Source organism: Aphanothece sacrum FPU1 (genome assembly GCF_003864295.1).
Lineage (GTDB): Bacteria > Cyanobacteriota > Cyanobacteriia > Cyanobacteriales > Microcystaceae > Aphanothece_B > Aphanothece_B sacrum.
The window spans coordinates 1-57671 of the sequence record NZ_BDQK01000015.1 but is presented as its reverse complement, the minus strand read 5'-3'; the positions used below and the strand labels follow the sequence as shown (position 1 = coordinate 57671).

The following is a 57671-nucleotide window of genomic DNA, read 5'->3' as shown; positions in this document are numbered from 1 at the left end:
CTATAGGTTACACTGAGGTATAAGTTAATTTTAAGTTAACAGTTCATTAAGATTTTTTTAGAATAGGTTAACTAATTAGCAATTCCTTTAATTCTTAATAAAATTTTGGCTATACTAGATGAAACTTTATGGATAATTGTTATAAATAGGTTTATGATTAATCAGGAGTTTTTATGAGTGACGATTCAACCAAACGTAAACTACTATCGGCTATTTCTCATATCTTAATTTTTTGGGTTCTACCGGACAAGTTATGTTAAATGATCACAGATAATAGACTTTAACTCGCTCAGAGTTAAGCTATACAAACAAAAGTTGCCTACGCAACTTATAATTTAGTCTGCGCTCATCGGACTTCGTTTCTATAGAATAAGGCTTTAGCCTTTCATTAATTATTTAGTTTAGCATAATTTGTCTGGTAGAACCCTTATTATTGGTAACTTATTGCTTATTAATTAAAGCAAGTGAGGGGAAATGACCGTTTATTCATTTGAAAAAAAATACCGACGCTTACGAAAAGAATTAATCGCTGGTGCATTAGTGTTAGGGAGTGTTTTTTTAAGCGGAACTTGTTGGTATTGGTTATTAGAAAAGTGGTCATTTATAGAAGCAGCTTACATGACCATGATTACATTATCAACAGTGGGGTTCATGGAAGTACATCCCCTCGATGATAAGTCTCGCTTGTTTACCATTGCCCTAATTTTAACAGGAGTCATTACTATTGGATATATTCTTAATAGGTTAACCGAAGCATTAATTCAAGGATATTTTCAAGAAGGCATTAAACAACGACAGGAGAAAAAAGTGATAGATACCTTAGAACATCATTGTATAATCTGTGGTTTCGGACGTACAGCACATCATGTAGCCTTAGAATTTATGTCCGAAGAAATTCCCTTTATTATTATTGAATCACGTCCTGAACCCGCCGAAGAAGCGAAATTACTCGGCTATATTGTTATTCAAGGGGATGCTACTCTTGACGAATCTCTGATTAATGCTAAAATTGACAAAGCAGTTTGTTTAGTATCTGCCTTGACTTCCGATGCAGAAAACCTCTATACTGTCTTATCTGCTAAAACCTTAAATCCCAAAATACGAGCTATCGCTCGTGCAAGTACGGAAGAAGCCGTGCTAAAATTACAAAGAGCCGGAGCAGATGCGGTAGTTTCTCCCTTTATTACTGGAGGAAGACGATTAGCCGCCGCCGCATTGCGTCCTCAAGTCATGGACTTTGTAGACGGAATTTTAACCGGGACAGATAGAGCATTCTACATGGAAGAATTTCTTATCGACCCCCGATTTTGTCCTTGTGTGGGACAAACTCTCAGCGAAGCTAAACTCAGATTACAATCAGGGGCTTTAGTCTTAGCCATTCGTCGTTCTGAAGGTAGTTTAATTGGGGGACCTACAGGAGAAACCCAATTAATGGCCGGAGACTTACTCATTTGTATGGGAACCCCAGAACAGTTACGGCTACTAAACCAGATTTTGGGTCCTATCAGACCCTCTCCTGCTGTACGTCCACCAAAACACCACTAATATCGACTGGGTGTAGGGGCGGGTTTATCTAACATACTTGTTATAATCTTAAATTTTGTGAAAAACCCGCCCCTACGGGGAGGAGGGAGAAATAACTCAAAATCATGAGGAGTCGGAAGCCCATAAAGAACTTCTGACTTCTACCATAATCACGGGCTTGGAGGGATTCGAACCCCCGACCTCGTGGTCCGTAGCCACGCGCTCTATCCACTAAGCTACAAGCCCTTATTATTGTCTACCATCACTAATTATAGCATAACCCCAATTAATTTGGCAAGGGGTCTACCAAAAATTTTTCAATCTGAAAAATTCACAATAATCTGGCTTAATTCGTTTTGTATTTAGACTGGTGAATAGGGCATCCAAGATGTATCTACTTACTCAATAGAGTTAATCTTGATACCTTTGATCGATAAGGAGAATAACTCCCACTCGACTCATTCATCGAGTCTAACTAACCATAGTTAATTGTCGAGGAAATTATGGCAGCTCCAGAAACAGTAAGCACACAAATTACTGATGCGGTTACTCAAGCTAATGTGAAAGTCCTTGGTGACTCTCCTGCAATGGCTTTGAGTAATCTTTATCAAACCATTTCCCAATCCTTGAGTTTATCAGCCCAAAATGCTGTGACCTCTCAACAACAGTCCAATATTGTCCATCAAGCTACCACCACTCAAGGAGTTAGCCTGTTGTACTCTGTGGACACTGCTGCTCTGGGTTCGGCTTCTAGCAAAGCATTACGGGCTGATACCCCCGATGTCTTGGCGAGTATCTTGGGAGTTGTGGAAGCTCTTAAAGATGTCGGCGGTAAAAAATAAGCTTAGGCTTTGTTTCTTCCTAGATAACCCATTTTAATACTAAAGGTTGTCACGGGTCATGACTCATGATACCCCATATTTAGTGTTTTGGGTTCTATATGGAATAACCATCCGTTAATTTACGAGGAAATTATGGCAGCTCCAGAAATAGTCAGCACACAAGTGACTGATGCTGTTACTCAAGCCAATGTAAAGGTTCTTGCTGAATCACCAGCAATGGCATTGAGTAACCTTTACCAAACCGTTTCTCAATCCTTGAGCTTATCAGCCCAAAATTCTGTGACGGCCCAGCAGCAGTCCAATATCATCCATCAGACAACCACCACTCAGGGAGTTAGTCTGTTGTACTCTGTGGACACAGCCAGTCTTGGCTCAGCATCTGGAAAGGCATTACGGGCTGATACCCCTGATGTCTTAGGGAGTATCTTGGGAGTTGTGGAAGCTCTCAAAGATATAGGTTAGTCATTGGCCGATGCGTTCAACAACGGGTAACACATCTAAGACTAAAGGGAATAACTGGTCATAACTTATTTATACCATATCTTTAGTTTTTTGTGTGCCTAGTAGTGAACAACCATTATTAATTTAGAGGAAATTATGGCAAATACAGTCAGCACAGTGATCACCGATGCAGTAACTCAAGCCAATGTGAAGGTTCTTGCGGAATCTCCTGCCATGGCTTTGAGTAACCTGTACCAAACCATTTCTCAATCCTTGAGTTTATCAGCCCAAAATGCTGTGACGGCTCAACAACAGTCTAATATTGTCCATCAGACAACCACCACCCAAGGGGTGAGCTTACTGTACTCCATGGGAACAGCAACAACGGCATCAGCATCGGGAAAAGCATTACGGGCTGATACTCCCGATGTTTTAGCCAATATTCTATCCGTTGTTCAAGCTCTCAAAAATGGTTAAATAGCCTCTTGATGTGTTCATCAATCGGTCACACATCTAAAATAAAAGAGTACAAGAGCGATGATTACGCCTGTGCCTCACCTTAAATTTTTGTGTCCTGTGATGAAATCATTTTAAATTAAGAGGAAATTATGGCAGCCCCAGAAACAGTCAGCACAATGATCACTGATGCAGTAACTCAAGCCAATGTGAAAGTTCTTGCGGAATCTCCCGCCATGGCTTTGAGTAATCTGTACCAAACCATGTCCCAATCGTTGAGTTTATCAGCCCAAAATGCTGTGACGGCTCAACAACAGTCTAATATTGTCCATCAAACCACCACCACCCAGGGGGTGAGCTTGCTGTACTCCATTGACACAGCGACTACTGCCTCAGCGACTGGTAAATCCCTCAGAGCCGATACTCCCGATGTTTTAGCGAATATTCTATCGGTTGTTCAAGCTCTCAAAAATGCTGGTTAAATAGCTTCACTTATAGATTCATCAATAGGTTTTCCATCTAGGACTAAAGGGAGTAACTGGTCATTACTCTAGTCAAGTTCACTTGATGCCTTGGTGTCCTGTGATGAAACCCATAGTTAATTTTCGAGGAAATTATGGCAGATACAGTCAGCACACAAATTACCGATGCGGTTACTCAGGCTAACGTGAAAGTTCTTGGTGACTCTCCCGCTATGGCCATGAGTAATCTTTATCAAACCATGTCTCAATCGTTGAGTTTATCAGCCCAAAATGCTGTTACGGCTCAGCAACAGTCTAATATTGTGCATCAGGCTGCTACTACCCAGGGGGTTAGTCTGCTGTACTCTGTTGATACCGCTAGTATGGCAGCAGCTACCAGTAAAGCCATGGGGGCTGATACTGCTGATCTCTTAGCTAATATTCTGGCTGTTGCCCTTGCGCTTAAAGATATTAACAAACCATCTGCTCCACCTGCTACATAGTAAATTACTGTCTGAGTTAATCTTGACGTTATTTTCAAGAGTTTGTCAGACTGTGTTCTGAAAAATCGGGGTCAATGGCGAAAGGAATATTTTTTGACCTTGCTCCCCATATTGTAACGGGATTGAGGCTAGTATCAAAAACCTTTCGCCTTGGTCGATTCATTTTTCCCACATAATTAGGTGATCAATCATGACTGAAATCAATTCAGAAAAGTTGGACTTGGGTGATCATAATCGGGAGAGAACGGAAGTAACCTCAGAAATATTTGAGTTTGGTGATGTCACTGTGGAAGTGCAAGTTGAAACTAGGGTTGATGATGATCAACCATGTGACGAGGAACCTTCTGATCAGCCAACTTTAACTCCTACGGTGATTCCTTCTAATGCTGAGTCTCCTGCTATGGCCATGGGGAGTGGTTATCAAATGTTTTCTCAGTCTATGTCTATGTTGGTGCAGAATGCGGTGGACGCTCAACAGCAACTGACCATTACCCAACAGACAGCAACAAGCCAGGAATTACAACAATTTATCTGGCCTAAAGCGATCGCATCCCCTTTGAATTCCCAAAATTCCCTAGATAATTTGCAAGGAATCATTGCTATGTTGACATCCTTAAGCAAAAAGTCGTAATCTCCTTAATTCGTTCATAAAGTCAATTAAATTAAATTATGAGGTTTATTGAGCCATCCTGATCATAGACAAAAACTTCGTCTGATAGCACAATAGAAGAGTTAAAAGCACTCTAAAATCAAGGAATTTATCATGGCAGATCTGGTTAACGCTCAGATTACTGATGCGATTACTCAAACCAATGTCAAGGTACTGGGTGAGGCTCCGGCCCAATCAATGGGTATGGTATATCAGACAATGGCTCATTCTTTGAGTCTGTCGATGCAGAATGCTGTTACTGCTCAAACGGGGATGCAACAGCTAAATGCCGCCATTATTTCTACGGCTTGCCAGAAAATTTTGTCTTTAACCGACAAAACTTGAGCAAAATTGGTTTCTGGTCAATCTTTTCGCCTAATAATCTCGAAACTCTTTTCGGGAGCGTCCATTGATAACTTGAAAGTAGTTAAGTCGGTGAATGACAGTTTATTCATCACTTTTAGTAGTGCCAATATTTGATTGAGTGCCACCCGACGAAAATAACTCACTCATAGTACCATTGAGTTTAAAGAGAATGTTTGATCTAACAGGATGTCTTTGTTTAACCTTGTCTATCTTCTGTAGGTAGTAGCCTGCAAGTCACTCAAAATCTTGTCTGGCATTCAATATCAAAGGAAAGAGTCATGACAGAGACAGCAACCGTCAATAGCCAGATTACCGATGCCGTCACCCAAACTAATGTTAGTGTGGTGGGTGAAGCTCCGGCTCAATCTATGGCCATGGTCTATCAATCCATGGCCCATTCCATGAGTTTACTCATGCAAAATTCTGTATTAGCCCAGGGTGGGATGCAGCAAATCAATTCTGCTGTAGTCGCTACCGCTTGTCAGCGTATTATGACTTTACCAAGTCAAAAGGCGGCTCCGATGCTATTACCATCTTCAGGGCAAGGGCAGTTACCAGGAGGAGGCACATCAGGAGGAGGCACATCAGGAGGAGGCACATCAGGAGGAGGCACATCAGGAGGAGGCAAAACAGGAAGTCTAGTCCCTGGAACTAGCTTTCTAACAAAGCCCACTGATGCACAAGATGATACTATTCCTGCCAATGAAAAAAGGGCCATGATTCGACAAGCGGCTAATGATGCTTTGAAAGCAGCAGAAGCGGCTACACAGGCATCGGCTGATTACGCTCAGGCTCAAGAAATAGCCGAAAATCATCTGAATAATGCTACTTCTGATGATGGTGGTGTGTCTATCAACAAAGCTAAAGCCGCTAGTATGCATTCCCATAAAGCCGCAGCAGAATCGAAACAAGCCTCAAAAGCGTCAGAAAAGGCAGACGTTTTGTACGCGAAAGTCTTTGATAGTGAGGATATGGAGGAAATAACTAACTATCTTCAACAGCTAAGAGAGGAGCGAGCAAAGGCTGAAAAGGCTAGAGATCAGGTTAAGTCCTATTTACAACAAGTACAAGCTCTTGAAAGTCAAAATGGTTAATTTATGTGGATTGAGTGAGGGTAATGTACAACAAGGAGTTTTTAGATTATTATGAGTGATCCGATTAAGGGTGATATCATCCAAATCAATAACCTTTCTCCGAGTGTGGTCAAAACGGAGGGGGCAGGAAAGGCTTATCAATCAGTGGCTCAATCCATGGCCCTAGCGGTTCAAGATGCCACTGACTATCTTCGCAATATTAGCACAATCGCTAGTACCGCCGTCGCTGTGGCCACAGAGATGATGATTGCTAATCCTGAAGAACTAGGGCAATATATCGAAATTATTAACAAGGCGCAAGATACGGTTAATAAGGCGGCAACAACCTTTCAGAAGATTGGTACGGATGCGGGTCAAGTGCTTGAAGACTTTCCTTCTGGTTCTGATTGATGACTACTGCCCAACAGATCTGTTAAAATTCTTGAAAGGAATGTGAAAAAAATGTGAACAGTCTTTCTTGGTCTTCTTTTCTTGGTCATGTCGCCGGAAAAGACCCCTGGCTTTTGTTTCAACTATTTTGTGTCTCCCTCAGTCCACCATACAAACAGGCTGAGGGTAGCACACTATATATGGTGTTTTAGTTAATGAATTTCATATAATTACTGACAGGCAAGATGCCTGTTCCACAAGTGTTTATAATTCAGATTTTTTTTTAATTAAATTAATATATTTGACTGAAAGATATAACTCTATATCTGGGGGATGGGCATTAGTGTAATCTGATTCAAGCTGTATGCTTTATATTGGATGTAAATGTACTAAAATCAGATTACCTGATACTGTCGGAGCTTAATTATGACTCAATCCCCATCCTCACACACCAACAATGATCCTATTGGAAATGCACCTGCTACAGCCCTCAGTAGTCTTGAGCAGATGATATCATCATCTTTGGGTTTAGCGGTTCAAAATGCGGTTCTTGCTCAACAACAGGGCAATATTCTCCACCAAGCAGTCACTACTCTGGGGATAGAACAACTTTATGCGGTGACAAGTTCATCGTCTGCAGTGAGTGACACTTTCCAAAAGACAATCGATCAACTCAAACAAGTGATGGAATTATCCAAAGAATCTCAGAATGCTAAATAATCGGGATCAAATTGATCTGTTTTGATAATGGTTTAGGGTTAGATACTGACACAAGATTTCTACTCAATCTTGTCTAAACCTACTCATTTTTGTCCCTAAGATGGGATGCGCGTTAATATGACTATATTGGGATTAACAATAATTAGACAAACAAGGGAGTAACCGATGGCAGATATTGTCAACCCCCAGATTACAGACGCGGTTGCCACAACTAATGTTAAGGTACTCGCTGAAGTACCCGCCTATGCAATGGGGATAGTTTATCAAACGATGTCTCATTCTCTAAGTTTGGTGATGGAAAATGCTTCAGACGGCCAAACTAATATGCAGAAGGTGAATAGCGCGATCGCTTCTGCGGCTGCTACAAAAATTATGCAGTTAATTGGCAAATAAGCAGCTACAGTTTTAACAAGTCAGTCAGGTTGATGGAGCAACTAACTTTTATGAGTAATCTCAGTGATGTCAGTCAAATTAACGCTCAACTGCTCAATCCTCAAGTCGTTAAGACTCAAGGAGCAGGAAAAGCGTACCAATCAGTAGCACAGTCCATGGCCATTGCCGTACAGGATGCCACTAACTACTTAGAAAATGCCTTGATCGTTTCATCGGCGGCGATCGCCGTGGCCACAGAAAAAATTGTATCTAACCCTCCAGCTAATTTACCTATTTATACACCCGTGATTCAACAGGCGGGGAAAACGGTGACGATGGCGGCCCAGAACTTTAGTGATATTGGGATGAAGGCGGCGGCGGTTCTAAAGAATTTTCCATCGAGTTAGACTCTTGAGATGGTGTATTAAAAACCTGAGCCACTTTGTCTAAAACTCGACTCGCTGCTTCCGTCACTTCTATGGTTTGTTGGGCAACTTCTTCTTCATTGACTCTTGTCCCTTTAGACAACAGTTTGATTAACTGTACTAACTGATTTTGAGAATCTGGGGAAGTATTGCCAGTTTGTTCTTGTGCAGCAATTCTTGCCCGTTCCGCCTCTCTAGCGGCTTCTTCGGCTAGTTTACGATGTTCTTCTTTAGCCACCGTTACCTGCATATTTACTAATTCTTGTACTTGTTTGCGGGCGGCTGCAATGAGTTCCCGATGATTTTTAATTTGTTGATTAACTTGTTCTCTAGCGATCGCTGCTTGATTAACTGCATTTTCTCCGACATTCATGATTTAATTCTCCTTAATAATACAAAATTTTAACTTTCAGTTTTGGCAACTTTTACAGTCCCTTTAATCTGGTCAAAATGTTTTTTGCACAGTTCACAAGGAAGCATAAATGATAATCTCGAATCAATGAAAGAAACATTCATTCTATGAGGAGTTGCTAGATGAGAATGAGCTATCCAACAAGAAGCATATCCTAATAATTCTCCCCCACCAATAGCATTAAGAATTCTCAAGGCTTTAGGTTCGCCACAAGGCCAGTCAACTCCCCCAACCATTTCGTATTGAAAATAGATGGCTAAGTCTCCTTTTTCTTGACCATCTCTAATCAGTTGATCTGGGGTAAAATCGGTTTTATTGACAATCTTTAAAATACCTAAACCAGGAGTATAAATAAAGTTAGGAGTATCTCCTCTGTCCAAGATTTTTTTATGGATTTTATGGAAGTTATTTTGAGATTTTTTGCCGCCAGAAAATCCTACAGCAAATGTATTATCAGAACGAGAAGTTTTAGCGTGTAAAACTGTCACAGAAATATGTCCTTCTTGTAGATCTTCGCTCATAACCAGATCGACGCTATGAACAACATCTAAAATCCCATTCATGATTTGAATTGTTTCTTTCGTTGGAATAGAATAAGGGCCTAGTTCTGCTTCATGTTCCTTATATTTTTCAATAATTGTCTCAATTAATAAATCGGTCAAGTTATCCCCTAAATACATATTGTCCTCGTTGTTTGATGGTGATTATTTTTACTTAGTAGAAATGATTAACTATTTTTTCTGGCAAATAGCTAAGGCACGAAGATTGAGAATATCGATATTGCAAAGATTAACTTGTAAACTAGCTTGTTCCATTTCTTGCAAAAAGCTAGTCACTTCAAAATTATCCCCTAAAGGATATTTAAAATGTCTATAAATCTCAATTTCATCTCCTTTATTTAAACAAACTGGTTTAATTTCTTTTTGCAGATCAAACTCTATAAGATAATTCTCATGAAAAACAATACTGCTAAAATAATTGTAATTATCCTCATTAAATCCTCCAATGAATTCACAATCATGAGGATTAATTCTTAATAAATCAATCAAATATTTGTATGCATTGTGTGAAATATGCTTTTGATAGTCAAAGTGAGGAAATAAATTAGGCAATCTTAAAGAATAGCTCAACATTAAAATATCCTCATTCCCCAAACTTTTCTGGAAATTATTAAGGACATTTAATCTATCTCTATGATTGCCAATAGTTTCCCCTAAATAAAGCAAAATATTAATAATTTTCAATCCTGCGGAGTTAGTTTTATTTTCAAGGGCAATCTTTTGAAAATTTTGCCGTTCAAAATCTAAAATATACCTCTTAAATTCTACTTGAGGAAACCAAGAGTTGATATTTTTTTGCGACAAATTCAACATATCTTGACTCAGATCAATAGCAGCATAACAATTTAACCAGTCTAGTTTATCAAGTCGGTTAAGAAAATGTTTTACAGGATAAGAATTACCGGGCCCAATATCAATAACATTGACTCGCTCAAATTCTGATTTTTTCTGCTCAATAATATTAAAATTATTGTCCAGAAAAGCCATATCACTTTGGGTTGTACTGTTAGCAGCTAATTGAGCGTTTTTAACAGACTGATCCCAAACTGTTGTCATTTGGTCTTTATAAAAATACTTAAAAGGAATTTCTTTATACTCCAATAAACCCTGAATAATATCCTGTACTTCTGATTGAGAAAAACTTTGATAGAATTCTGGTTTAGGTTGAGTTTTCACCCTATTTATGAGCATTATTTTTGTCTCCGATTAATCATTACCTAGCTTCACAACTTTAAAACGTTTCTCAAGGTGGTTTTGTGAATTTTTTGCTTCTATCGAACAAGTTATGCTAAATTATCACAAATAATAGACTTTAACTCTTCATAGTAGTAAAACCGAATTTTGTGAGTTAAGCCAAAAATTGGTTTAAACTGGGAAAATAAACCGATTTGATCTTATAATTATCTTCTAAAGCTTGAGCAGCCCGATTTTGCCAATAATCTCCAAAAGTAGGATGAAAATTCATCAATTTTTGAGCATGATAAGCGGTCAAATCCCACCAACAACGACTATGAACTTTTTCCCCTAGATTTCGATAATTTTCTCCCAGTTGTGCCGCCAAAAGTACCGACTGTAAACAGCTTTCCCCCTCTGGTAAGCATTGCCATCCTTGCTCAAGCACTTCAATGGCCTCCCGATGTTTACCACCAAGGGTCAATACTCGGCCATGATGACACCAAGCATCAGATAATTGGGGTTGAAGATTAATCGCTTGGGCTGATAAATAGCTACCTTGTTCTATGTCTTGAAAATGTTCCACTAATACCCGGCCAGTGGTGGCCCAAACACTCCAACGTTCAGGAAAATTTTCTAAAATTTCGGCAACTAAGGGCTTTAATGGCTCTAATTTTCCCACTAAGGGCAACATCTCGCACAAGGTGCGGTTAATTTCCCAATCTTTTTGATACAGTTGATACGCTTTGAGAATCGCTGTAGCTGCTTCTTGACGTTTATCTAGATAAAATAAACAATGAGCATAATGATACCAACCTCCGGGATTATTCCAATGATCCTTAATCAATCTCTGTAGTATCGTTAGTCCTTTAGTGGGTTCTCCTCGAAATAGATAATAATAAGCAAGTAAGGCTTGAATATTGACCGCATCAGGGGCTAATTTTAATGCTTGGTCAATCAGTAACCAGGTTTTTTTATCCTCATTTTCTGTCACTAATCTTTGTCTCAAGCGATGGGCAATCACTCGCTCCAACACATTAATATGATTAGGGGCTAATTTTAAGGCTATGGCTAATTTTTTCTGGGCAGTTTCTATTTTTCCCATAGCTAAGAGTGCATCATGGCTATAATACAATCCTTTGATATCGTTAGGTTTGAGTTTGAAAAACTCCTCAAATGTTTGTAAAGCTTCTCCAGGAGACTCCATTCGCAGGTAAGTGATTCCTAATGCAAACCAATGAGCTGCATTATCCGGGTTTAATGTAGTAGCAACTTGAATGACTTTGAGAGCCGCTTGATAACGACCTTGACAAGATTCAATTAATCCCTTAATTTGCTCTTTTATGGCATCGTTGGAACATAAAGCTAATGCACTTTCATAGGAGTGAATAGCTTCTTTAGTTGCCCATCTTAAATGAAAAATATGACCTATTTTTAACCAAACTTCTATTAATGTTGGTTTTCGTTTTAAGACTGTTTGATATTCTTTAATGGCATTGTCCCAATCTCCCAGTGCATAGAGCAAATCTGCTAATTCTAATCTCTTTTTCCAACCAGAAGGATATTTTTGAATATATTGACTTAAGGTTTTAAGTTTTTTTTGTTGTTGACTGGGGGTTGAATCTACCGTTAAATGAACTTCAATCTGTGCTTGGTTAGGAAAATTAACTGAGACAACATTTGTGAGGGTTGATTTAAACATAAGTGAGTTCTTCCCGACGCAATGGAGATGGTGATATCTCTAAATGGGCTGCATATAGACAATAAAAAAGTTCTTCGAGATCTTCTTTTATGATTAAGGGAGAATGATCTGTTACAGAGATAAAATGATCCCTATTTAAATCATTAAAAGAAGGAAGATTACTTTCTGGTTTGGCAAAACAGTCTAAATAATTACCTCCCATAACATATGGGTTGAGATTCTTTTTTAAGATGGCTCTTGCTTGTTGTATTCTCTTGCGTACATTCGGTTGTGTAATATTCATTTCTTGCGAAATTTGTTCATAGGATTTATCTTCTATAAATCTTAAAATAAAAGGTAATTTAAGATTATTTGGCAAACTATCAATGCCTTGATGAATAACAATCATAAGCTCTTCACGCATCATAATTATATCAGGAGAATCAAAAATATATCCTAGAAAATTACTATCAATTATTGCAATTAATTTTCCATTTTCAAGCGTGCTAAATTTACGATTTTTTTGTCGATATAGATCTATACAAATGTTGTGAATTAGGCGAATTAGCCAACCTTTTATGTTTGTAATATGTGAAGCATATTTTGGCAGTTTTTCCCAAGCTTTTAACAGGGAAATACTAAGAACATCTTGAGCATCTGCTGTATTATGTTTCATCTGTCTTAAACAATAAGCATAAAGATAGTCTTTATGTTTATTCCATAACTCCCAAAAAGCAGATTGATCACCTTGATAGATTCGATCTAGTAGGATTTGTTGCCGAAGAGTTTCCTGATCAACATGAAACAGTTGTAATGTCATAGTTTCAGGTCAAATTATTAAATGATATTCTGAAGCATGATCTAATCTCATAGATTCATTTCTTAATTAAAGCTCTTTCCTGCTCTCATGTCAGCTTTAAAAAGTTAAGGATAAGGTAAGTAATTTTATCCGTCTCTTGAGTTTTCCCTGAAAATTATAAGGATTAATTCCCTTGAAAATCATAGCTATGTAATGATTTAGGATAGATTTTAGGCAAGGTATGTAAAGTCTTTAATCTTGGAAAAATTAAGTAAAAGGTAGGGATTTATTCTGACTTACACAATTTTTATATCCTAGATAATGTAAGGTAATGTAACTGTCTAAAGAAAATCTAAAATAAAATCATGTCAGTTAGATTATTAACGTAAACTAAGTTTATAGCACAAATAGAGTAAGTAGCTGCTCAACTATTAAATTCTCTCTATTGTTTAATTATAGGCTTTGTCATCTTATTAATTTAGGAATGAGGTACGGTATCTATGGAACCAGAAAGTACAAAAATTTCCTTTAAAGTCGTTATTATCTTAACAGATAAAGCGGTTTTTTCTAATACAGGAAAACACTTATCTAATATTGAAGTTTTAGTTTTACAAGAAACTTTAAATGGAAAAAAATACCCGGAAATTGCATCTAATCATGGTTACACAATAGAGTATCTAAAAAATGATGTTGGTCCCAAACTTTGGAGACGACTTTCTTATACTTTTGGGGAAAAAGTTAACAAAGCAAATGTTAACATTATCCTACAACATCAATTTTATAATGAACAAGCAAAAATAACCGTAGAAACTTCCAATATTTCTGTGTCCTTACCCCAAACAAAAATTTTAAGCTCTCCTACTCAAACTATACCTAACGAAAAATTATCTTTACCCTTACCAACTAATTTATCTCCTCCCCAATCCCAGGTTAAACAGCTAGAAAACTTTGCACAAATTTATTTTGAAAAATCATTAAAATCTTTACAAAGAACATGGACTTATCAAATTCTCATGGCCTTAGCTTTGTTTCCTAACGGAGCAACCGAAAAAGCAATTATGACCGTCACCGAACTCACCAACCCTGATACGGTGGTCGATAGTTTAACTCAATTAGAACAAATGTTGTTAATTGAGCAAACAGAAGAAAAATATTGTTTATTACCTATCGCCAAAAATTATGTCCTTGCAGAGCTTAAGTCTGAGGTTGCACTGGAAAAGTCCCTCAGAGAACGTTGGGTGAATTGGTATCTAGAAATCACCCAAAGATGTGATCGTTCAACATTTGAGAAAGAGAAAGAAAATCTAATAGAAGTGATGGATTGGTGTATTCTGCACCATCGTTATGACCAAGTTAAACAACTCTGGCAAGCAATCAAGTTTTGTTTTGATATAATTCCCTCTATGTAAGTAATCAATAAGTAATAAGAACTTCTCAAATCCCGTAGATCAGCCAATGATCCTCAAATTCCATGCGCTCGCTTAGTTGACACTTTAAACAAGCCAAAGCATCCTTAAGAATAGGCAAACCATCTTTGAGCTTATTTTCTAATAAGTTGATCCCTTCTTTAATTTCGTCTGGTTCTGCTACTTCTACATTAATTAATGCTACCACTAATCCAGCTTTAGTAATTCCCCTACAAAAAATTTTTAGTTGGATTTAACCACAGTAAAATCTCATTTTTAAGTCCATATAAATCACGAGCAAAATTTTGTTTAACCCACTGTCCCACCGCATCTAAAGGTGTAAAAACTTCCCCCGCTTGCCAGTTTATTTCTTGTCCTAAAGGGGTTAAATGATTACCCGATAAAGTCCGTAACACCACCATATTTGTAAACCTTTCTTGTAAGATGGGATTTAAAATATTAGTTTCATCAATATTATCCTTACTAAATTTAATTAGCAAATTTCTCCTAATGTCATAACTTTTGGTAATAATTAACTTAGTTTCTTCAGGAGAAGGAGTAAATTCTAAATTTAAAGAATTATCAACATCAATCTGTTCTAAAAAAGGAATTGCCCGTTTTACCGGATAATTATTAAAAGAAATTAAAATATTACCTGACCTTTGTACCGAAAAAAGACTACCAATTAATAAATGAAGCTTACAACCCATACTATGACCAATACCATATATTGGCAAATAACCCTGCCCTACAATGTTATTCGTTTGCAAACGATCTATAATATTCTCAAAGCGATTAAGAACACTACGAGCGATCGCTAAATGGTCGAACGTATTAACAAAAGGAGTAGCTACTACCCCATATCCTTCTTTTCCCAGTTGTTCTAATAACCAACGATAGGTAAAATTAGGAGCAGTGCCGACAAAAGCCCCACCTAAAAAGTGAATGATAGCTACAGGGTTACGGGGAACAAGTACGAAGCTACCAGATATTTCTTGCCATTCCATGATTTATTAATCGTAAGGATTAATCTATTCTAGAGTAATACTCCACAACTGGTAAGCTAAGACGCATTTAAACAGGGTATTTGACTGTTTAGTACAAAATCTTAAACTCCTGCTCCCTTTGCTCCGGCGCTCCCCTGCAATCTCAACTAGCAATTTATATGCTTAACAGCTTATTTATGGCGTTGCAGCCGCACTTGCAAAGCAAGACCGCCCCTTTTGGGAACACCTCAGAAATAAGCAACAATCAAAGGCATTGTCTTCAAGCCAGTCCGTTGATAGGTAGCCATTAAGTGTTGGATTTCTTAATAGTTATCGTTTAAACCAATAGATTAATTGTTAAATTTGTCGAGATTGACCGAGCAAATTTAACCCGCTTTCATCGCGACGCTAACCCAAGGGTACAGCGCGGGGCTTCTCGCGGGGAAGCTAAACAAAAAAACTAATAATATACTTTAACTCGCTCAGAGTTAAGCTATACAAAAAAAGGTTGCCTACGCAACCTATAACTTAGTCCGCGAAGGCGGACTTTGTTTTTATAGGATAAGGCTTTAGCCTTTTATTCATTATTGACTTAGCATAGTTTGTCCGATAGAACCCAATTTAACATTTTTTCTTGAGTTTACCAGACAAAAGTGCTGAGCCGGCAATCGCAGCTAAACCGGCTAAAGTAGCAGGTTCAGGTATTTGAGATACGCTGGTCTGACCAGAATAGCTGGTGGTAAAGCCATTGGCGGTACGCGCTCGTGTAATAACTCCTGCGGTATTGACACCACTGATAGGTTGGGATAGATTAACTGTTCCCTGAAACTTCTGGACTCCTGAGTCAGTCTGGATATGGTAAAATCCATTAAAACTAAATTGAGCCAGGGCAGAGTTAGGAGATGTACTGATAAAGACAATGCTTGACAGTTCTGTTGCATCAAATGTATCAGTAACGGCATCCCCATTATTCGGATCGAAATCAAGGAATGCAGTGATATTAAGAGCTACATTTAAGTTTGTCAAGGTGCCTGTTCCAAAGTAAGGTAGAACAAAGTCTTTTATTCTCCCACCCGTAGCATTGCTGAAAACATTGATTTCCTCATCGGGTTGGCTGTTATTAACACTGAACGTCCCATATCCAGAACCTGATGGGGGAAGCAGGTCAAAAGTAGTAACCTCTGCGAAGCCAGCACCCTGATTGCCACCACTACTATTACACAGACCAGAGAAACCAACAACAGGACATTTGTTGGCATTCAACAACTTAACAACTGCTCCTGCCGTACCTACGTTTCCGATAGGGGTAAAGGCCGCAGTTGAGGTAGGGGGAGGAGGAATTAGAACTGCAGCTTGAGCTGAACTAACACCGGAAAAACCACCGAGCAAAATACCAGAAATTAAGCCAAATCGCTTTATCAAAGTTCTCATGTTTACCGTTTGCCCTTATACTGCTAGATTTTTGCTTAAATATACATATCGGCAAGTTTAACAACAGAATTTATGCTTGTCAATATTTCTGACGCGGCGACAACAAATGTTACAAACCTGAGTTCTGTGTTAAGATTTCGGTGTTCGGTGTTAAGTAGGTGGTCATAATTAAACTCACCATAGAAAAGTTCGTAGTGATGGCTTTAGCCATTATTACACAAAGCTTTCAAGCCCTAAGTTGAGTAATAGGAGGCGGGTTTTTGTAGGGGCGGGTTTTTTACATAAATCAATGATTCTCACAAGTAGGGGCGGGTTTTTAATCATAATTATGATTGACTTCGCTTGTAAATTAGATAAACCCGCCCCTACTACCTTTGTTACTCAAGCATTACGACTATATCAAAACCCGCCCCTACAAATTTTATGTAATTAATTTTGTCTTTTTCCTTTAAATATGCGATCGCCATTTACTTAATAGCGATCGCAACAATTGTCTAACCTTAAAAATATTATAATTACCTGAGTTCGGTGTTAGGAGTTAGGAGTTACCATAGAATCAGGGTTGCCAGACTCCTAATTTTGACGAGTTGTCCACCAAAATCGCCAGATGTCGAACTCAGGTTAGAATCGTTTTTCAGCAAACCCTATTTGCTTTTGCGCTTACGATTTAACAGGGTTCCTGCACCAGCAAAAACAGCTAAACCAACTAAAGCATTGGGTTCAGGGATAAGAATCGGCGGGATTCCTCCCCCATAGGGAGTTCTGAAGCCATTAGGTCCTTGTGCTTGAGCAACAACAGTGCCGATAGGTGCGCTGATGGTTTGCGCAATTACAACTATTCCTCCAACTTTGACAATTGCATCATTTTCTAACACATTCCAGACCCCTTCAATTAGAAAAGCGGCTTCAGTCGACGTTCCATCGCCACTCGGTCTGAAGATAATATTGGTTAGTTTGGTTGCATCAAAGGTATTGGCTGTGTCTATATCACCGATTTTGTCACGACCGAAGTCTAACAGTCTGGTGATAGGTACGTTTAGGTTAGGATTAAAATTATTTTGTGGTCCTAAATAGGGTAATTTAAAATCTTTAATTAACCCCTGCTGGCCTTGGATGCCATCAAATGCAGTTGGAGGTTCACCAGAGGTACTAATCATTTGAACTACTCCCAATCCCGAATTTTGTGTTATGGTAGCCGGTGCTGAAGGAAAAATGTTACCACCAGTGGGAGAAAAGGGAATACTCGTAGAGTTAACATTGGTAGTTGGGAAGAAGTCAAAATAACCGCATTGTGTCTGACCCGCACAAGTTCCAGCATAAACCGCGTTAACACCGGCAGTAGTGCTGTCTCCAGTTCCGCCACCAATACCGCCAAAATTGTCATTACGAATCTTGACATTAACACCCGCCCCTCCAGCTCCCGACAAAATAACAGGGGTGAAATTGCCTTGTCCTGACAATAACTTAATGTTACCCGCTTGAGCGGAACTAACCCCCGAAAAACCAGCGACGAAAACACCAAAAATTAAGCCAACTCGCTTCATTAAAGTTTTCATGTTTACCTTTTGCCTTTATGCTTCCAGATTTCTGCTTATATAAATATACCGGTAATTTTAACAATAGGGGTAGGGTTTATTGCTTCTACCGGATAAACTATGCTAACAGGACTTACGGATAGACTCTACCGATAGTGTCACGGTGGGTTACGCTATCACTAACCCACCCTACTAATAACGTATCTGCATAAGTCCTGGCTAAGCTAATAATTAATAAAAGGCTAAAGCCTTATTTCTATAAAAACAAAATCCGACCAGCGCGCACAGCCATTATAGGTTGCGCAGGCAACCTTTGTTCGTATAGCTTAACTCTTTAGAGTTAAAATGTATTATTTGTAATAATAAAGCATAAATTGTCCACCAAAATCCTTATGTCGAACTCAGGTTAGAATCGTTTTTCAGCAAACCCTACTTGCTTTTGCGCTTACGATTTAAGAGGGTTCCTGCACCAGCAAAAACAGCTAAACCAACCAAAGCATTGGGTTCAGGGATAGAAGTCAGCAAAGTTGTTCCCGAATAGCCAGTTCTGAAGCCATTAGGTGATTGTGCTTGACTAATAACAGTGTTGATAGGTGCGCTGATGGCTTGAGACAGTACGACTATTCCTCCAGCTTGGACAATTGCACCATTTTGTAACACATTCCAGACCCCTTCAAATTGAAAAGCGGCTTCAGTCGACGCTCCATCGCCACTCTGTCTGAAGGTGATATTGGTGAGTTTCTTCGCATCAAAGGTATTGGCTGTACCTGGGTCATTTACTGCGTTACGACCGAAGTCTAACAGTCCCTTGATATCTAAGTCGAAGTTAGGATTAAAATTATTTTGTAGTCCTAAATAGGGTAATTTTAAATCTTTAATTAATCCCTGCTGGCCTAGTATTCCATTAAATGCATCTTCTTCACCATTGGTACTAACTAGTTGAACTAATCCCAATCCCGAATTTTGTGTTATGGTAGCCGGTGCTGAAGGAAAAATGTTACCACCAGTGGGAGAAAAGGTAAAACTGGTAGGAGGATTAACATTGGTAGTTGGGAAGAAGTCAAAATAACCGCATTGTGTCTGACCCGCACAAGTTCCATGATAAACCGCGTTAACACCGGCAGTAGTGCTATCTCCAGTTCCGCCACCAATACCGCCAAAATTGTCATTACGAATCTTGAAATTAACACCCGCCCCTGTTGCGCCCGAAACAATAATAGGGGAGAAAGGGCCTCCTCCTGGAGCTAACACAATGTTACCCGCTTGAGCGGAACTAACCCCCGAAAAACCAGCGACCAAAACACCAAAAATTAAGCCAACTCGCTTCATTAAAGTTTTCATGTTTGCCTTTTGCCTTTATGCTTCCAGATTTCTGCTTATATAAATATACTGATAATTTTAACAATAGGGGGCGGGTTTATTGCTTCTACCAGATAAACTATGCTAACAGGACTTACGCATAGACTCTACCGATAGTGTCACGGTGGGTTACGCTATCACTAACCCACCCTACTAATAACGGATCTGCATAAGTCCTGGCTAAGCTAATAATTAATAGAAGGCTAAATCCTTATTTCTATAAAAACAAAATCCGACCAGCGCGCACAGCCATTATAGGTTGCGTAGGCAACCTTTGTTCGTATAGCTTAACTCTTTAGAGTTAAAATGTATTATTTGTAATAATAAAGCATAAATTGTCCACCTGAGTTCGGTGTTAGGAGTTAGGACTTCGGAGTTAGGAGTAACCATAGAATCAGGGTTACTCCTAACTTTGACGAGTTGTCCACCAAAATCCGTATGTCGAACTCAGGTTAGAATAGTTTTTCAGCAAACCCTACTTGCTTTTGCGCTTACGATTTAAGAGGGTTCCTGCACCAGCAAAAACAGCTAAGCCAACTAAAGCATTGGGTTCAGGGATAGAAGTCAGCTGGGTTTGTCCCGAATAGCCAGTTCTAAAGCCATTAGGTCCATTTGCTTGATTAAGAACAGTGTTGATAGGTGCGCTGATACCTTGAGACAGTACAACTATTCCTGCAGCCCGGACAATTGCATCATTTTCTAACACATTCCAGAACCCTTCAAATTGAAAAGAGGCTTCAGTCGACGCTCCATCGCCACTCGGTCTGAAGGTAATATTGGTTAGTTTGGTTGCATCAAAGGTATTGGCTGTGTCTATATCACCGATTTTGTTACGACCGAAGTCTAACAGTCTGGTGATAGGTACGTTTAGGTTAGGATTAAAATTATTTTGTGGTCCTAAAAATGGTAATTCGAAATCTTTAATTAACCCCTCCTGGCCTTCGATGCCCTCAAATGCAGTTGGAGGTTCACCAGAGGTACTAACTAGTTGAACTAATCCCAATCCCGAATTTTGTGTTATGGTAGCCGGTGCTGAAGGAAAAATGTTACCACCCTTAGGAGAAAAGTCAAAAGGAACAGAAGTGTTAACATTGGTAGTTGGGAAGAAGTCAAAATAACCGCATTGTGTCTGACCCGCACAAGTTCCAGCATAAATCGCGTTAACACCGGTAGTAGTGCTATCTCCAGTTCCGCCACCAGTACCGCCAAAAGCGTCATTACGAATCTTTAAATTAACACCCGCCCCTCCAGCTCCGGAAAAAACAACAGGGGTGAAATTGCCTTGTCCTGACAATATCTTAATGTTACCCGCTTGAGCGGAACTAACACCGGAAAAACCAGCGATCAAAACACCGGAAATTAAGCCAACTCGCTTCATTAAAGTTTTCATGTTTACCTTGTTGCTTTTACGCTTCTAGATTTTTGCTTAAGATGAATACACCCCTAAGTGTAACAATAGAAATTATCTTTGTCAAGATTTATCGAAAAATAAATTACAATTTTAACATTTATTTATGATTTATAATACAGGCATTAGTTATGAGATTTAAACTTCCCACTGCTTGGCTACAACTCAAACACAAAAAAATGCGGCTATTAGTAGCACTTGCTGGCGTTATTTTTGCTGTTGTCATAGTTTTTGTTCAATTTGGACTAAAGCATAGTTTATTTGAAAGTGCAGTACGCTTTCATCAATCATTACAAGGAGATGTTTTTTTAATTAGCCCTAAATCCAATGCTTTAATCGGGATGGAAGCTTTTAATAATCGTCGTTTATGGCAAACATTAGCTTTTAAAGAAGTGGATTTTATTAGTCCAATTTATCTAGGTTTTGCTCAGTGGCAAAATCCTCAAGACAAAAAATATTGGCGTAAAATTTTTATTATTGGCATTGATCCAAGACACTCAGTTTTAAATCTGTCAGGTATGGAAAACAACCGATACAAGTTAAAAATCCCGGAAAATATATTATTCGATCAAAATTCTCGATCTGAATTTGGTTCCATTATTTCCTCTGTTAAAGAAAAGGGGAAAGTCTCTACCCAACTCACTCAGACCGGTCAAACGATAAAAATTAACGTAGTAGGTTTATTTGAATTAGGAACTTCTTTTGGGGCAGATGGTAATATTTTAACCAGTGATGTTAATTTTTTAAGAATTTTTAATAAACGTCCTAAAACGGATATTGATGTCGGATTAATTAAATTGAAATCAGGTGTTAATACTGAACAATTCACTCGTAAACTCAGAGCATACTTACCCAAAGATGTAAACGTTTTATCAAAACAAGAATATATAGAATTTGAGCAAAATTACTGGAATAGTAGTACACCAATTGGGTTTATTTTCAATTTAGGAATTGTTTTAGGAATTGTTGTCGGAATCGTTGTTGTTTATCAAATTCTTTATAGCAATGTATCAGAACATCTTTCTGAATATGCCACATTAAAAGCCATTGGTTATCGTAACAATTATCTATTATCAATGATTTTACAGCAAGCTACATTTATCGCAGTTTTAGGTTATATCCCTGGATTCCTGCTATCAATGATAATTTACGAAGTAGCGAAAAAAGCGACATTTTTACCTATTTTTATGACGCTTCAAAGAGCAATTTTTGTCTTTATTTTAACCCTCATGATGTGTTTCATTGCTGGTGTAACAGCTATTAAAAAGTTAAAAGAAGCTGACCCTGCCGATATTTTTTGATCTCCATTTACCACTTCTTAACAAAATTGTAGTTAAATGTGGATTTTAGGGCATTCTATTAGGTGATGCGGTCAACTAAATCTATCTTGTCAGAAATCCAGGAGAGCAACTTATGCTAGGAAACCCAGGAAAGTCGTTATATCAGGGAAAGCCAGAGACAACACAAAACCAAAAACTACCCCGATTTTTATGGCTGATGGCCTTTACTGGATGGGGGACACTGTTTGCCATCGGTTTCTTCTTCTATGGTATGCCTCTGATGCGCCAACAACTGGCCCAGTCTTCCCCCTCTCCCCTATCCCCAGAGAGTCAAACACCTTCTGGAGTAGCAGCATTAGGCTATTTAGAACCTAAAGGAGAAACTATCAAAGTGTCTGCTCCCGCTTTTCAAGAAGGGGCGCGGATCAATCAATTGCTAGTTCAACGGGGAGATCAAGTTAAAGTCAATCAACTCATTGCCATTCTTGATAGCCGCGATCGCTTTCAATCAGCTTTAGAACAAGCTAAAACCCAGGTAAGGATAGCTCAGGCTAATTTAGCTAAAGTGAAAGCAGGAGCTAAACAAGGGGATATTAACGCCCAAAATGCCAGATTTTTAGGTACTCAAGCAGAGTTAGAAGGACAAATGGCCGTACAGCGATCTACCATTGCTAACCTAGAAGCCCAATTACTCGGAGAGGGAAATACCCAACAAGCCACCATTGAGCGATTAAAAGCAGAATTACGCAATAATACGACTGAATGCCAACGCTATCAAACATTACATCAAGATGGAGCAGTATCGGTGCAAGAATATGATCGGGTGTGTTTACAACAGGAAATTACCCAAAAACAATTACAAGAAGCCGAAGCCAATCTAGAACGCATTATTAGCACCTTACAAGACCAAATTAATGCAGCTAAAGCTAATCTGAATCGTACCATTACCACCCTTCAGACACAAATTGCAGAAAATCAAGCTATGCTTAGTTCTGTTTCTGAAGTGCGCCCTGTGGATATACAAGTGGCTCAAAGTCAACTGGCATCTGCTCAAGTTGCGGTTAAACAAGCGGAAGCTAATTTAGCCTTTGCTTACGTGAAGGCCCCTAGAGCAGGTCAAATCCTAAAAGTCCATACTTGGCCAGGAGAAATGATTCAAGATCACGGCATTGTCGAATTAGGAGAAACTGCACAAATGTATGTCACAGCAGAGGTTTATGAAAGTGATGTAACACGAGTACGTCAGGGACAAACCACTACCATTACCACCTATGGCGTTGCCGGGGAGTTACAAGGAAGGGTTGAAGAAATTGGGTTACAGGTTGATAAACAAAAAGTGTTAGGAACTGAGCCAACTGCTGATACAGATGCTAGAGTAGTAGAAGTTAAAATCCGCCTCAACCCCAAAGATAGTCAACGGGTTGCCCAATTAACCAACTTACAAGTAAATGTCATTATTGACACTTCCAAGTGAGAGGGAGGTAGTTCTGTAGCTATCCATTTATTTTGTTGACAAAATATGTTTAATCAATCTTTACGTAAATATTCGTCTTAGATTGAGAACAAACCCAGGCAGTACATCCTCCCCAGACAGTTCAGTGGGATTTGCCAACAATTCTACATCCCTACCAGGGCGATAAATCTCAACCCGTCTGTTCTGGGGGTCAATTAACCATCCCAGACTGGCTCCATTATCAAGGTATTCTAGCATCTTGGCTTGTAGTTTCGAGAGGCTGTCGGATTCAGAGCGCAATTCGACCACAAAATCTGGACAAAGGGCAACAAAGCCTTTTCGCTGTTGGGGAGTAAGTAATTGCCAACGTTTGCGACTAACCCAGGAAGCATCAGGAGATCGATTCGCCCCGTTGGGTAGCTTAAATCCAGTGGAAGAGTCAAAGCCTTCTCCTAAATCCTCCTGTTCTTCACACCAACGATTAAGTTGCCCAGTAATGCTAAAATTTCTTCGACCTGATTCCCCTCCCGTGGGTGGATTCAAGATTAATTCTCCTTCTGCTGTACGTTCTAGGTTTAAGTCACGGTTCGCTGCTGCGAGTGCCTCGAACTGTTCTGGAGTAACGTGAAGGGCGATCGCACTTGGTAACTCAAGGGATAGGGTTTCTGGTTGGGTTGGTGTTTGTAGCATCTTTACTTCACTTCCATCATAAAGATGGATTCTAGTTGTTGAATCTCCGCGCAATAAATTGACACGAAGATTCAAGGCCAGAGTTAGCAACTTAACCTAAGCGGCTTTATCACCTTTTTTTGTTTTAGAGATTTTGCGCTTAAAGAAAGAGCCAAACCCAAAGGCTGCTCCTGCTCCTAACATGGTTAGGGGTTCAGGAACAACAGTGGTCTGACCAGAATAGCTTGTAAGAAAGCCGTTAGTTCTGCGTGCTCGTCTGATAACTTCGAGAGCATCGATGCCACTGATAGGTTGAGAGATGTTAACTGTTCCACTAAACGTCTGACCATCGATGTGGTAAATTCCATTGAAACTAAATTGAGCTACGGCAGAATTGGGCGATGTAGATTGGAAGACAACGCTTGTGAGTGTGGTTGCATCAAATGTATCCATAACGGCATCCCCACCCGTCGGATCAAAATCAAGGAATGCAGTGATATTAACAGGTAGATTTAAGTTTAGTCGCTCACCTTGTCCTAAGAAAGGTAGAACAAAGTCTTTTATTCTGCCACCTCTAGCACTAGAGAAAGAGTTGGTGGGATCGGGTTGACTGTTATCTACTTTGAACTCGCCATATCCAGAACCTGATGGGGGCAAAAAGTCAAAAGTACTTACTTCGGGGACTAAAGAACCATCATTCGCGCCACCAGAAGCGTCACAAACACCAGCGAAACCAACAACGGGACAAGTACTAGCCGCCAAAAACTTAACCCTTACTCCTGAAGCACCGACGTTTACAACTGGTGAAAAAGCAGCAGTTGAGTCAGGGGGAGGGGGAGTTAAAATTCCAGCTTGGGCAGTACCAACACCGGATACAGCACTAAGCATAATACCGGAAAATACTACAACCGGCTTCAGTAAATTTTTCATCTTTAAATTTTTGCTCCTACAGTACATTTTAAGTGAATACACTAATCAATATAAAAATAAATTTCATAATTGTCAAGGGTAATCTCAATTTTTTTGATCATACGTACTAAATAGCAATAAATTAAATATTTAAGTTGCCAAAAGCATTGCTATAAAAGGAATTTGTCATAACTTTCGTGTTGCTTAAGACATTTTTTCCTCTGATAATTTGAGTTAATATCTCTCATATCTCATCAATGTATAAGTTAATGTATACGATGTATAAGTTAATGTATAAGATAATGTATACAATAACAAATCACTAAGATTTACATTGATAAATTATTCTAGGTTCATAGTTCCATTTTTTAAGATGAGTTCTTATGTTCTGAGCCATAAGGTATGATCTCCTGATAGAATTACCGAGGCTGTTGCCTTTAACCTCTGTGATGTTTGATGGGTTGGAATTTCGTTAAGGGTTTTAACGATTAAAATTAAGGAAAACGATGAAAATCGCCATTTTATCTCAAGATGCCTCGTTATACTCTACTAAAAGACTCAAAGAAGCTGGAGAAGCCTTAGGCCATGAAATGCGGGTGATTAATTACTTACGCTGTTACATGAACATTACTTCCCATAAACCCGCCGTTTTTTACAATGGTCAGCCCTTAGAAAGTGTTGATGTGGTGATTCCTCGTATTGCTGCCTCTAAGACCTTTTACGGCACTGCTGTAGTGCGTCAGTTTGAAGTTATGGGGGTGTTCAGTGCCAATGAATCCCAGGCGATTTCCCGTTCTCGTGACAAACTACGCTGTTTACAACTTTTGGCCCGGGATGGTATAGGTTTACCTGTCACTGGGTTTGCCCATGCTACCCAAGATATTGAAGGGTTGTTAGAATCAGTTGGGGGTGCGCCTGTAGTCATTAAACTATTAGAAGGCACTCAAGGTATTGGGGTCGTTTTAGCCGAAACCCATCAAGCCGCTAAGTCTGTCATTGAAGCTTTTCGTCAGTTAGATGCTAATATTTTAGTACAAGAATTTATTAAAGAAGCGGCCGGGGTTGATATTCGCTGTTTTGTCATTGGGGGCAAAGTGGTGGCCGCCATGAAACGTCAAGGGGCCGAAGGTGACTTTAGATCTAATTTACACAGGGGGGGACAAGCTTCTACCATTAAACTCACCCCTGAAGAACGCAGTACCGCCATTCGAGCCGCTAAATCTATGGGGTTAAGGGTGGCCGGGGTTGATATGTTACGCTCTAATCATGGGCCAGTGGTCATGGAAGTCAATTCTTCTCCTGGTTTAGAGGGTATTGAAGCTGCATCAGGTGTAGATGTGGCCACCAAAATTATCGAATTTTTAGAGAAAAATGCTCCTTTAGAGAATACCCGCGATCGCATTCAGGGGTGATGGGGTGATGGAGTGATGAGAAACAATTTTAATCCCCCAAAAACCAAATTCTTTTAAGTTGCCCATTAAACTACCTTATGTCGAACTCAGGCATCTAGCATTGTAAACATTACTTAATTGAAAAAATACCTCAAAACTTTTGTTAACAAACATTTTGAGGTATTTACAAAAGTTAACACAATCATCAAGATTTATCCTTCAGACTTGGGAGTTTGTTGGGCCAACTGCATGGAACGCATTAAATTATCTAAAGCATATTCTAAATGAACTCCAGCATCCACAGCGACCCAACCTTGCTCAGTTAAGTGTCGCCATTCAAAATGAAGATGAGGCCCCGTAGAATAACCTGTACTTCCAACTCGTCCGATGACCGTTCCTTGTTCCACCGTTTCACCAGGTTGGACATAAACCTCAGATAAGTGTGCATAACGCGACTCTTGGGTTCCTTCTAAGTGACGTAACACCACCATTAACCCATAACCCCCACTCCAGTCGGCCATGGCCACTTCTCCAGCATAAGCCGCTAAAACTGGTGTTCCTAAAGGCGCACCAATATCTGTTCCTTGGTGTATTCGACCCGTCCCGGCAATGGGATGAACCCGCCAACCAAAGGCCGATGTAATACTAGCAACGATAGGGATAGGATAGATTAAATCGGTTTTAGCTTGAGCTTGGGGGACATTTTGCCCTTGATAGGCAGCATAAAGAGTGGCTGAGCGATTATAACGAGGAACTGGTTCTAGTCCAATAGATAATCCTTGTCGAGTAACAGGTTGTAAGCTTACTACTTGGTCTGAGGTAATAGGTTGAGATTTCAGACGTAGGGGTTGTATAGTAACAGGAGAACGTTGTACCATTCCGACCGACGGATAAGCTTGAGCCAGTCGTACTGGAGAGTTTACCTGACGGGTAGCTAAGTTAACCCGACGAGGGGTGAAAGCTTCGTTATATCTGGGAGTCGGTTGGGCCTTGGCCACTCTTCCACAACCCCCTTGGGATAACTGTCCGTTTTGGGAAATGGTTTGACATCCACTGCCTCGCTCTGTCAGAATTACTTTACTTGGAGAACCACCATAAGATGTAGTATCAATATAGCTATTTTTTCCTTGACTGATGCCAGAAGGAGCGAGTTGAATGGTTTGGGGTGAAATCGGGGCTACCGTCTGATTTAGCAGAACAGGATTATTAGCTTTCGGAGCAGTTGGGGGTAAAATTTTAGGGGCCGCCAGTTTAACTCTAGAGATGGGGGCCACTCTTTGTTGAAAACCCGAAGGTTTGGGGGAGAATTTAGGAACATCTGGTTTAGCAACTGTATCTGATATGACAGGTTTAGTGGCTGGAGAGCTATTAAAATTTTGATAAACAGAGGCTTTAGGAACTTTCACCGGACTCGAAGGTGCTGATTCAAATTTTGGTGCAGGAGCGGCCGTATCAGGAATGACTAAAATGTCAGTCGAAGCGATCGCTTGTGTCCATCCTAAGCCACTGGTCACAATACTAACACCACTAATTAAGCTTAAGCTTTGTTTAAGAAAACGACGTTTAAGATATTTTACTATGGGATGGTTTCCCGGTGAAGATAGTTGATTCATTGGTGGTATCACTTCTCACAATTCAATAGTTATCAGCATACTACATTCAAAGCCTATTAGTTAATATGTAGGGGCATGGCATTTGTAATATTCGCCAATAAAATTATAATCTTTAACATGGTGGGTTACGACGCGCCCTAAATCTTATTAATTTTCCCTCAAAATCGTTGCCGCGTCTAACCCACCCTACGAATCTACGAAATATCAGTTTTACTTATCGCCATAAGTACATAAGATTTGATTCTATCGAACCTGTCTGAAAATCTTAATTAACGGTTACTGACATTCCATAAAAGGGCATAATTTCTGACCAGTGGGGAGATTCTCCCTGTTGCCACTGATTATACCCTAATTCTAATAAACTCTGAACAGTTATGCCTAATTGCTCAGAGGCTATGGCCGGGGGATGACTAATTATTGATTTTTCTAAGGTTTGTTGCCAAGTTTCAGGGGTCATAACCTGATCTTCTAGATATGTTATCAATTTTTTTTCATCGCTTGTTAGCTGATAAATGGCTACATATAATTTGCCTTGTGATGCTTTCATTTGTACGGGAATCAAACCATGAGGAGAATAATTATCTTTTTGTGACCAAGCAAAAGCTTTTAAAGTGGAAATACCCAATAAAGGTAAGTTTAATTGTTGTGCTAAGGTACGGGCTGTAACAACTCCGATACGAGTGCTGGTAAAACTTCCTGGCCCTTTAGCAACTACAATATATTCTAAATTTTGCCAAGTTTTCGGTTTGATAAATTCTTGTAAATGAAGATGTAAATAATTGGATAATTCCCGATCTATATCCCAAGTTTGATAAGTTATTTCACCTAAAAAATTACTTAATCCTAGTCCTAACTGAGAACTTGTTGTATGAAGTGCAAGGCCATATAATTCCATCTTTTAGACTCCTTCAGCCTAAAGGCTGAGGCTATATAAACTAAGCCTAGCGACCTAGGCTTTTAATATTTAATATTAACAAATAAATTAGCCCGCGAAGGCGGGCTTTGTTTTGATAGCTACACATTTTAATGTGTCAACATCTGTGATTAATATTTAATATTAACAAATAAATTAGCCCGCGAAGGCGGGCTTTGTTTTGATAACTACACATTTCAATGTGTCAAAATCTTTTATCGGTTATGCTGTTTTAATTTGGGTTTGTTTTTGTTGTAAGAACCGAATAATTGAGCCTTTTTCTAGTAATCCTACAACTACTCCATTATCTCGAATTACTGTTAATTGTTGTTGCGGTTCTTTTTCTAGTAATTGAGCTACTTCTAACAGGGATTGATTAGCAGGAATAGTGCTTAAATTATCAATGGGTTGCAGAATTTCTTTAAGCATAATTTCTGTCCATTGAGAAGTAGGAACTTTCTTTAAAGATTCGATCTCCAGCACTCCTAATAATTCGCCCTCATTATTAGTAACAAGAAACTTTGTCCATTGATTTTTACCAATTACATAATCATTAACAAATTCTCTGACACTTAAATCTGCTGAGACAATAGGACTATTAGGAATAACCGCATCCTCGGCAGTATAACCATTTAAGGTATCTTGAATTTTAGCAGATTGGGCAGATAGTCCGGCATTTTGTAAGAGGAAAAAGCCAATTAATAATGTCCAAAAATTACCAATTTGACTAATTCCTAAAATCGCTAACCCACCAATAACAATGGCTAACCAACCAAATATTTGACCGATACGACTAGCAAAAATTACCCCTTTATTGGGATTACCTGTAATTTGCCAAACTAAAGATTTAACAATGTTACCACCGTCTAAAGGTAAGCCAGGAATTAAGTTAAATAATCCCAAAATTAAATTAATTGAAGCTAACAAAGAAAGAATGGCGGTTGCGGGTAAAGAAAAGGCAAAATTACTGAGAATTACGGTTAGTAAGGCAAATATTAATAAACTAACCCCTGGCCCAGCGATCGCTACTAAAAAAGCTTCTAAAGGAGTTTTAGATTCTTTCTCTAAACTGGCTAATCCACCAAACAAAAATAAAGTAATAGACTTGACTTCTATGCCTTGAGAAATAGCGACAAAACTATGACCTAATTCATGGGCAACCACAGACGCAAATAATAATAACGCTGTGATAAATCCTAAAATCCAAGGAACTATACCATTCAACTGTGGGAATAAAGCTAATTGTCCCCCATAACTCAAAGTAACTAATCCTAAGACTAAAAACCAAGAGGGATTAACATAAAAAGGAATGCCAAATAAAGTGCCGACTCGTATATTGTTATTCATCTGAATAACCTCCTATTTTATCAGGGAAATTTTAATCGTTTCACTGTTTGCTTAATCTCATTGTAACGAAATGTGAATTTTATGAAAAGCTAGAATTATAGTAAAACCCGTCAGCACAGGTTCGGTTATCAACAAAAATTATCAATTATGAATTATGAATTACGAATTAAGAGTGATGCTCAAGGTAGCCCATATAATAATATCCTTAATTTGATAAGAAAAAGACGATGACAAGCTTAATTGGACGGGATATCTTAGGAATTAGTGATCTCAGTAGGGTCGAAATGGTAGAGGTACTAGAATTAGCCGCCCTACTCAAAAGTGGACAGCGATCGCCCATGTGTCAAAAAGTCTTAGGACTTTTGTTTTATAAAGCCTCTACCCGTACCCGTGTTTCCTTTAGCGTGGCCATGTATCAGTTAGGGGGACAAGTAATTGATCTTAACCCCAGTGTAACCCAAGTAGGGAGAGGGGAACCCATTACCGACACCGCAAGAGTTTTAGATCGATATTTGGATATCCTCGCAGTTCGTACCTTTAAACAGGAAGACTTAGAAACCTTTGCCAAATACGCCAAAATTCCCATTATTAACGCCTTAAGTGACTTAGAACATCCCTGTCAGATTTTAGCGGATTTAATGACCATTCAGGAGTGTTTTGGACAACTTGAGGGGATGACCGTTACTTATCTTGGGGATGGTAACAATGTCGCCCATTCTTTGATTCTTGGGGGTGCTATAATGGGAATGAAAATCAGAGTTGCGACTCCTGAAGCTTATAAACCAGATCCGATGATCGTCGAAAAGGCAAAAAAATTAGGGGTGGAGGGGTTTGAAATTGTCCTCACAGATGACCCTATAGAAGCCGTTAAAGGCTCTCATGTGTTGTATACGGATGTTTGGGCTAGTATGGGGCAAGAAGCCTCCGCAGAGTCAAGAATTCCGATCTTTTCTCCCTATCAGGTAAATGAAGATTTGTTAAGCCATGCAGATCAAGATGCGATCGTTTTACACTGTTTACCAGCCCATCGTGGAGAAGAAATTACCGAGGAGGTAATCGAAGGGAAACACTCACGAGTATGGGATCAGGCAGAAAATCGGATGCACGCACAAAAAGCCTTAATGGTGAGTGTATTAGGTATTAAGTAAATAGTAACGTAGAATTATAGGACTATTGATTACATAGTAGGATAGAATTATCGAACTTAGCCTAGCTGTCCTATGAATTGTGTTTTTAGTGAGAGTAGTTCATGGATTGTTCCAACGGATGAAAAAAAACCTATAATTAATGGACAAACTATATCTAATAAAGTTTTTCAGGTTTTAGGTGCTTTCAAAGTGAATCCTTGTCTATATGTCAAAAAACAACAATTCTGATAAGTCAGGAAAATAAATTAGAAAAATTATGATTTTTTTGAAAAAAATGCTATGCTAAGTACTTATGTTCCGAGAATGGCTTTTATTGACTATTCTCACTATAGTCTCATAACTTGATTAAGATTATGGAATCCCTAACCCCTGCTCAACAAGAACTATACGACTGGTTAGTTCTCTACATTAACGAAAAACAACACGCTCCATCCATTCGTCAGATGATGAAAGCGATGAACTTACGTTCTCCTGCTCCCGTGCAAAGTCGTTTAGAACGACTACGAAACAAAGGCTATATTGATTGGACAGAAGGAAAAGCGCGTACCCTTCGCATTTTGCGTCCTCAACCTCAAGGTCTCACCATTTCGGGGGAGATCACCCCAGGAGGTTTAGTTGAACCCTTTGCAGAAGATCCAGAAAAGATTGATTTAGCCCCTATCTTCAAATTAGATAATCACTACGCTTTACGGGTAAAAGGCGATAGTATGATAGAAGACTTGATTACCGATGGTGATCTGGCTATTCTTCGCTCTCTGGCTGCCGATGAAGTCGTTACAGACGGGGATATCGTTTCCGCAATAATAGAAGGAGTAGGAACCACCATAAAACGTTTCTACCAAGAAGGAGAAACGGTTACTCTCAAAGCTTCTAATCCCAATCATCCTCCCATTGAGGTCAATATTAGCCAAGTTGAAATTCAAGGGGTTTTCGTCGGGGTGTGGCGAGGTTATAAAATGGAGTCAAAAGTTATCAATAGTTGACACAATAACCTATCACATCAGTGACCCTTAAACACTGATTTAGACTAGGGGCTTAATATTATTAAGCCCCTATGTGCTAGAAGTCAGAAGTTCCTTCGGCGCAATTGCATAGAAGTCAGAAGTGGTAGGGGCTGGTTTTTAACAAAATTATCTAATTTTCACTAATATGTTAGATAAACCCGCCCGTACAAAGTTCCTTCGGCGCGAGTGCATTGGAAGTTCTTTACAAAAAATTTAGAGTTTTATTTAATTTCTTAACTCCAGTCATTCCTATAATTGAAGTCGCAACATAATTTCTGGATAAAGAGAGGTTTAAATGAGTAAAGATGGGTCAGCAGAATTACCCCTTTGGGTACAAGATCGTAATACAGTAATTACTCATGATGAAGGGGTAGAATGGCGTGAAGGAAAACGTCCTGACTATTCTCATACTGATGAATTTTTGCATAAAGAAAGTCAATATTCTCATCTAGAGGGATCTTTAGAAGCGATCGCTCAAAATTTAGTGAGAACTTTTGAGATGGAAGCGTCTAATAAGTCTAACCCTGAACAATGGATATCTATAGTAACAGATAAATTTCGTATGAGTAGTAATGGGGGGCCAGACTATACAGCGAAAGAAGTAGCAGAACAAGGAACTTATAATTTATTTATTGGTAATGCCAAAGAATATAGTGCTACGGAGGAAACTTTTGAATCCTCGTTTAAATTGTTTCATAATGCCTTTCCTAATGGGTTTCTTTGGGAATTAACTGAAGTCTTATCTGGGCCTCCTAATGTAACGTTTAAATGGCGACACTGGGGAACATTTAATGGCCCTTATAAAGATCATCAACCAACGGGAGAAACTATTGAAATTTTGGGACTTAGTATTGCCAGAGTTACTGATGATTTAAAAATTATTTCTATTGAGCATTATTTTGATAATAGTTCTTTTTTGCATAAATTAACTAAAGGTTGTCCTTTTTCTCATTAAATACCCCAAAGCTGACACCTTGAAAGGTGCAGCTACTAAGACAAAGCCCGCCTTCGCGGGCTGAGTTATTTGTTAATATTACATATAGGCTGACACCTTGAAAGGTGCAGCTATTAAAACAAAGCCCGCCTTCGCGGGCTGAGTTATTTGTTAATATTAGATATATAATGTTAAATTAAAAGTTATTAACTCATTATTTATCAATGAAGTGGCCACTTAAAAAAATCCTAATTCTACTTTCTGTTTATTATGCCTATATGATAGAATATCGGGCTGAAATATTTTTTTGGGTTTTATCTGGTTCTTTACCAATTATTTTAATGGGTGTGTGGATAGAAGCGGCACAAAGAGGAAATTTTAACTTAAATTCTGTGGAATTTGCTCGTTATTTTTTCGCCGTTTTTCAAATTAGACAATTTACGAATATTTGGGTTATTTGGGAGTTTGAAAAAGAAGTTTTAGAAGGTCAATTATCTTTTAAATTATTATATCCTTTTGATCCAGCTTGGCATCATGTAGCTAGACATATTGCGGAAAAAATGACCCGTTTTCCCATAGCTATTCTGTTAACTATCTTATTCTTTAGTTTATATCCTCAAGCTGTTTGGATACCTAGTTTTACTGGAATTATTTTTTGTTTAATTACTATTGTTCTCTCTTTTACTTTACGGTTTTTGATTCAATACACCCTATCTATGTTTGCTTTTTGGACAGAACGAGCAACTGCGCTTCAACAATTTTGGTTTTTATTTGATATTTTTTTATCAGGAATTACAGCACCATTAGACGTATTTCCACCTATGATAAAAGAGATAGTTATGTGGACACCTTTTCCTTATACGGTTTATTTTCCGGCTGCTTTATTGATAGGTTTACCCGTTAATTTAGTTAGGGGATTTTTCATGATGATAGCTTGGATTGTTATCTTTTTTATCTTAAATCGTTGGTTATGGAAACGTGGATTAGCTGAATATTCAGGCATGGGAGCATGATTAATTATACCACAAAATTGATATTATTACAAGCAAAAATGACTAGATTTATCGCCATTGTATTAACTACTATTTTAATCATTACCCTTACCTTTAATGTGCCAATTATGGGAACTAATAATAGCGAAATACTTTGGGATACTTGGGGCGTTCCTCATATTTATGCCTCAGATTCAACCAGTTTATTTAAAGCATTTGGTTGGGCGCAAACTAAGAGTCATGGTAACTTAATTTTGCGTTTATATGGACAAGCTAGGGGCAAAGCTGCCGAATATTGGGGTATTAATTATCTAGAATCTGATCAATATGTTACAACCATGGGCATTTCAGTTAGGGCGCAACAATGGTATGAACAACAAACCCCAGAAATTCGTCAGTATTTAGACAGTTTTGCTCAAGGAATTAACAATTATGTAGCTCAATATCCCCAGGAAATTAATGAAGATTTAAAAGTCGTTTTACCTATTACAGGAACCGACATTTTAGCCCATTTTCAACGAGTGATACACTTCCATTTTTTAACTAATCCTCAAGCGATCGCAGCAGGACAAATTATACCACCACAAGGGGGATCAAATGGTTGGGTAATTAGTCCTAAAAAATCAGCCAGTGGCAAAGCGATGTTATTAGCAAATCCCCATTTACCCTGGTCAGATTTTTATCTATGGTATGAAGCCCAATTAAATGCTCCTGGTGTTAATATGTATGGAGCCGCTTTAGTAGGAATGCCTATTTTAGCTCTTGGATTTAATGATAATTTAGGTTGGACTGTTACCGTTAATCCCATAGATGGGGCTGATACTTATCAATTAAAAATACAAGATGATGGTTATCTTTGGGAAGGAAAAGTTAAACAATTTGATACAGAAATTAAAAAATTAAAAATTCGTCAAACTAATGGTAATTATACAGAATTAGAATTTGGGGTTAAACATTCAGTTCAGGGGGTTATTACTCATCAAGATAAAGATTATGCTTATGCAGTAAAAATAGTAGGTTTAGATCGTCCTCATGGGTTTAAACAGTTATGGGAGATGGCAAAAGCCACTAATTTAGAAGAATTTGAAGCCGGATTAAAGCAATTACAAATACCCTTATTTAACTTTCTTTATGCGGATAAAAAAGGACAAATTTTCTATTTATTTAATGCTTTAGTGCCGATTAAATCTCAAGGAGATTGGCAATATTGGCAAAAAATAATCCCTGGAGATACCTCTGAAACCCTTTGGACTGATTACCATGCTTATGAAGATTTACCCCGTTTAGTTAATCCTGAAACGGGATGGTTACAAAATAGTAATGATCCACCTTGGTCTAATACATTTCCTCCCATTCTTAAAGCAGAAGATTTTCCCCCTTATCTTGCACCTCCTTCTTTGGGTTATGCTAAAAATATCTTGCGATCGCAGCGTTCAATTCAATTATTAATGGAGTCAGAAAAGCTGAGTTTTGATGAGATGATTAACAAGAAATTCTCCTCAGAATTATTAATGGCTGATCGGATTTTAAATATCTTAGTTTCTACTACCAAAGCATTAGCTAATCCTATCGGAATTGAAGCAGCAAAAGTATTAGAAAAATGGGATCATCAAACTAATGCTAATAGTCGCGGGGCGGTACTTTTTACATTATGGGCCTTAACCTTAGAATCAAAGGGCTTATTTTCTAAACCTTGGAACCCAGAAAATCCCCTAGAGACTCCTTCCGGTTTAGCTGATATTAACACTGCTTTAGGGGTTTTAGAAGGGGTTGCAGCTCAAGTTAAACTACTTTATGGTTCTTTAGATGTTCCTTGGGGAGAAGTGGTTAGAATGCGCGTAGGAAATCAAGATTTACCTGCTAATGGAGGCCCCGGAATTTTAGGGAGTTTTCAAGTTTTGAATATTCAAGCAACTGCTGATAAAAAATTTCAAGTTGTTTTTGGGGATAGTTTTATTGCGGCTGTAGAATTTTCTGATCCAATTCATGCTAAAGTATTAAATGTTTACGGTAATTCTACTCAACCTAATTCACCTCATGTCGGCGATCAATTATCTTTATATGCACAAGGAAAAATGCGCCCTGTGTGGAGAGATAAAGCAGAAATTGAACAACATTTAGAATTACTGGATAAATTATGAATTATGAATTATGAATTGTCCATTATCTATTGTCCATTATTCATATGTTTAATGAAATGCCAGTTACTACTGATTTAACCCTCATTTTATCAGGATTTCATGCCCTTTCTGACCCCATTAGATTGCAGATTTTAGAGTTATTACGCACTAAAGAATTATGTGTCTGTGATTTGTGTGAAATTCTTGATGTTAAACAATCTAAGCTATCTTTTCACCTCAAAACTCTTAAAGATTCACAATTAGTGCGATCGCGTCAAGAAGGCCGTTGGATTTATTATCGTTTAAATGTATCTCAATTTATTGCCTTAGAAGAATATTTATCTGACTATCAAAAATTTACTCAGATTTTACCCGCTAAATCTTGTGAATAATCGTAGAGGTAATTCATGAATTACCCCTACAAATGATTTAATGCGGTAGGTTAGGAAAATTCGGGAAAAATAACTTTATAACCCCTGTTCCAAAGGCCAAAACAAACCCAGCAGCAATGGAACGATTGATAAATTCTTGACTGTCTAACCGCTTATTAATTCCTTTGACTTCTGCATCAAGAGTTTTAATTTCTCCTTTGATTTCTGCATCAAGAGTTTTAATTTCTCCTTTGATTTCTGCATCAAGAGTTTTAATTTCTCCTTTGAGAGATTCAATAGCTACCTTAGTTTCTGTTCTAAAGTCACTCACCTCTTTCTGAAGGGTATCTAGCTTTTTATCAACATCCTTAATGCTTTGTTGAATGTCTTTTAAGACTTCTTCTAATGAGTAAGTCACTGTTATGGGGGTCTGAGTCACGGGTAAACTCCTATTAAGATAATTCCCTCTATTATATTTTCAATTTATTTCTAAATTATGGAAATATTTTGAAATTATGTTATAGTCAAAGTATGAATAATTTTGAAGGTAAATTTCATGTGGTGGAATTCTTCTCGATTGGATCGCATTGAACAGAATATGGAACAGATGCAGCAAAGTATTCAACAACTTGCTGAAATTAGTATTACAACAAATCGCCGAATTGATCGTTTTGTTGAAGAAATGCGAGAAGGTCATCAGGAACAAAAAAATCGAACTGAACAGCTTCAACGAGCAGTAGAATATTTACTGAGTAAAGATAGTTAAGTAGTCAGATATCAATAAATTAAACTGGTTTAATAAAATTAGCATTTAATGCTATTAAAATTTAGTAGTAGTAGGGTTTAATCTTTAGGACTTACGCAAGGAAACTAAAAGTAGGATGTGTTCCCAACACATCTCACTATCTATAGCGTATTTAACTATTTTTTGCGTAAGTCCTAAATATTATTAAACCCCTACCATCCTTCAATCGCACCTGCTACAAATGCCCCAATAGGATTACTTTTCATCGCTTCTAATAACCCTTGTTTAGCTGCGTTTATGGCTTTTTGTTTCCAAGTAGGAGTATTCTCAATTCTTTCTATTACTTGGGTAGCAATTTTCATCTGTTCACTGGTGCTATTTATAGATGAATTTTGGGACAGTGTATCAATTAATTTTTGAATATCTCTAATAGTATCATTTAATTCTGAGGATGAATAGTTATGAATAATATCTCCTCTATAGTCTCTCCCCGCAATACCTCCCCCAATCGTTGAATTCTGCAAATTGTAGTTAATTTTATCACCGCTACTAGAATCAGATATATTAGACATATTAACTCCTGGGGATTGAATGTTATATTGATTATACACTTGACTTAATTTATTTTCTCGCTTATCAACAAGTTCTCTTAAAAAAATAATTTCGCTTTTTAGATCATTTATTTGTTGTTTAAGAGTTTGAATATTCTCATCTTTACTGATAATAATCGCTTGGTATTTGTCCTCTATTGTTTGAATTCGGTCTAGATAAGCTTGTTGGATAATCTCTAAATAATCATTATTTTCCATGATTTATTAACAAGCTTATTTATTTATTTTGTCATCATTATTATCCTTGCTAATATTAAAATTTAAGCTAAGAGTCAGAATTTTTTCTCTCAAATAGTTTATCTCTTGTTTCTTTTCTTCGAGTTGTATTTGTTTTGATTCTAAAAGAGCTTTATTAGCTTCTAATATAGCTTCATATTTTTCTTCTATTAACTTCTTGGTCTTTTTATATTCTTCATGGAGTTGTCTAACAACATTATTAGGTATTTGTCCTTGAATTAAATTTTGTTGTTCTTCTATCTGCTCAATGTCTTTACCATTTTCTAATAAATGAACCGTTGTCATATTTTGAGTATCATCAGACATATTTGCTGCTAAGATATCAATAATATTTTCTAAGCTGTTAACTTCTTTATTCTGAATACCAATTACTTGTTCTTGTGCGGCTAATTGTTTTTGATGAGATGCAGCCAATCTTTTACTAAAGTCTTCATATTCTTGTTGAAGTTCTTGCTGAATTTTAGCTTTATCTGTTTCAGGAGATACCCTAACTTTAATGACTACCATTCCATCCCCTTTATTTTCAATGCTTTCAATGTCTAGGGGAGTTTCTTTATTTTTAACTTGTACTTGTTTAAAGGCAGAAGCAAAGGCTTTCCAGTTGACTCCATTATGAAAAATTAAAACAATACTGTCTAAAACTTCTTTAAATAGTTTACTAAATTCTCCTGGTTTAAAGTCCCCAATACTAGGACGACGTTCTTCTTGATTATTAACGAAATAAACGTATTGACAGTCAATATTATCTAATATGGTACTGCTGTCAATATTCCATCCTTCTAAACAAGCACCGGTTAAATAAACATGAGTAAAATTAGTATTAACTGCATTTACTTGACTTAAATTAGTATCCCGCAAATCGGCATTTTGTAAGGTTGCTTCACTTAAGTCTGCTTGAGTTAAGTTAGCTTCTCTCAAGTTAGCTTGATCAAGATTTGCACCCCTTAAATTTGCTTTAAAATAATTCTTTTTATAACCCATATTAGGGTTAATTAATAAGTCTTTGACAGCAGGTTGAGATAAGAGAGTATTACCAACTCTAGCGAGTTCAAGGTTGATAGCACCTTCAAAACGGGTACGGGTGAGCAATTTTGCTCTTAAATCCGTATTTTTCAGGGTTGCACCTGTGAAGTCGGCATCAATAACTATAGCGCTAGAGAAATTTGTACCCCCATAACTGGCAAAGGCAACGGCAAAATCCCGCAACCAAGCTTCCCTAATATCACCTTTTATGCTACGATAGGAGATAAGATAGGCAAGAAGGGTTAACGCTCCGGCTAGGGCTCCGGCTAGGGCTCCGGCTAGGGCTCCGGCTAGGGCTCCGGCTCCGGCTAGGGCTCCGGCTCCGGCTCCGGCTACGGCTACGGCTACGGCTACGGCTACGGCTCCGGCTACGGCTCCGGCTACGGCTCCGGCTACGGCTAGGGCTCCGGCTAGGGCTCCGGCTAGGGCTACGGCTCCGGCTACGGCTAGGGCTACGGCTCCGGCTACGGCTAGGGCTCCGGCTACGGCTACGGCTCCGGCTACTAAGCCCTTACGATAGGTTGTAAAGATAAAGATGGCAAAAGTGGCAAGGGTTATCCACCCTGATATTCTATATTGTACATCAGAACCGTCAAAAATCCAAGAAATATAATATCCTGCCCAGCCTGAAAAAACGCCAGATATGGCAACTAATACCATTGCAGCTAATAATAATAAAATCTTAGATTGTATTTGTAACCCTGCAGTGGCTTTAATAAATTTGACTTTGGTTAAATTTGCTTCTTTAAAGTTAGTTCCCCGTATATCACATTGACTAAAATCTGCCCCAGATAAGTCTTTCCCTTGAAAGTTTTGTCCTCGGAGGTTTTGTCCGCGAAAGTCTCTTTTTCCGGCTGCATATTGACTTAAAACTTCTGCTGCTTTCATGATAATTATTCTAGACCACTATATCCGTAAATTGATTTTAATATAAGGGAGAAGCAAAAATATACTAAGAAATAATAAGATTATGTCCCTACAAATACACCCTTGTAGGGATTTAACACTGTTAAATACTTTTCCTAATTTTCTCACAACGTTGGGTTTCGTGCCTCAACCCAACCTACAATCTAAAATTAGATAAAAAAGCCTGGGTCGCCAGGCTTAGTTTATATAGTATCAGCCTTTAGGCTGAATAAATTTGCCACAATAAATTTGCAATAATAAATTTGCAAAAATGAAACTATTTAGTCAAACGAGTTAACACCTGATTAGACCGTTCTACAAATGATTTCATCCCCTCTGCATCTAACCCTTTTTGAGAGATTAAAGCTAAATCATAGACGTGCTGACACAACATTTTAGCCATTTCTTGAGAAGGAGAATCACCACTCGCTTGTACAATACTTCCCTGACTTAATTGATAGATATTTTCAATTAATGGGTGAGTTGTATTAATAACTAAAACATGATCATCTGGAAATTCCATTCCTTGTTGTTGTGACAAGGCCATCATTTCCCGAAAACGTCGCATTGCCTCTGGTAATAATACCATTGCCGGGGGTGTACTTTGAGGATTATCTGATTTTAAAGCCTCAGTGCGAATATTCACTTGAGGTTTATTTAATGCAAGTTCAAAGATTTCTTTAATTTGTTCACTGCGGGTTTTATTAGTAGTTGGGTCAACTATTTCATTAGCTTTATCCTCTTGTAACAAAGTTTTGTCTAACTCTGAATCTACCCGTGAGAATTTTACCTCAGAATATTCTCTTTCTAAGAAAGGAATAAAGTAATTTGTGTCTATGAAAGAGTCCATAAACAGGATTTCTATACCCTGACCTTTATAGAGTTCTACATAAGTCGCTTGGGTATTAGTATCAGTGCAGTAAAAGACTCGATTTTCATGTCGTTCTTTATTGCGTTCTAGATAAGATTTGAGGGTTGTATAACCCGCTTTTTCGTAAGTAAACTCACCTTGTTTCTCACTTTCTACATTTTGCCAAACATCATCGCTTTCTACTTCAATTTTTGGACTATCATTAGCAGAAGTTGTCTCAGTGGGTTTATAGGTAGTTTTATAGACTAAAATGTCTTCAACTTGCTTCTTGAACTTCTCATCTTTGAGAGAACCATATTTAACAAAAGTTCCTACATCTTCCCAACAACGAAGATATTCTTCTGGAGTTTCATCGTAAAGAGATTTGAGACGATCTGCAATCTTTTTAGCGATATGATTAGCTATACTACGAACTGTGCGATGATTAGTTAAGGCACTACGAGAAACATTAAGAGGAATATCAGGACTATCAATGACACCTCGTAATGGCATTAAAAATTCAGGGATGATTTCTTCACAATGATCACTGACAAATACTTGATTACAAAACAGTTTAATATGTCCTTGAGAAACATCTACATCAGGACGAAGTTTAGGGAAATAAAGAATCCCATTGAGTAAGTAAGGATAATCAGTATTTAAGTGTACCCAAAGTAAAGGTTCTTCTTGAAAAGGATAAAGATAACGATAGAACTCTAAATAGTCATCTGAGGTCAAATTTTGAGCAGATTCTTTCCAAGGTGACTTTTGTTTATTAATAATCTCGTTATCAAATTTGATAGGAACCGACATAAAATCAGAATAGGTTTTGACTAACTGACGAATGCGTTCCGGTGCAAGATATTCTTGCTCGTCATCCATTAAAGTTAAAGTAACAGTTGTCCCTATTTGAGTACGAGAAGATTCAGTTAATTCAAATTCAGGAGAACCATCACAAGACCAATGAATAGCAGGTGATCCCGGTTGATAAGATAGAGTGTCAATTTCTACCTTTTTAGCCACCATAAAAGCAGAATAAAACCCTAAACCAAAATGACCAATTAAATCATTAGCATCTTTTTGATACTTTTGAATAAATTCTTCCGCACTGGAAAAAGCTACCTGATTAATATATTTTTTAATCTCATCAGGAGTCATACCAATGCCATTATCAGAGATAGAAAGAGTTTTATTACTGTCGTCTACTCTAATAACAATTTCAGGATCAGGAACTTCTCCTGATACTTCCCCCGCAAACGAGGCCATTTTAAGCTTAGAAATCGCATCAACCGCATTAGAGATTAATTCCCGTAAGAAGATTTCATGGTCTGTGTAGAGAGACTTCTTAATAATAGGGAAGATATTCTCGGTATGAATCGTAATATTGCCTTTTTCTAGTACCGTCATAGCTTCTTAGTTGAGAAAAAATTACTGATTTTCATTACTGATTGTGCCTGATCTTGGTTACATTTTCACTTTGGGATTGTCCCCCCAAACAGATGTGGATTTCCGAACTCTTGGTAGTTGGCAACTATTTGAGGTACAATGACTCACTTAATGGCCATGAGGAAGCATAATCACCAGATGATGGGTTACATGGATACTGGGTTAAAGCCTCAAGAAACGGTTAATCATCGCTATCATATCTTACGCCAACTGGGTCGGGGAAAGTTGGAACGTACCTATTTAGCAGAAGATCGTCACCGTTTTAATGAATATTGTATTCTCCAAGAATTTGCACCCGAAGTCCAAAGTTCCGAAGGATTGCAAAAAACAGAAGAACTATTTCAACGGAAAGCTCAAGCACTTTATACTTTGGATCATCCTCAAATTCCTCGCTTTCGGGAATTATTTCCCTTACCAGAAGGGGAAAACAAAGGATTATTTTTAGTCCAAGATTATATTATCGGCCCCACCTACCGCGAACTTTTAACCCATCGTCTCAGTCAAGGACACTTTTTTACTGAGTCAGAAGTTACCGAATTTTTATTAAATGTTTTACCTGTTTTAGCCTATCTTCATCATCGGGGCATTATTCATCGAGATATTACCCCAGATAACATTATTTGTCGTGATTCAGATAAATTGCCTGTTTTAATCGATTTTGGCAGCATTAAACAATTATCTGCGATCGCTAATAGCTTTTTTACCCAATCTCAAGTCCTAACTGGACAAATTATGCAAGTTGGGCAATCTGGTTATGCACCCCAGGAACAGATTGAACAAGGCCTCGTCTCTAGCCATAGTGATTTATACGGCTTAGCGGCCACTGCTTTAGTCTTACTCAGTGGGAAAGAACCTTTAGAGCTTATTGATCCACACACAGGTCATTGGCCCTCAGAATTAGCTCTAAGTTCCTCATTAACCCCCGTACTGAGCAAAATGCTGGCCAAACATCCTAAAGATCGTTATACTTCTGCCCAAGAAGTTATCGATAGCCTCAGCGTCTCTACTCCTCACTTAGATCCGTCTTCTGTTTACTCGTCATCAGTTACCCCACCGACGATAATTGTAGCTCCAGATGCTACTGAATCCAACATCCCTGACACGACTTCCACAGAAGACACCCTTATACCCAATTTATCTAAGACTGAGACGACAATGGCATTAACTAGCAGTCCCGCTAAAAGTTCCGTTTCTGGGTGTTTAAGTAAACTTATACTTGTCTTGATGCTAATTTTAGGATCAGGAATGGTCGGATGGTGGGCCGGGAAAACTTGGATTTCTCAATTTCTCAATCCCACTCAAGCAGAAAGTCCCAAAGTGTTCTCTGAGAAAACAACCTCTGAGAGTCCTTCTGAAATTAGTGATGAAGAGTTTCAACGCAAAACCCAATTACGAACACGTCGTCAAAAGTTAGGGATTGATCACACTTTATTTGTTAGTTTGGTTGATGAAGTTTTTGGACAACAATATCCCAGTGAAAAAGGTCGTGCGCTTAGTAATGAACCGGAAGATGATTCTTGGCGCAAAAAATGGGATCAGACCGGAGATAATCTTCTCGATATATTGGGATCTTTAAGTCCAGAAGCGTTAGAAGGAATCGGAACTTATAACCAAACTCAACGAGATAACTGGAAACTTCTAGCTAATAATTTACATTTGAGTAGTCGTGCTGTTTATGATTTAGTAGACGGTCGATTTTTTAGAGCTTTTCCTGAACAAAAAGAGGAAAACTTTATTGATCAACCTCTAGGACAAATTTGGACAGCCATGATATTAGATACCTTAACTGCATTACAGTCAGGGTCAAACTATGAGGCACTTTTTTTTGATTCAGAAAACCCGACAATTGAACGAGAAGAAACCTTACAACCAGGGGCAGGAAAAGCTTATGTTGTTCGTTTAGAAGCATCTCAAAATCTTGCCGTTAAACTCGAAACTAATGGTGATACTTTTTTATCGATTTATTCCCCTACGGGAACCAATAATCTTTTAGAAGACTCTACCCAACAACAATGGTCAGGAGAACTTTCAGAAAGTGGCTATTATGAATTTACTATTGTGGCTAAATCTGATAAACCTCTGAAATATAAGTTAATAATTACGAAATAATCTGGGAGTTCAGGCGTTCAGAATTAATTCTCAATTAAATCTAACGGATAAAAATTCTGACCCCTTAAAAATTAATAAAAAATTCAATATTGTCCTAGACTAACCCCCTGAAATCCATCATTATTGTATTATTAGTTACAAAAAAGATAAAAAAAACAAGAATCGTGACAAAATTCTTGACGAAATTGTTTGAATAAGCTATACACTTAAGAAGGAAATTTGATTCCCCTCGGAACTGGTGCTGTTTTCTTATTCCGATAAATCTGTTTTTATCTGATGTGTTAGAACTCATTTACTCATAGCAAGTCTAAATTAAATATAAAGACTGTAACATAAGCTTCTATTACAGGCAAGATTCGGGTGTTACAGTTCACCAATAATTTAGGTTAGGTATAGATTGAGTTCATCTTAAGTTTATATTCTGTCAAACTAAGGTCTTAAATTTACCATAAAAGACTGATGGGTATCCTATTGCCTAATTTACAGTAATTTTTAATTATAAAGATTACTAGGAAGAATAAACACCTTGAGATTCAGATTGAAAAAGTCGATTAGCTTGAACAAAATTTAGATAGATAATCGTCAAAAATAGGGAAATTCTATTTCATGTGCTACAATTTTCATCCTTTAAAGTTGAGCAAATTTTGCCCATTTAAAGAACCTACTTTATCATCATTCTTCTAACTCCTCCCATGTTAAAAAAACCTATTTGCCGATGGATTCCCCCTTTTATTAGTTTAGTAGTTTTTGGTTTATCTTTGTGGACAATTGCCGAAAATTTTCATCAATATCAAGCTCAAGATATGTGGAATAGTTTATCAACTATTCCCATTATTGATGTCATCGCGGCAATTGCGTTGATGAGCTTAAATTATATGATTATGATAGGATACGATATTCTTGGAGTAGCTTATGTTCGTCATGTACTTCCTTATCCTAAAATGGCTTTAGTCGGGATTATTTGTTCTGCCATTAGTAATAACGTCGGATTAGGAGTCTTAAGCAGTAGTGTTATTCGTTATCGCTTCTATTCTGCTTGGGGTTTATCTATGGTTTCCATTGCTCAAGTAGCGGCTTTTTGTAATTTTAGCTTTGGTTTAGGAATGTTTGTAGTTGGAGGGGTTCTTTTCCTAAAAGAACCTTTAGCAATTCCTAATTTCTTAGAATTACCTTTTAATACTGCTCGTCCTTTGGGGGCCCTATTTTTACTGATGATTATTGGGTATCTTCTCTTAACTGTTGTTGGTCGTCCCTTAAAATTTGGTAAGTTTAAATTTCCTCAACTTCCTGCTAAAATTGCTTTAGGTCAATTGGTGGTATCTTCTTTAGATTGGTCTTTAGCTGCTGGGGTTTTCTACGTTCTTTTACATGGTTCTCTGAGTATTTCTTATTCTGCATTTTTTGGGATATTTTTATTAGCTCAAGTAGCTGGATTAGCTAGTAATGTACCAGGGGGATTAGGGGTATTTGAAACTGTGATGTTGTTATTACTATCTGATTCTATATCTTCTGAAACACTCCTCGGAACTTTATTAATTTATCGAGGAATTTATTATTTTATGCCCTTAATGGTTGGTGTTTTGTTATTAGGAAAATATGAATTAGGCCGTTTTGTTGATAATAGAAATCGCTCCTTTACATAAGTCTTAATGAATCCTTATTCTTCATCCTTAAATCATCCGATTCTAAAAAAAAGTTTTGAGATTATTGATCAAGAAATGGGTGATCATAATCTTAATTCTTTGGAATATGCGATCGCTCGTCGTGTGATTCATGCAACTGCTGATTTTGAATTTGCAAATTTATTAAGATTTAGTCCCGATGCTATTAAGAATGGAATGGATGGTTTAGGGAGTCAAATTCCTATCGTTACTGATGTTACTATGGTTAAACAAGGCATTACTACTCTTGTTAATAAAACATTTAATAATCCTTTAATTTCGGCTATTGAACAGGTGTCTGATGCTCTCCCTGGAAAAACTCGTACAGAAACCGGAATATTAAAGTGTTTTGAGCAATATCCTGAAGCAATTTATGTTATAGGAAATGCTCCCACTGCTTTACTGGCATTATGTCAAAAAATAGCGGATTTAACCATCAAACCAAGTTTAATTATTGGGGTTCCTGTAGGTTTTGTTTCTGTGGTAGAATCAAAAAAAATATTAGCTAAAACTAATGTTTCTCAAATTCGTGTAGAAGGTCGTAAAGGTGGTTCTCCCGTTGCTTCTGCTATTATTAATGCTTTATTAATTTTAGCTTATGAAAAATAATAAAGATGATAGAATGGTCAAATCCAGTCTTTTGGAGATGTCTATATTAGGGTTAAAAGTTTAATGAACAAATCACATCTTAAACTAATTTTACAAGAAATTAAGCAATGTTTGCTCAATTTTTATAAAGACCAACTTAACGCAATTATTTTATATGGTTCGCAAGCTAGGGAAGATGCTAAAGAATTTTCTGATATTGATATTTTGGTCATTCTTAAATCAGACATTAACCCCTATCACGAAATTGATCAAACCAGTCAGATAATCTCTGAAATTTGTCTAAACTATGATGTTGTTATCTCCCGTCATTTTATTTCGTCCACAAAATTCCAAACTGAAAATAATCCTTTTTTTTATAATGTCAAAAAAGAAGGTATTATCCTATGATATCTGAGCAGCAGAAATTTATCAAAAAAGCCAAAGAAAGCTGGCTCTCCCGACATCTTGATATAAAATGTATGTTGGAGCTACAAGACTTAAAATGGTGGGTTACGACGCGGATTAAAACTTATTAGTTTTTCATCAAAATTATAGCCGCGTCTAACCCACCCTACGAACTATTAACTATTAAATATACTATGATTGATGTAGTAGGAATTGGTTTAGATGGAATCAATGGATTAACAGAAAAAGTACAAATAATTGTTAATCAAGCAACTCTTTTAGTAGGAAGCGATCGCCATTTAAGTTATTTTCCTAATCATCCAGCAAAACAACTAATATTAAGTAATTTTCTAGAAAGTATTGAAATCATTAAAGAATCTAATAAAGAAGACCAATTAATTGTTATTTTAGTGAGTGGTGATCCCTTATTTTTTGGTTTAGGTAGATTATTATTAGAATATTTTAAAGCAGAAGAATTACAATTTTATCCTCATCTAAATTGTGTACAATTAGCATTTAATCAGCTTAAAATACCTTGGCAAGATGCTAAAATTATTAGTGGTCATGGTCGAGAATTAAATGAATTAATTCCCCTCTTACAACAGGGAATAGAAAAAATAGCTATCCTCACCGATAGTCAGAATAACCCATCAGCGATCGCTCGTCTATATTTAAGTTTAGACTTAACCACTCATTATGACTTTATTGTTTGTGAAAATTTGGGCAGCATTAAAGAAAAAATAATCAAGTTTGAGCCAGAAGAATTAGCTATAATTAATCCAGAATTATTTGAGCCTTTAAACATTCTTATTTTATTATCTATAAGCAAAATATTAAATATAGATCCTAAAAAATTACCTTTATTTGGATTATCAGATCACTATTTTCTCAGTTTTAAAGATCGTCCTGGGTTAATGACAAAAAAAGAAATTCGTTGCCTTATTTTGGGAGAATTAGAACTAAAACCAGACCAAATTATTTGGGATATTGGGGCAGGAACAGGTTCAGTCTCCATTGAAATAGGGAGATTATGTCCAACCTCTCAAATTTATGCCATAGAAAAAACAGCTATAGGTATTACCTTAATTGAGCAAAATTGTCAAAATTTAAACGTTAATAATGTTGTTGCTATTTCAGGAAAAGCCCCTAATAATCTCAGTAAATTACCGCAACCAGAGCGGATTTTTATCGGTGGAAGTGGAGGGAATTTAAACGAAATATTAGGAATTTGTCAAGAGAAAATTGTCCAAGATGGAATTTTAGTTATTGCTTTAGCTACTCTAGAAAATTTAAGTCAGAGTTTAACATGGTTGCAAACCAATAATTGGGATTATCAAGTTTTAAATCTTCAAATATCCCGTTCAGTTTCTCTGAAAAACTTAACTAGATTTTCCCCTTTAAATCCGGTTATCCTGATTAAAGCAACTCAAAAAAATTTCGGTTCTACTGGACTTACTATGGTAAACTAATAATTAACAAAAGGCTAAAGCCTTATGCTATAAAAACGAAGTCCGACGAGCGCGGACAGGAATGAAAGGTTGCGTAGGCAACCTTTGTTTGTATAGCTTAACTCTGAGCGAGTTAAAGTCTATTATTTGTAATAGCATAACCAAATGAAGACAAGTTGAAAAATTTATCCACGACGAACACCGAACTTCTAACACCCAACTCAGGTTTTTTGTTGGGTTTCGTACCTCAACCCAACCTACAATTAAGAGGTTTAATCGCGGTATAGTGTTCTAATATCTCCACAATTGGTAACATATAGGTTATATTAAAAAATTATTAAAGACAGACACAAAACAAGAATCTTTTTAAGGATTAATTTCGTCTTAGATACCTAACCAGCCTGATCGGGCAATTCATGATGAATCAACTGCACAACGCCTTTACTTTATTTCTCAGTTTGCTGGTGGAAGCTTTTCCCTTTCTCCTCTTAGGCGTACTTCTCTCAAGTGCCTTACTCCTTTTCATCGATGAGAGAAAACTCATCCTGACCTTACCCAAAAATCCATTTTTAGCAGCTTTGGCCGGTAGTTTGATCGGGTTTCTCTTTCCTGTTTGTGAATGTGGGAATGTTCCAGTCGCACGACGCTTCTTAATGCAAGGACTCCCCACTTCCGCAGCTATTGGCTTTTTATTAGCCGCCCCAACTATTAATCCTATTGTAGTTTGGTCAACTTGGGTAGCCTTTCGAGATCAGCCAGAAATTGTGGTATTTCGGGTGCTTTTTTCCCTGACTATTGCTATTACTATCGGTTGTATTTTTAGTGTACAAAAAGATCCTACTCACCTGTTACAACCCTTTTTAGCTCAACGGGTATCCATGTTATTATCTCAACCAAAATGGCCCCGTTCTAGCTCAAAACACTCTAATCAAGATGTTCCTGTATTATTACAATCAGGAACTTTTTTATTAAATAAATCGGGTACTCCTTTACGTCTTGAAGGAATGGCAGACGCAACCGCAACTTTGCCTAGTATAGGGTCTAGAGAATTTTACCGACGACTAAACATATTCATCGAAAATGTGGTCAACGAATTACGAGAACTCGGCGGAATGTTAATTTTAGGAAGTGCGATCGCCGCTAGTTTACAAGTATTTGTTCCTCGTGAAATTGTACTTAATTTGGGACAAGGCACTATTAGTTCTATCATGGCGATGATGCTTTTAGCTGGGGTTGTCTCTATTTGTTCTACCGTTGATTCGTTTTTTGCCCTATCCTTCGCCTCTACCTTTACCACCAGTTCTTTGTTAGCATTTTTAGTATTTGGCCCTATGATTGACATTAAATCCGTTGGTTTAATGCTCTCGATTTTCCGACCTAGAATGATTGTATATTTATTTGCACTAGCGGCTCAATTAACCTTTATTTTGACCTTGTGTCATAGCTATTTTTTCTAAATTTATCAAGCTGTAGACATGACTTTATTTTCTAAACTCCAACCTGCCCGAAAGCTGAAATTTATTTGGCCAGGGTTAGACGCACTAGCTATTCTAGCTTGGGGCGCATTACTATTAAGATATTGGCTCAATGGTCAGTTAAAGTTACTGATTCATCCTAATTATTTTGGCCTGGTTTTAATTACCAGTATTATCCTTTTTCTCTTAGGTAGTTTGAAGGGATGGTTATGGTTTAAACAGTTACGCAAACAGTCGATAGACTCAGAAACGGTACAACATATCACCTTATTTCCTCCAGGATGGGGTAGTAGTCTCTTAGTAATAACCGCGATCGCAGGGTTATTTATTCCCCCTACTGTTTTTAGTAGTCAAGTCGCTTTACAACGGGGAATTTCTGAATCTTTACCCGTGACTCAAATACAAGCTGAGGCTTTTCGAGGAACTGTTAAACCGGAAGATCGTACATTAATTGAGTGGATTCGTACTTTAAATGCTTATCCTGAACCTGATGCTTATAATGGACAAAAAGCGAAGGTAACAGGATTTGTTGTACATTCTCCTATTCTTCCGAAAAATTACATCTTTTTAAGTCGATTTATTTTAACTTGTTGTGCTGTAGATGCTTATCCCGTCGGACTACCAGTTAAATTAGAAGGTGATCAAAAAGATTATCCTCCCGATATTTGGTTAGAAGTGGAAGCAGAAATGATCACAGAAACCCTCGCAGTTGATACTCAAACTATGCAAAAAACTCCAACTCAAAAACGTCAATTAGTTTTAGACGCAAAGTCAGTTAAAACTATTCCTACTCCTGCTGATCCTTATGGATATGCACAATAAATAGTTAATAGTTGATAGCTGATAGTTAATAGTTGATATATATGAATAAAATAGTATTACAACCGATTGATAAAATGTCCCTGGGTTTGATTGTAGCTTTTACTGCCGTTATTGGAAGTTTAATTGGATTAGATAAACTGTGTGGTACAGCTTGTTTTATTCGTAATGGCCCCCGTGTTCAACATTTTAGCTGGCAAGATCAGATCGTCAGTTCTAAAGATCAGGCTTTTATTTTGACCTTTGATCGTCCTATGGATGGGGCCAGTGTCGAACAAAATTTAGTCATTGATCCCCCACTTCCTGGTAAATTTAGTTGGGCCGGACGAAGACTCGCTTATACCTTCAACACACCGGTTCCTTATGGTGAAACTTATCAGGTACAATTAACGGATGCTCAAGAACGTTTTAGGAATGATTTGCAAGCTGGCCATGTGATTGAGCCATTTGTAGGAGAATTTCAAAGCCGCGATCGCGCCTTAGCTTATATTGGCACTCAAGGGGAAGAACAAGGACGGATCGTTTTTTATAATGTGACCCGAAAAGTCAAACGCCTTCTTACTCCTCCAGATTCGACGGTAGTAGAGTTTAAATTTTATCCTGATGGCGATCGCATTTTATTTTCGGCCGCTGATAAAAATAAGGGGATAGAAGGGTTACGGGAATTACAACTTTATACCGTCACCACAGGGGTTAACAAAGGAGTAGAAAGCACAACTCAAACAGCCGGAAAAATTGAGTTAGTGCTTGATAATGAAACTTACCAGAATAATCAGTTTGATTTGTCAGATAATGGGGAAATTATTGTTGTTCAACGGGTTGATCGCAAAAATCCGGCTGATTTTGACCTGTGGATGGTGAAGTCTGGGGCCCCACCAGAACGGTTAAAGGTGACAGGAGGTGACTTTGTGATCGCCCCTGATAGTCAGAGTTTAGCCGTTGCTAAAGGGGAAGGTATTGGTATTCTCCCCTTAGAACCTGGGGCCGAACCTTTGGACTTTTTGCCTAAATTTGGTCAACTTCTCAATTTTGCACCTAATGGGGCCGCGGCAGCTACCGTAGATTTTAATACAGACGATGCCAATTTACGATATACGCGATCGCTATTTTATGTCAATAATCAAGGGTTACAAAAGGAATTATTAACTACTCAAGGGTCTATTATTAATTGTCAGTTTACCCCAAAAGGAACTCAACTTTATTGTTTATTAACTCAATTATTACCAGCTAAAGAATATAAAGAACAGCCTTATTTTGCTAAGTTTGATCTCAAAACAGGGAAAATGACACCCTTGGCAACTTTAACGGATTATCAAGATATTAAAGTTAGTTTAGCACCTGATGGATTAGCATTAATATTTGATCAGGTTGTTACCAGTGATAATCCTAATTTAACAGATAAATTAACCAGTAATTCAGGACAAGCGATCATCGGAGGACAATTATGGTTATTAATTCCTCCTAATGCTAATAAACCTAATGCTCAAGCAGAGTTAAAAGAGTTACCTTTAGTTGGTTTTCGTCCTCAATGGCTACCTTGAAAAATTATGAATTATGAATTATGAATGGTTCTATCGGACTTAAACCCAACCTACAAAAATCGCATCAATCAAGTTTATCTAGCAAAACTTTCCCAGTTTTACTTGTTATAATTATAGAGCGATCGCGTCCAAATAAAACTGATCCTATTTTAATATCAGTTTCCACATATTTACTAATATAAGCTTGAGTTCTTTGATCAATAGTATCAGCAATAGATTGATAAATTTGTTGTGTCCAATGACTTCCTGTATCCTGATCTAATGTTCTTAATAATTGTAAGCCATCTTCTGTAGTTTCACAGGTAAATAGTTGTTGTAAAATTGTTGTTGATAAACCAATTTTAGCACCATGAGCGACTAATATTTCTCGTCTACCATCTGCTAAATGGTGATGAGTATGAAAAATTCCTCCTGCTAATTTAATTAGTTTACCATGATAACCAAAGAGTAAAATAGATTGTACTTTTTCTAATCCAGCAGTGACTAATAAAGGGCCTAACCAATTAGCTGTTTTAATTAATTGTTGAGAATTAATACCTATTTTTTGGGCTAAATCTAAGCCATTTTCTCCTATACAAAAGACGAAAGTATCAAATTGTTGTGCTTTTTCTTTTAATTGTTGTTGATAAATGTCTAATTGACCAGGCGCGCTTAAGGGTTGAGAAATTCCCGTTGTCCCTAATAATGAAAGTCCTTCTACCACCCCAAATGCTTCATTAGATGTACGTTTTGCTAGTTTACGTCCTTCTGGTAATATAATAGTTACAATAATACTTTCTGTGGTGCTTAAATGTTGTTTTAAATTATGATTTAATAACTTTTTAGCATAATTATAAATAGCATCTTTTTGCTCATTATTAATTTGTTTGCCAATTCCTTCACCTCCTTTTATTATAATTTGTTCATCAGATTGATTATTTTTTGATAATTCAACTATAGCCCAAATGGGAGTATTTCGGGTTAAGTCTAAGTTATCTCCTGGATCACTAATTGTAATTGCTAATGCTGTATTTTCTTGAAGTTTAGCTACTTGTTGAATAGGAATATTTACTGTTTTATTTGGATCAATTAAATCTAGAGACACTGTATCATTAATTAATTTATTTTGTAAGTGATGTAAAGCAGCGATCGCTGATGCACAAGCAAAGACAGGTAAAGTATAGCCTGAACGGGCTAAATTATTATTCATAACTCAAAAATAATGGGATGATATAGCAATCTTAGATCATTGACAAACATAGTATACAAAGATTTTAGCTTCGCTCAGTACAAGTCGCTAAATTAAAGTCTATTATGGTTCTACCGAACTTGCCATGTAAAATCAATAAATCAATACAGGCTAAAGCCTTATTCTATAAACACAAAGGCTGTCTACACAGCCTAATTTTAAGCCTGGGTAGCCAGGCTTAGTTCCTATAGCTTAACCCTTCAGGGTTAAGCCTGTAATTTGTAATCGTTTTACATTAGACTTCTTGCGAAAGTAACTTAATAATTAATAAACAATAAGAAATAAGTATAAGAATTGACGAAAAATTTATGATAATTAATTATATTTTTGACTTTCGCAAGAGGTCTATTCTAAGTTCGGTAGAACCTCTATTATTTGTAATAATTTAGCATAACTTGTCTGGTAGAACGGTTTTATTTCCTGTTTTGTGTCTTTTTTAACTGTCGTTGTTTTTCCCGTTGACGTGCTAATTTTTCAGGAGATAAAGTCGAAAAACAATAGGGACAAGAAACCCCTTGTTCATACTCAGAAGACCGTTTATCTTCCTGAGAAATAGGATGACCACAACCCAGACACATCTCATAACTTCCTTCTTCTAACTCATGTTTAACAGTAATTCTTTCATCAAAAACAAAACATTCTCCTTGCCATAAACTTTCATTTTGAGGAACTTCTTCTAAATATTTTAAAATACCACCTTTAAGATGATAAACTTCTTTAAATCCTTGTTTTAACAAAAAAGAAGTTGCTTTTTCACAGCGAATACCTCCCGTACAAAACATAGCAATTTTTGTATTTTTATTAGGATCTAAATTTTGACGTACATAATCAGGAAATTCTCGAAAAGAATGAGTATGAGGATTAATAGCCCCCTGAAAAGTACCGATATCTACTTCATAAGTATTTCTCGTATCAATAACCGTTACTTCAGGATCAGAAATTAACTCATTCCAATCATGAGAATTAACATAATTTCCCACCGTTTCACTCGGATTAATTTCAGGCATTCCTAAAGTCACAATTTCTTGTTTTAAGCGTACTTTCATCCGCGCAAAAGGCAGATTATCACTAAAAGATTGTTTAGTTTCTAAGTCAAAAAAACGAGAATCATTGCATAAATAATTAATCACCATCTCAATATCAGAAGCTGTTCCAGCAATCGTACCATTAATGCCCTCCAATGATAGATGAATAGTGCCTTTAATGGCGTTTTTTTGGCAAACTTCGAGTAAAGGTTCTTGTTTTTCCCTAAAATCGGACAATCTAACGAATTTATAGAAGCTAAGGACGCAATAAGTCATGAGAAAAATTCACACAAAAGACTTGACAACTGAAAAGCTATGTGTATATAATAACAAAAGTGAATAAAATTCTGGTAAATTTTAAACCAGAAAAAACACTTGGGGGTTTAGCTCAGTTGGTAGAGCGCCTGCTTTGCAAGCAGGATGTCAGCGGTTCGAGTCCGCTAACCTCCATAGGCAAGCTAAGAACAACTCAGCCTACTTTCACCTGCTGACATGCTGTCTCCCGTATCTGTGGTGATAAGTTAAGCTTATAGTTCGTAGGGTGGGTTAGAAGCGGCTATGATTTTGATGAAAAACTAATAAGTTTTAAGGCGCGTCGTAACCCACCATCTTAAGTATTGTAACTTATTATACATTTTACACCAAGATATCGGGAGAATAAAATTGTCAACCAGGAAATATCTCAGAGTAGCCCATCCATAAGCTTCATAACCCGAATACTATCTTCAGATAACCCTGAATTTACAGATTGTTGGCCCACATGACTCTCTAAAATTCCCTTTAAAGCAATTAACTTTAAGCTATTTTCTGCTAAAGTATTAGCGATCGCTTCGGCCCCATTCAAATAGCCAATAGCCCCCATATCCATCAAGGCCGAACGACGTACTTGTAAATCCTTTTCCTGCAAAGCTAACACCAGTCGTTGTCCATAACAATCATTCCCGGTTAATTGGTACATGGCCCGTGCCGCCGCATATTTAACTTTTGGGATAAAATGCTCTAAAAATGGCTCAATTAAACCACTTGCTTCAGTTGCGTTTAAAGTACCCAACGCCTCTAAAATAGCCTCATAAGGTTGAACTAGATGGGGTTTCCCAGTTACTTGTTGCGCTGCTTCTACCCCCCCATCAAGTAACTTGACCAAAGATTCTATGGCCCGACTATCCCCCAACATTTCCAACGCTTGGGCCGCCGACTCTCGCACATAATAATCAGGACATTCCAAAGCTTTAAGCAACCCAGGAACAACTCGGCGATCGCCTAATTTTCCCAAAGCTTTAGCTGCATTTCTGCGTAAAGGATAACCTCCATCAGGAGAGCGATCGCTTTCATCCTCTAAAGCCATCATTAAAGCATCAATGGCCACCGGATCATCTACCCGAAATCGTCCAATCCACCAAGCAGAATAATAACGCGCACCGGGATCATCAGTCTGTTGGAGATTGTTTAAGGCCAATTCTACCGTATAAGCTGGATTATCGGCGAATGAATCATCCGCCGATAGTCCCATTAACTTAAATTGAGAGGAATGAGACACCATAATTGCCTTAAGCATCTACTAATGGCTTAATACCAACAATCCTACCACCTAAACGGGTAATTCGCTGCATTTGTTCATTCATGCGGCTATAAGGAACGTTAACGAAGACACTACCACTCTGACGAAAAGGATAATTATTTTTGTCACTTTCCTCATTTTGACGTAATCCCGTAACTTCGTAAACAAAGACACGACTAGCTGATGTGCTACTTGATCCAACTAATGATTGACGTGACATCCTCCCGACGCTAACTGCTAAGAGCAGTATAGCGCGGGCTTCCCCATATCACTATGAGGCTTTCGGGGCTTCTACGGGACGCTCTAGATACCTTTTTAGGGATATCCCCGATGACATCTTCCTCCACAGGCAGCTTGACCCCCAGTCCGAGGGCTGCAAGTCCACGTTGCTCAACAACCATAGCTGAAGCAACATCCCTATCGGTTAAAAAACCACAATGAGAACAATCATGTACTCGTTGAGACAGTTCTTTTTTACCAGTTACTACGCTACAATTGGGACATATTTGACTGGTAAAATTAGCGTCAACTTTCTCAAAATAAACATCTCGTTTCCAAGCAACGTGCTTCAATGATTCCAAAAAAACACCAAAACCCGCATCAAGAGTATGCTTGCATAGCATCCCTCTAGACATGGCTTTTAAGTTTAAATCCTCAGCAAAGATTATGTTCGATTGGTCACAAAGATGATGAGCTACTTGATAATGAAAGTTTTACGAGTGTTGTAAATATGTTCATGAAGTCTAGCTACTTTTTGAATAGCTTTAAGTCGATTTTTAGACCCTTTTTGTTTTTTGGCTAGTTTTCGTTGTAGCCATTTAAGCTTACTTTGAAGTTCGACAAAAAACTTGGGTCTAGCAATCAGTTCCCCAAGAGATGT

58 protein-coding genes and 2 tRNA genes are annotated in these 57671 nt (G+C 37.7%); 33 read left to right on the top strand and 27 right to left on the bottom strand.

Features of this window, described 5'->3' with window-relative positions; all coding sequences use genetic code 11:
* The first annotated feature begins 474 nt into the window (after window positions 1–474).
* On the top strand, window positions 475–1545 hold the full coding sequence (locus tag AsFPU1_RS17940) for a potassium channel family protein (RefSeq protein WP_124974428.1): 1071 nt from the start codon (window positions 475–477) through the stop codon (window positions 1543–1545).
* Window positions 1546–1697: 152 nt separating this feature from the next.
* Here AsFPU1_RS17940 and AsFPU1_RS17935 read toward each other — a convergent pair.
* A tRNA-Arg gene (locus tag AsFPU1_RS17935) sits at window positions 1698–1770 on the bottom strand.
* Window positions 1771–2027: 257 nt separating this feature from the next.
* Between AsFPU1_RS17935 and AsFPU1_RS17930 the strand changes: the two genes are divergently transcribed.
* From AsFPU1_RS17930 to AsFPU1_RS17875, 12 genes are all read left to right on the top strand, one after another.
* Window positions 2028–2366, top strand: coding sequence for a RebB family R body protein (locus tag AsFPU1_RS17930; RefSeq protein ID WP_124974426.1), 339 nt, complete (start codon window positions 2028–2030; stop codon window positions 2364–2366).
* Between the two features lie 132 nt (window positions 2367–2498).
* Window positions 2499–2828, top strand: coding sequence for a RebB family R body protein (locus AsFPU1_RS17925; protein WP_124974424.1), 330 nt, complete (start codon window positions 2499–2501; stop codon window positions 2826–2828).
* A gap of 135 nt (window positions 2829–2963) precedes the next feature.
* Window positions 2964–3284 carry a RebB family R body protein gene (locus AsFPU1_RS17920; RefSeq protein WP_124974422.1) on the top strand — a complete coding sequence of 107 codons (321 nt, stop codon included), beginning with the start codon at window positions 2964–2966 and terminating at the stop codon, window positions 3282–3284.
* 131 nt (window positions 3285–3415) lie between these two features.
* Complete coding sequence (locus AsFPU1_RS17915) at window positions 3416–3745, top strand: RebB family R body protein (protein ID WP_124974420.1); 330 nt, start codon at window positions 3416–3418, stop codon at window positions 3743–3745.
* A 134-nt stretch (window positions 3746–3879) separates the two neighbouring features.
* Complete coding sequence (locus tag AsFPU1_RS17910) at window positions 3880–4227, top strand: RebB family R body protein (protein WP_124974418.1); 348 nt, start codon at window positions 3880–3882, stop codon at window positions 4225–4227.
* A 190-nt stretch (window positions 4228–4417) separates the two neighbouring features.
* Window positions 4418–4858 (top strand): RebB family R body protein, encoded by a 441-nt coding sequence (locus tag AsFPU1_RS23190; RefSeq protein WP_227873497.1) that lies wholly within the window; start codon window positions 4418–4420, stop codon window positions 4856–4858.
* Between the two features lie 132 nt (window positions 4859–4990).
* Window positions 4991–5221, top strand: a complete 231-nt coding sequence (locus tag AsFPU1_RS17900) for a RebB family R body protein (protein WP_125061154.1) — start codon at window positions 4991–4993, stop codon at window positions 5219–5221.
* A 299-nt stretch (window positions 5222–5520) separates the two neighbouring features.
* Window positions 5521–6336 carry a RebB family R body protein gene (locus AsFPU1_RS22860; RefSeq protein WP_124974416.1) on the top strand — a complete coding sequence of 272 codons (816 nt, stop codon included), beginning with the start codon at window positions 5521–5523 and terminating at the stop codon, window positions 6334–6336.
* Between the two features lie 51 nt (window positions 6337–6387).
* Window positions 6388–6726 carry a hypothetical protein gene (locus tag AsFPU1_RS17890; protein WP_124974414.1) on the top strand — a complete coding sequence of 113 codons (339 nt, stop codon included), beginning with the start codon at window positions 6388–6390 and terminating at the stop codon, window positions 6724–6726.
* A 405-nt stretch (window positions 6727–7131) separates the two neighbouring features.
* The gene (locus AsFPU1_RS17885) at window positions 7132–7425 is read left to right on the top strand and encodes a RebB family R body protein (protein WP_124974412.1); all 294 of its coding nucleotides are present in this window, start codon (window positions 7132–7134) and stop codon (window positions 7423–7425) included.
* 165 nt (window positions 7426–7590) lie between these two features.
* Complete coding sequence (locus tag AsFPU1_RS17880) at window positions 7591–7818, top strand: RebB family R body protein (RefSeq protein ID WP_124974410.1); 228 nt, start codon at window positions 7591–7593, stop codon at window positions 7816–7818.
* A 50-nt stretch (window positions 7819–7868) separates the two neighbouring features.
* Entirely contained in the window at window positions 7869–8204 is a 336-nt protein-coding gene (locus AsFPU1_RS17875; RefSeq protein ID WP_124974408.1) for a hypothetical protein, read from the top strand.
* Here the strand turns inward: AsFPU1_RS17875 and AsFPU1_RS17870 are convergent.
* The 5 genes from AsFPU1_RS17870 to AsFPU1_RS17850 all read right to left on the bottom strand — a co-directional run bounded on the left by AsFPU1_RS17870 (window position 8149) and on the right by AsFPU1_RS17850 (window position 12868).
* Entirely contained in the window at window positions 8149–8595 is a 447-nt protein-coding gene (locus AsFPU1_RS17870) for a hypothetical protein (protein ID WP_124974406.1), read from the bottom strand. The two genes, AsFPU1_RS17875 and AsFPU1_RS17870, sit on opposite strands and share 56 nt — an antisense overlap.
* A 29-nt stretch (window positions 8596–8624) precedes the next feature.
* Window positions 8625–9314 carry a hypothetical protein gene (locus tag AsFPU1_RS17865; protein ID WP_124974404.1) on the bottom strand — a complete coding sequence of 230 codons (690 nt, stop codon included), beginning with the start codon at window positions 9312–9314 and terminating at the stop codon, window positions 8625–8627.
* Between the two features lie 51 nt (window positions 9315–9365).
* Complete coding sequence (locus AsFPU1_RS17860; protein ID WP_124974402.1) at window positions 9366–10385, bottom strand: L-histidine N(alpha)-methyltransferase; 1020 nt, start codon at window positions 10383–10385, stop codon at window positions 9366–9368.
* Window positions 10386–10542: 157 nt separating this feature from the next.
* On the bottom strand, window positions 10543–12069 hold the full coding sequence (locus AsFPU1_RS17855) for a tetratricopeptide repeat protein (RefSeq protein WP_124974400.1): 1527 nt from the start codon (window positions 12067–12069) through the stop codon (window positions 10543–10545).
* Entirely contained in the window at window positions 12062–12868 is an 807-nt protein-coding gene (locus AsFPU1_RS17850) for an RNA polymerase sigma factor (RefSeq protein ID WP_124974397.1), read from the bottom strand. The genes AsFPU1_RS17855 and AsFPU1_RS17850 overlap by 8 nt, the downstream gene beginning before the upstream one ends.
* 479 nt (window positions 12869–13347) lie before the next feature.
* Between AsFPU1_RS17850 and AsFPU1_RS17845 the strand changes: the two genes are divergently transcribed.
* Window positions 13348–14256, top strand: a complete 909-nt coding sequence (locus AsFPU1_RS17845; protein ID WP_124974395.1) for a helix-turn-helix domain-containing protein — start codon at window positions 13348–13350, stop codon at window positions 14254–14256.
* A gap of 25 nt (window positions 14257–14281) precedes the next feature.
* On the opposite strand, the gene AsFPU1_RS17840 is transcribed toward AsFPU1_RS17845, so the two are convergent.
* From AsFPU1_RS17840 to AsFPU1_RS17815, 6 genes are all read right to left on the bottom strand, one after another.
* A complete protein-coding gene (locus AsFPU1_RS17840) occupies window positions 14282–14461 on the bottom strand; it encodes a flavin reductase family protein (RefSeq protein WP_172957490.1) in 180 nt (59 codons plus the stop codon).
* 22 nt (window positions 14462–14483) lie between these two features.
* Window positions 14484–15260 carry a DUF1350 family protein gene (locus AsFPU1_RS17835; RefSeq protein ID WP_124974391.1) on the bottom strand — a complete coding sequence of 259 codons (777 nt, stop codon included), beginning with the start codon at window positions 15258–15260 and terminating at the stop codon, window positions 14484–14486.
* Window positions 15261–15860: 600 nt separating this feature from the next.
* Window positions 15861–16670: a PEP-CTERM sorting domain-containing protein gene (locus tag AsFPU1_RS17830; RefSeq protein ID WP_124974389.1), complete on the bottom strand. Its 810-nt coding sequence runs from the start codon at window positions 16668–16670 to the stop codon at window positions 15861–15863.
* 644 nt (window positions 16671–17314) lie between these two features.
* Complete coding sequence (locus tag AsFPU1_RS17825) at window positions 17315–18226, bottom strand: hypothetical protein (RefSeq protein WP_124974387.1); 912 nt, start codon at window positions 18224–18226, stop codon at window positions 17315–17317.
* A gap of 408 nt (window positions 18227–18634) precedes the next feature.
* The gene (locus AsFPU1_RS17820) at window positions 18635–19546 is read right to left on the bottom strand and encodes a hypothetical protein (RefSeq protein WP_125061153.1); all 912 of its coding nucleotides are present in this window, start codon (window positions 19544–19546) and stop codon (window positions 18635–18637) included.
* Between the two features lie 493 nt (window positions 19547–20039).
* Window positions 20040–20954: a hypothetical protein gene (locus AsFPU1_RS17815; RefSeq protein WP_124974383.1), complete on the bottom strand. Its 915-nt coding sequence runs from the start codon at window positions 20952–20954 to the stop codon at window positions 20040–20042.
* A gap of 149 nt (window positions 20955–21103) precedes the next feature.
* Between AsFPU1_RS17815 and devC the strand changes: the two genes are divergently transcribed.
* Window positions 21104–22273, top strand: coding sequence for an ABC transporter permease DevC (devC, locus tag AsFPU1_RS17810; protein ID WP_124974381.1), 1170 nt, complete (start codon window positions 21104–21106; stop codon window positions 22271–22273).
* Between the two features lie 112 nt (window positions 22274–22385).
* Window positions 22386–23726 (top strand): ABC exporter membrane fusion protein, encoded by a 1341-nt coding sequence (locus tag AsFPU1_RS17805; RefSeq protein ID WP_124974379.1) that lies wholly within the window; start codon window positions 22386–22388, stop codon window positions 23724–23726.
* Window positions 23727–23786: 60 nt separating this feature from the next.
* Here AsFPU1_RS17805 and AsFPU1_RS17800 read toward each other — a convergent pair whose 3' ends face one another.
* Together AsFPU1_RS17800 and AsFPU1_RS23185 are read right to left on the bottom strand one after the other, a co-directional pair.
* Complete coding sequence (locus tag AsFPU1_RS17800) at window positions 23787–24395, bottom strand: Uma2 family endonuclease (RefSeq protein WP_124974377.1); 609 nt, start codon at window positions 24393–24395, stop codon at window positions 23787–23789.
* 96 nt (window positions 24396–24491) lie between these two features.
* Window positions 24492–25262 (bottom strand): PEP-CTERM sorting domain-containing protein, encoded by a 771-nt coding sequence (locus tag AsFPU1_RS23185; RefSeq protein WP_227873496.1) that lies wholly within the window; start codon window positions 25260–25262, stop codon window positions 24492–24494.
* A gap of 527 nt (window positions 25263–25789) precedes the next feature.
* Between AsFPU1_RS23185 and rimK the strand changes: the two genes are divergently transcribed.
* A complete protein-coding gene (rimK, locus tag AsFPU1_RS17790; RefSeq protein ID WP_124974375.1) occupies window positions 25790–26695 on the top strand; it encodes a 30S ribosomal protein S6--L-glutamate ligase in 906 nt (301 codons plus the stop codon).
* 191 nt (window positions 26696–26886) lie between these two features.
* Here the strand turns inward: rimK and AsFPU1_RS17785 are convergent, their stop codons facing one another.
* From AsFPU1_RS17785 to AsFPU1_RS17775, 3 genes are all read right to left on the bottom strand, one after another.
* The gene (locus tag AsFPU1_RS17785) at window positions 26887–28287 is read right to left on the bottom strand and encodes a M23 family metallopeptidase (RefSeq protein ID WP_124974373.1); all 1401 of its coding nucleotides are present in this window, start codon (window positions 28285–28287) and stop codon (window positions 26887–26889) included.
* Window positions 28288–28552: 265 nt separating this feature from the next.
* Window positions 28553–29182, bottom strand: a complete 630-nt coding sequence (gene tsaB, locus AsFPU1_RS17780; protein WP_124974371.1) for a tRNA (adenosine(37)-N6)-threonylcarbamoyltransferase complex dimerization subunit type 1 TsaB — start codon at window positions 29180–29182, stop codon at window positions 28553–28555.
* Between the two features lie 240 nt (window positions 29183–29422).
* A complete protein-coding gene (locus AsFPU1_RS17775) occupies window positions 29423–30547 on the bottom strand; it encodes a site-2 protease family protein (RefSeq protein ID WP_124974369.1) in 1125 nt (374 codons plus the stop codon).
* Window positions 30548–30774: 227 nt separating this feature from the next.
* Here AsFPU1_RS17775 and argF point away from each other — a divergent pair, with 227 nt between their 5' ends.
* The 6 genes from argF to AsFPU1_RS17745 all read left to right on the top strand — a co-directional run bounded on the left by argF (window position 30775) and on the right by AsFPU1_RS17745 (window position 37137).
* The gene (gene argF, locus AsFPU1_RS17770; protein WP_124974367.1) at window positions 30775–31695 is read left to right on the top strand and encodes an ornithine carbamoyltransferase; all 921 of its coding nucleotides are present in this window, start codon (window positions 30775–30777) and stop codon (window positions 31693–31695) included.
* Window positions 31696–32048: 353 nt separating this feature from the next.
* Window positions 32049–32678, top strand: coding sequence for a transcriptional repressor LexA (lexA, locus tag AsFPU1_RS17765; protein WP_124974365.1), 630 nt, complete (start codon window positions 32049–32051; stop codon window positions 32676–32678).
* Between the two features lie 316 nt (window positions 32679–32994).
* A complete protein-coding gene (locus AsFPU1_RS17760; protein WP_124974363.1) occupies window positions 32995–33654 on the top strand; it encodes a nuclear transport factor 2 family protein in 660 nt (219 codons plus the stop codon).
* A gap of 203 nt (window positions 33655–33857) precedes the next feature.
* Window positions 33858–34646, top strand: a complete 789-nt coding sequence (locus AsFPU1_RS17755; RefSeq protein WP_124974361.1) for an ABC transporter permease — start codon at window positions 33858–33860, stop codon at window positions 34644–34646.
* Window positions 34647–34684: 38 nt separating this feature from the next.
* Window positions 34685–36766: an acylase gene (locus AsFPU1_RS17750; RefSeq protein WP_124974359.1), complete on the top strand. Its 2082-nt coding sequence runs from the start codon at window positions 34685–34687 to the stop codon at window positions 36764–36766.
* Window positions 36767–36810: 44 nt separating this feature from the next.
* Window positions 36811–37137 carry an ArsR/SmtB family transcription factor gene (locus AsFPU1_RS17745; RefSeq protein ID WP_124974452.1) on the top strand — a complete coding sequence of 109 codons (327 nt, stop codon included), beginning with the start codon at window positions 36811–36813 and terminating at the stop codon, window positions 37135–37137.
* Window positions 37138–37174: 37 nt separating this feature from the next.
* Here the strand turns inward: AsFPU1_RS17745 and AsFPU1_RS17740 are convergent, their stop codons facing one another.
* Window positions 37175–37555: a hypothetical protein gene (locus AsFPU1_RS17740; protein ID WP_124974357.1), complete on the bottom strand. Its 381-nt coding sequence runs from the start codon at window positions 37553–37555 to the stop codon at window positions 37175–37177.
* A gap of 117 nt (window positions 37556–37672) precedes the next feature.
* On the opposite strand from AsFPU1_RS17740, the gene AsFPU1_RS17735 reads away from it, so the two are divergent.
* The gene (locus AsFPU1_RS17735) at window positions 37673–37882 is read left to right on the top strand and encodes a hypothetical protein (protein WP_124974355.1); all 210 of its coding nucleotides are present in this window, start codon (window positions 37673–37675) and stop codon (window positions 37880–37882) included.
* Between the two features lie 191 nt (window positions 37883–38073).
* On the opposite strand, the gene AsFPU1_RS17730 is transcribed toward AsFPU1_RS17735, so the two are convergent.
* The 3 genes from AsFPU1_RS17730 to htpG form a co-directional block, all read right to left on the bottom strand.
* A complete protein-coding gene (locus AsFPU1_RS17730) occupies window positions 38074–38670 on the bottom strand; it encodes a hypothetical protein (protein WP_124974353.1) in 597 nt (198 codons plus the stop codon).
* 15 nt (window positions 38671–38685) lie between these two features.
* The gene (locus AsFPU1_RS22745; protein ID WP_174715389.1) at window positions 38686–40620 is read right to left on the bottom strand and encodes a pentapeptide repeat-containing protein; all 1935 of its coding nucleotides are present in this window, start codon (window positions 40618–40620) and stop codon (window positions 38686–38688) included.
* A gap of 295 nt (window positions 40621–40915) precedes the next feature.
* Complete coding sequence (gene htpG, locus AsFPU1_RS17710; RefSeq protein WP_125061152.1) at window positions 40916–42895, bottom strand: molecular chaperone HtpG; 1980 nt, start codon at window positions 42893–42895, stop codon at window positions 40916–40918.
* A gap of 138 nt (window positions 42896–43033) precedes the next feature.
* Here htpG and AsFPU1_RS17705 point away from each other — a divergent pair, with 138 nt between their 5' ends.
* The 8 genes from AsFPU1_RS17705 (at window position 43034) to AsFPU1_RS17670 (ending at window position 52980) form a co-directional block, all read left to right on the top strand.
* Window positions 43034–45043, top strand: coding sequence for a serine/threonine-protein kinase (locus tag AsFPU1_RS17705; RefSeq protein ID WP_227875728.1), 2010 nt, complete (start codon window positions 43034–43036; stop codon window positions 45041–45043).
* A 692-nt stretch (window positions 45044–45735) separates the two neighbouring features.
* Window positions 45736–46686: a lysylphosphatidylglycerol synthase domain-containing protein gene (locus AsFPU1_RS17700; protein WP_125061151.1), complete on the top strand. Its 951-nt coding sequence runs from the start codon at window positions 45736–45738 to the stop codon at window positions 46684–46686.
* Between the two features lie 6 nt (window positions 46687–46692).
* A complete protein-coding gene (locus AsFPU1_RS17695) occupies window positions 46693–47313 on the top strand; it encodes a cobalt-precorrin-8X methylmutase (protein ID WP_124976052.1) in 621 nt (206 codons plus the stop codon).
* A 63-nt stretch (window positions 47314–47376) separates the two neighbouring features.
* Window positions 47377–47700: a nucleotidyltransferase domain-containing protein gene (locus tag AsFPU1_RS17690; RefSeq protein WP_124976049.1), complete on the top strand. Its 324-nt coding sequence runs from the start codon at window positions 47377–47379 to the stop codon at window positions 47698–47700.
* A 191-nt stretch (window positions 47701–47891) separates the two neighbouring features.
* The gene (gene cbiE / locus AsFPU1_RS17685) at window positions 47892–49166 is read left to right on the top strand and encodes a precorrin-6y C5,15-methyltransferase (decarboxylating) subunit CbiE (RefSeq protein WP_124976047.1); all 1275 of its coding nucleotides are present in this window, start codon (window positions 47892–47894) and stop codon (window positions 49164–49166) included.
* A 398-nt stretch (window positions 49167–49564) separates the two neighbouring features.
* Window positions 49565–50602, top strand: a complete 1038-nt coding sequence (locus AsFPU1_RS17680) for a permease (protein WP_125061157.1) — start codon at window positions 49565–49567, stop codon at window positions 50600–50602.
* Window positions 50603–50620: 18 nt separating this feature from the next.
* Window positions 50621–51442 (top strand): TIGR03943 family putative permease subunit, encoded by an 822-nt coding sequence (locus AsFPU1_RS17675; RefSeq protein ID WP_124976045.1) that lies wholly within the window; start codon window positions 50621–50623, stop codon window positions 51440–51442.
* Window positions 51443–51483: 41 nt separating this feature from the next.
* A complete protein-coding gene (locus tag AsFPU1_RS17670) occupies window positions 51484–52980 on the top strand; it encodes an Ig-like domain-containing domain (protein ID WP_124976043.1) in 1497 nt (498 codons plus the stop codon).
* Window positions 52981–53044: 64 nt separating this feature from the next.
* Here AsFPU1_RS17670 and cbiD read toward each other — a convergent pair whose 3' ends face one another.
* Window positions 53045–54169, bottom strand: coding sequence for a cobalt-precorrin-5B (C(1))-methyltransferase CbiD (gene cbiD / locus AsFPU1_RS17665; protein WP_124976041.1), 1125 nt, complete (start codon window positions 54167–54169; stop codon window positions 53045–53047).
* A 452-nt stretch (window positions 54170–54621) separates the two neighbouring features.
* The gene (trhO, locus tag AsFPU1_RS17660) at window positions 54622–55509 is read right to left on the bottom strand and encodes an oxygen-dependent tRNA uridine(34) hydroxylase TrhO (RefSeq protein WP_124976039.1); all 888 of its coding nucleotides are present in this window, start codon (window positions 55507–55509) and stop codon (window positions 54622–54624) included.
* Window positions 55510–55610: 101 nt separating this feature from the next.
* Between trhO and AsFPU1_RS17655 the strand changes: the two genes are divergently transcribed.
* A tRNA-Ala gene (locus tag AsFPU1_RS17655) sits at window positions 55611–55683 on the top strand.
* Window positions 55684–55915: 232 nt separating this feature from the next.
* Here the strand turns inward: AsFPU1_RS17655 and cpcE are convergent.
* The 4 genes from cpcE to AsFPU1_RS17635 form a co-directional block, all read right to left on the bottom strand.
* Window positions 55916–56773, bottom strand: a complete 858-nt coding sequence (cpcE, locus tag AsFPU1_RS17650) for a C-phycocyanin alpha-cysteine-84 phycocyanobilin lyase subunit CpcE (protein ID WP_124976037.1) — start codon at window positions 56771–56773, stop codon at window positions 55916–55918.
* A gap of 7 nt (window positions 56774–56780) precedes the next feature.
* Window positions 56781–57011, bottom strand: coding sequence for a rod-capping linker protein CpcD (gene cpcD, locus AsFPU1_RS17645; protein ID WP_124976035.1), 231 nt, complete (start codon window positions 57009–57011; stop codon window positions 56781–56783).
* Between the two features lie 10 nt (window positions 57012–57021).
* The gene (locus tag AsFPU1_RS17640; protein ID WP_125061150.1) at window positions 57022–57426 is read right to left on the bottom strand and encodes a zinc ribbon domain-containing protein; all 405 of its coding nucleotides are present in this window, start codon (window positions 57424–57426) and stop codon (window positions 57022–57024) included.
* A 59-nt stretch (window positions 57427–57485) separates the two neighbouring features.
* On the bottom strand, window positions 57486–57671 hold a 186-nt coding region (locus AsFPU1_RS17635), incomplete at its 5' end, for a transposase (protein WP_148096907.1).

Bases quoted from the DNA above. Each gene is read 5' to 3' on its own strand.
- htpG (WP_125061152.1), bottom strand. From the start codon at position 42,895: ATGACGGTACTAGAAAAAGGCAATATTACGATTCATACCGAGAATATC.
- rimK (WP_124974375.1), top strand. From the start codon at position 25,790: ATGAAAATCGCCATTTTATCTCAAGATGCCTCGTTATACTCTACTAAA.
- AsFPU1_RS17870 (WP_124974406.1), bottom strand. From the start codon at position 8,595: ATGAATGTCGGAGAAAATGCAGTTAATCAAGCAGCGATCGCTAGAGAA.
- AsFPU1_RS17855 (WP_124974400.1), bottom strand. From the start codon at position 12,069: ATGTTTAAATCAACCCTCACAAATGTTGTCTCAGTTAATTTTCCTAAC.
- devC (WP_124974381.1), top strand. From the start codon at position 21,104: ATGAGATTTAAACTTCCCACTGCTTGGCTACAACTCAAACACAAAAAA.
- AsFPU1_RS17835 (WP_124974391.1), bottom strand. From the start codon at position 15,260: ATGGAATGGCAAGAAATATCTGGTAGCTTCGTACTTGTTCCCCGTAAC.
- trhO (WP_124976039.1), bottom strand. From the start codon at position 55,509: ATGACTTATTGCGTCCTTAGCTTCTATAAATTCGTTAGATTGTCCGAT.
- AsFPU1_RS17640 (WP_125061150.1), bottom strand. From the start codon at position 57,426: ATGTCTAGAGGGATGCTATGCAAGCATACTCTTGATGCGGGTTTTGGT.
- AsFPU1_RS22745 (WP_174715389.1), bottom strand. From the start codon at position 40,620: ATGAAAGCAGCAGAAGTTTTAAGTCAATATGCAGCCGGAAAAAGAGAC.
- AsFPU1_RS17820 (WP_125061153.1), bottom strand. From the start codon at position 19,546: ATGAAAACTTTAATGAAGCGAGTTGGCTTAATTTTTGGTGTTTTGGTC.
- AsFPU1_RS17745 (WP_124974452.1), top strand. From the start codon at position 36,811: ATGTTTAATGAAATGCCAGTTACTACTGATTTAACCCTCATTTTATCA.
- AsFPU1_RS17875 (WP_124974408.1), top strand. From the start codon at position 7,869: ATGAGTAATCTCAGTGATGTCAGTCAAATTAACGCTCAACTGCTCAAT.
- AsFPU1_RS17675 (WP_124976045.1), top strand. From the start codon at position 50,621: ATGACTTTATTTTCTAAACTCCAACCTGCCCGAAAGCTGAAATTTATT.
- AsFPU1_RS17900 (WP_125061154.1), top strand. From the start codon at position 4,991: ATGGCAGATCTGGTTAACGCTCAGATTACTGATGCGATTACTCAAACC.
- AsFPU1_RS17940 (WP_124974428.1), top strand. From the start codon at position 475: ATGACCGTTTATTCATTTGAAAAAAAATACCGACGCTTACGAAAAGAA.
- AsFPU1_RS17800 (WP_124974377.1), bottom strand. From the start codon at position 24,395: ATGCTACAAACACCAACCCAACCAGAAACCCTATCCCTTGAGTTACCA.
- AsFPU1_RS17695 (WP_124976052.1), top strand. From the start codon at position 46,693: ATGAATCCTTATTCTTCATCCTTAAATCATCCGATTCTAAAAAAAAGT.
- AsFPU1_RS17755 (WP_124974361.1), top strand. From the start codon at position 33,858: ATGAAGTGGCCACTTAAAAAAATCCTAATTCTACTTTCTGTTTATTAT.
- AsFPU1_RS17670 (WP_124976043.1), top strand. From the start codon at position 51,484: ATGAATAAAATAGTATTACAACCGATTGATAAAATGTCCCTGGGTTTG.
- AsFPU1_RS17690 (WP_124976049.1), top strand. From the start codon at position 47,377: ATGAACAAATCACATCTTAAACTAATTTTACAAGAAATTAAGCAATGT.
- AsFPU1_RS17805 (WP_124974379.1), top strand. From the start codon at position 22,386: ATGCTAGGAAACCCAGGAAAGTCGTTATATCAGGGAAAGCCAGAGACA.
- AsFPU1_RS17680 (WP_125061157.1), top strand. From the start codon at position 49,565: ATGAATCAACTGCACAACGCCTTTACTTTATTTCTCAGTTTGCTGGTG.
- AsFPU1_RS17815 (WP_124974383.1), bottom strand. From the start codon at position 20,954: ATGAAAACTTTAATGAAGCGAGTTGGCTTAATTTCCGGTGTTTTGATC.
- AsFPU1_RS17850 (WP_124974397.1), bottom strand. From the start codon at position 12,868: ATGACATTACAACTGTTTCATGTTGATCAGGAAACTCTTCGGCAACAA.
- AsFPU1_RS17830 (WP_124974389.1), bottom strand. From the start codon at position 16,670: ATGAGAACTTTGATAAAGCGATTTGGCTTAATTTCTGGTATTTTGCTC.
- AsFPU1_RS17775 (WP_124974369.1), bottom strand. From the start codon at position 30,547: ATGAATAACAATATACGAGTCGGCACTTTATTTGGCATTCCTTTTTAT.
- AsFPU1_RS17885 (WP_124974412.1), top strand. From the start codon at position 7,132: ATGACTCAATCCCCATCCTCACACACCAACAATGATCCTATTGGAAAT.
- AsFPU1_RS17730 (WP_124974353.1), bottom strand. From the start codon at position 38,670: ATGGAAAATAATGATTATTTAGAGATTATCCAACAAGCTTATCTAGAC.
- AsFPU1_RS17880 (WP_124974410.1), top strand. From the start codon at position 7,591: ATGGCAGATATTGTCAACCCCCAGATTACAGACGCGGTTGCCACAACT.
- AsFPU1_RS17910 (WP_124974418.1), top strand. From the start codon at position 3,880: ATGGCAGATACAGTCAGCACACAAATTACCGATGCGGTTACTCAGGCT.
- AsFPU1_RS17750 (WP_124974359.1), top strand. From the start codon at position 34,685: ATGACTAGATTTATCGCCATTGTATTAACTACTATTTTAATCATTACC.
- tsaB (WP_124974371.1), bottom strand. From the start codon at position 29,182: ATGGAATTATATGGCCTTGCACTTCATACAACAAGTTCTCAGTTAGGA.
- cpcD (WP_124976035.1), bottom strand. From the start codon at position 57,011: ATGTCACGTCAATCATTAGTTGGATCAAGTAGCACATCAGCTAGTCGT.
- argF (WP_124974367.1), top strand. From the start codon at position 30,775: ATGACAAGCTTAATTGGACGGGATATCTTAGGAATTAGTGATCTCAGT.
- AsFPU1_RS23185 (WP_227873496.1), bottom strand. From the start codon at position 25,262: ATGCTTAGTGCTGTATCCGGTGTTGGTACTGCCCAAGCTGGAATTTTA.
- AsFPU1_RS17700 (WP_125061151.1), top strand. From the start codon at position 45,736: ATGTTAAAAAAACCTATTTGCCGATGGATTCCCCCTTTTATTAGTTTA.
- AsFPU1_RS17705 (WP_227875728.1), top strand. From the start codon at position 43,034: ATGACTCACTTAATGGCCATGAGGAAGCATAATCACCAGATGATGGGT.
- cbiD (WP_124976041.1), bottom strand. From the start codon at position 54,169: ATGAATAATAATTTAGCCCGTTCAGGCTATACTTTACCTGTCTTTGCT.
- AsFPU1_RS17860 (WP_124974402.1), bottom strand. From the start codon at position 10,385: ATGCTCATAAATAGGGTGAAAACTCAACCTAAACCAGAATTCTATCAA.
- AsFPU1_RS17925 (WP_124974424.1), top strand. From the start codon at position 2,499: ATGGCAGCTCCAGAAATAGTCAGCACACAAGTGACTGATGCTGTTACT.
- AsFPU1_RS17825 (WP_124974387.1), bottom strand. From the start codon at position 18,226: ATGAAAACTTTAATGAAGCGAGTTGGCTTAATTTTTGGTGTTTTCGTC.
- lexA (WP_124974365.1), top strand. From the start codon at position 32,049: ATGGAATCCCTAACCCCTGCTCAACAAGAACTATACGACTGGTTAGTT.
- AsFPU1_RS17915 (WP_124974420.1), top strand. From the start codon at position 3,416: ATGGCAGCCCCAGAAACAGTCAGCACAATGATCACTGATGCAGTAACT.
- AsFPU1_RS17920 (WP_124974422.1), top strand. From the start codon at position 2,964: ATGGCAAATACAGTCAGCACAGTGATCACCGATGCAGTAACTCAAGCC.
- AsFPU1_RS17785 (WP_124974373.1), bottom strand. From the start codon at position 28,287: ATGAATCAACTATCTTCACCGGGAAACCATCCCATAGTAAAATATCTT.
- AsFPU1_RS17735 (WP_124974355.1), top strand. From the start codon at position 37,673: ATGTGGTGGAATTCTTCTCGATTGGATCGCATTGAACAGAATATGGAA.
- AsFPU1_RS17930 (WP_124974426.1), top strand. From the start codon at position 2,028: ATGGCAGCTCCAGAAACAGTAAGCACACAAATTACTGATGCGGTTACT.
- cbiE (WP_124976047.1), top strand. From the start codon at position 47,892: ATGATTGATGTAGTAGGAATTGGTTTAGATGGAATCAATGGATTAACA.
- AsFPU1_RS17865 (WP_124974404.1), bottom strand. From the start codon at position 9,314: ATGTATTTAGGGGATAACTTGACCGATTTATTAATTGAGACAATTATT.
- cpcE (WP_124976037.1), bottom strand. From the start codon at position 56,773: ATGGTGTCTCATTCCTCTCAATTTAAGTTAATGGGACTATCGGCGGAT.
- AsFPU1_RS17760 (WP_124974363.1), top strand. From the start codon at position 32,995: ATGAGTAAAGATGGGTCAGCAGAATTACCCCTTTGGGTACAAGATCGT.
- AsFPU1_RS17845 (WP_124974395.1), top strand. From the start codon at position 13,348: ATGGAACCAGAAAGTACAAAAATTTCCTTTAAAGTCGTTATTATCTTA.
- AsFPU1_RS17890 (WP_124974414.1), top strand. From the start codon at position 6,388: ATGAGTGATCCGATTAAGGGTGATATCATCCAAATCAATAACCTTTCT.
- AsFPU1_RS22860 (WP_124974416.1), top strand. From the start codon at position 5,521: ATGACAGAGACAGCAACCGTCAATAGCCAGATTACCGATGCCGTCACC.
- AsFPU1_RS23190 (WP_227873497.1), top strand. From the start codon at position 4,418: ATGACTGAAATCAATTCAGAAAAGTTGGACTTGGGTGATCATAATCGG.